The sequence below is a fragment of the Marinomonas colpomeniae genome (genome assembly GCF_014803385.1).
Taxonomy (GTDB): Bacteria; Pseudomonadota; Gammaproteobacteria; order Pseudomonadales; family Marinomonadaceae; genus Marinomonas; species Marinomonas colpomeniae.
Genome location: NZ_JACYFC010000001.1, coordinates 1,009,205 through 1,065,689 on the forward strand (window position 1 = coordinate 1,009,205; position 56,485 = coordinate 1,065,689).

Below are 56,485 nucleotides of genomic sequence, written 5' to 3' on the forward strand. Positions count from 1 at the left end.
GATTCATCGGTTTAATTGGTTCACAAACCAAAGCCTTACGCTTCAAAAAACGCCTCGCCAGTGCATCGTTCAGCCCAGAAGAAATTGAATCGGTGCATTGCCCAGTTGGCTTACCAGAAATCGAAGGCAAAAAGCCATTCGAAATCGCCATCTCCATCGCTGCGCAAATCATTCAAATCACCCAGCAAAACAAAACGACAACGAAAAAACGCAGCGGCCTCACTTGGAAAGAAATCAACAACACCTTAAAAGAAGAAGCTGCGATTTAACCGCTGCTACTTCCACCACACAACCAAAGGGTCGAACCCCTTTTTGACCTGCATGCTCCACGCTCAACCACACTTGTAGGTCACGATGAGGGAGGCACGACCGTAATCTGACATTGAAAACACCGTTTTCACCTTCGACATCCATATCTGCAACCAAAATTGACACTGGAAATATTAATCACCCCGCGCTACATTACTGCCATAACGGAATGAAAACAAAGTGACTAGCGGATAGTTAACCCTCGTAAAATCCCTTCTTTTTATTCTTCTAAAGATAACGTGCACGCTCGTTTTGCCAATTTCGGATTTTTTAATAGGCTTATAAACTGATTATAATTCAATGGTTTATAGAGATATTTGAAGAGCTTTGAAAATGTGTAAATGCGCATGCGCACTATTAAAGATGTTATGAGTCTTAAGTAATGGAAGAGTTAATTGGCTTAGATGTAATTTCTATATCGGCACCTCAAGACCGTAGTGAATTTACTATGAGGGTAATCGATGAAAATAGAAAAATTAAAAATATCCGTTTTGCTAATGATGATGGTACACAGATAAAAGTGGATTTTTCTCATGTATCTCTGAATATAATCTATGACCATGAAGGTAATATTGCTTCATTGGGGGAGCTTGAGGCAGTAAATAGAATTGAAAATGGTTTCGAAATTGTTGGTGATTTCGGTATTGTTTGGCTAGAGTGCAAAGAGTGTACTCCAGCAATGTAACTCATAACAAGTTGCTGCACGCTGACACATACTGCTGCGCTCGTTTTTGTGTCTGTCGCTGCACTCCATTTTACACAAAAACGCTCTCCGCAGTATGTGCAGGTGAGCAAAACGTTATGCAGTACAACATTAGATAAGGATGGTTGAATATGCTTAATTTTTTAGCAGGAACAGTTAAAGCTGGTTTTGGATTGGCTGCAATCTCAGCGGCTATCTTTTGGTCTGTACATCAGGACTTTCTACAAGCAAATGTTTTCTCGGCTATGACATCAGAACAAACATTTAAAGCATTTATTTGGTCATCAGGTATAGCGGGATTATTGTTATTTGTTGCCATTCTTCTCTCCGCTGTAACTAAGTCAAACGGTAAGTCAATTACTGCTGATAATGGTGGTATTGCAATTGATAACTCAGGGTTTCTCAATATTTTTAAGTTTTTTAGAAATAAGTCGGATGATAAGTAATGGCTAGCAAGGAAATTAAAGCAGAACGAGGGAGTCTGGCATATGACGGGTCTGGTATAAATAATAGCCCGACGTTTAACCTGAATCACGTGGCTAGATTTAGCTCACTTCTTAATCCTTTATTAGAAAGAATAATTGAAAATTATGATCCTGATTCAGAAACTAATAACAGTGATGAGTTACCTGATCCTGATGAGAAGCTAGATTTCAATAATGTAAGAGTGTTCTCTGAAGAAATCATTGATTGTGTTGGCTTTTTAACTCTAGTAGAAGAGCAGGTTGATGGGATTGATGATGAGTCCCCAGGGGCAAAAATTAAGTTTCTTAGGGCTATACATCAAAACTATAAGAATCATCGCCGCCAGCTTCTTATTAGTGAAAGTGTTGCTATTAAAGATAAGGAGTCTGTGATTTCGACTATTCGAAAAAATTCAGACCTTCTTTTGCAACAAGTCACTGATTCAATTCTAGATAATGCGATAGCTGATTTGCATGCCTTTCCTGTTGAAGACGTTCGTGACTCAGCAAACTTGATAGTTTGTTATGGGTTCATTAATTGCAAAGTATTGGAGAGGCCTAATGATTATTAATGATGTATCTGAGCCTCAAAAAAGTTTGTATGTAATTGGGGCTGATATTCTTGTCGCGCTAAGGGATTCGAGTGATAAATCTATCGATCCTATAAGGTTATTTGATCTATTCCATAGCAGAACCAACAAGGTGTCAATCACTTACTTTTATTTTGGTCTTGATTGGTTGTATTTGCTTGATGCAATTGAACTTGATAGTTTCGGAAATATTAAATTATGCAGTTAATCAATTTAAAGGTATTTCAAGACGAAATCTTAATTCGTGAAATTAAATTCAAAGATGGCTTTAATTTGATTACCAACTGCGAGGACAATGGAAACCAAATTGGCAAAAGTACTGCGCTAAGGGTTTTAAATTTTTGCTTAGGTTCTGATGGTAAAAGTATTTGGCATGATCCTGAGTCACGCACAAAAAATGAAGCTGTTGAAGATTTAGTTACTAGTGGAAGGGTGGTGTTTTCTCTTGCTATTTTTGTAAATGAAAAGAACTACAATATCAAGCGTCGTATACATATAGTCCAGCAGAAAAATCGCACTATTATAAAAACATACTCATCTATTAATAATGATGAGTATGATACAAATGGCAAATTCAAAGCTGCACTAGCTCCTATCCTAGGGTTCAGTATTAGTAATCCCACCTACTCTTCAATTAAGAATCGTTTTGTACGCTTGGATAAGAAAACCGCCTCTAATATCTACCGATATTTAAATTCAAACACAAGTGACCAGCAGTACATATTGTATTACTCGTATCTTTTTGGTTTTTCAGGACATGATGATCTTGCTAGCGAGATTAATTTTGGGGAAGAAAAAAGCCAAAGAAATGATAGGATTTCGATGCTGCTGAATGGAAGAAAAGAGCAAGACTACAAAGATAGGCTTAGCTCTATCGATGATGAAATAGAAACTTTAAGAAATAAAGAAGAGTCATTCGATTTCAAAGACTCTCAAAATAAAGGGGTTGAAAAGCTCAAGAATACGCGAGAGAAAATTGCGCAAATAACAAGCGAGATCTCAAAGTTGAATATCAGAATCTTATATTCCCAGAGAACCATAAATGGGTATATGGAGAAGCAGTCAGATATAGATGCAGATCTAATAGATAAGGTCTATACAGAAGCTAAATTATTACTCCCTGACATTAAAAAAACATTAGAAGATACAATCGGTTTTCATAAGCAAGTTGTATCAAAAAAGGTCAATTATCTAAGTGAGAAGATCCGTGACTATCACCTCTCAATAGATAGTTTTAAGAATAGACTTAATGGTCTACTGGATGAAGAAAAGAAGCTATTCTCTGCACTTGTAGGGGAGTCACATCTTACTGGCTTTGTTGTAATAGAAAATGAAATACAAGACAAACGTGAAGAGAGAGGTAGAACTAGCGTAATCGTTGATGAAGTTCAGCATGAATCTAGTGAAATAATTATTCTGGACGGAAAAATTCAAGAGCTCCGAGAAAGAAACAAGCTTCAAATATCCCAGCTCAATCAACATATTGCCATTTTTAATAAATATTTAAAATCATTTACTAGGGCGATATTTAGAGATTTTTCGTTAAGTTTCAATGTTGGCACCAAAAGCGATACAAATGAAATTGAATTTTCTATCGTGAATCTGGAAAGAGTTTCTGGAGATGGGGCTCCAAGGGCTGCGGCATTAGCGTTTGACATGGCATTTATAGAATTTGTGAAAGAAACAGGTGCATGCTTTCCTGCATTTACCATACAAGATTATCTGGAAGCGTCTGACCAAGACAAATTGGCAACACTAGCAAATCTTGCAAATGAGAATGAGATCCAAGTTGTAGTATCTGTGTTAAAGGATAAATTAGCTTCTCTAAGCCAAGAGTTTATTGATGAGAATACAGTCTTAACCCTGAAAAAATCAGATAAATTTTTCAAAATCGACTAATTAAATACATGCATAACAATGCCATGCAATCTGACTCCGCAACCTGTCACCTTTCGTGCAAAAAAAACGCACAAAAAGCGCCAGCTTGCTACGCAGTTGATGGCGGCGTTAGCTGATTTCATTATACGAGGCATATATGAAGGAAGAATTAGAAATAGTTGAAAAATTATCAAACTCAAAAGTAGTTGAAAAAATATATGACGATGGTTTGTCATCTCCTGTCGTTGAGGTAAGTAAAATTGGTACTGATTTGGTTAAAAGTGCTAGATTGATTTTAGCTCCTTTGCAATTAGCGGCAACATTTCAAGATCGGTTTGAGATTTTTTTAAAAAAATTTAACAATCGAGTTGAAGAAGAGCACCAGGTTCAGCCTCCGGCTGAACTAACATCAGTTTGTCTTGAACGAATGAAGTACATTGATCTAGACAACCCCTTATGGGAGATGTTTGAAGAGCTATTAATAAAATCTATGAGTAAAGATAGTATTTCACAAGTCCACCCTTCATTTGGCCAGATTATCGGTCAGTTGTCACCAGACGAGGCTTTGTTGATGTATGAGCTGAATAAAGGTGCGTTTCTTGTTACTGACCAAATGGATTTAAACGACCAATCTAATCGTTTTGAGAATCATAGGGTTTTGTCTAGTACGATACCTAAAGATAAGTTGGCTAACCCTGAAGCATTTGATATTTATTATGCGCATTTAGAATCACTTTCATTAATAAAATGGCCAGTTACGAACGAAGATCCCGTACGTATTGGGGGGCGACAAACTGGTACAAAACGTAATAGCCAAATTCACTTGACAGACTTCGGAAAACTTTTTGTAGCAGCATGCATACCTGAGGCAGGATTCAGCACAATCAGCTAACAAAGTCACTATGGTGTCAATTCGTAACAGTTGGCTACGTTCCGCTTCACAATTATAGCCAACTATTTTTATCCTCTGATTGAGGGATTAGGTATACCAGTGGTCAGTATCGAGCAAATATTTAACCTTATAGAGAGCGAATGTGGAGTTGATAAAGAAAGACTAACTCTAAACACTGATGTTTTCGGTGAACTCGGTATAGAGGGTGATGATTTTTCAGCGCTAATTGAAAGCTATGCTTCAAGTTTTAGCGTTAATATGGATGACTATCTTTGGTATTTTCATAGTAACGACGAAGGCATAAATGTTTGGAGTTTTCTTTTCAAACCACCAAATAAAAAAGTTAATCGTATAGCTGTAACACCAAAAATATTATTAGATTTCGCAAATAGTAAAAGATGGGGGTTTGAATACCCATCACACAATAAGCCAAAAAACAGAAGAGACTTAACTTATAGTAATCTTTTTTGGTCGGTGATTGTGCTAGGTATTTATTTGTTGGCAAGGTATACCTAGCAAGCGACTAAACTCCGATAATGTTAAGTACTCATGGCTTTGGCAAACAACGCAAAAAGCCACACCAACACATTGCTTGTTAGGCGGGCGTTATATTTCAACAATGGAAAATATATGCGTATCCTGATTTTCAAAATAATTAGGGGCAGGGTTAAATCCATTATCCAGAAAACCAGCTTCGCGCTAATCTTGTTTTATTGTATAAGTAAGAGTGTTATTAAAAATCAGAGTGAAATTATTTCTCTTTTAGTTAGAGGCTATTAACTACTTAATAGGTAAGGGCTCATATGTACATACCAAACAATATTAAAATGGATGATTTATTTGTAGCTCATGATTTCATAGAGGAGTTTGGTTTTGGCCTTATTGTGTCTAGTTCACTGACTGGAACCCATATTCCATTTGTTTTGCATAAAAATGAAGGTGAAAAAGGGACGCTTTATAGCCATTGCGCAAAGGCTAACCCTCATTGGAAAGAGTTGGATAAAGCAGAAGTTTTAATCGTTTTTACTGGCCCTCACAGTTATATATCGCCAAGCTGGTATGCTAAATCTCCTGGCGTACCAACATGGAATTATTCTGCTGTTCATGCTTACGGCGTTGTTTCTTTGCTGAATGACAATGAAACGCTAGAAGCAGTAGAAGAAGTGGTACATAAATATGAACCTGCACTGTTAGCTAAACGAGACATAATAACGGATGAGTTTAGAGATAAATTGTTATCTGGTGTTGTCGGTTTTAAAATTGAGCTATCAAGAATTGAAGGTAAATTGAAGCTTGGTCAACAGAGAGCAAAAGAAGATCAAGTTGGCGTTTTTAACGCGCTTTCAAATTCAAAAAATTTAGATGATCTTGCTTTAGCAAATTATATGGAAAAGTTGAATGTAGGTATCGGCAGTTAACCAGAAATTATGGCTTATCTCGAATTCCTAAAATATTCATTACTCTTAAACAGATAAAACTATCAATCATCCATAAGGATTTCACATGTCTACAAAAGTTTATTGCGTTGCACAGTTTCAACCTAAAGAAGGTAAAGCTCAGGAGTTATTTTCTGTCTTACAAAGCTTAGAACCTAACTCACACAGGGAAGACGGCTGTCTGCAATACATAGTTACAAGACACATCGAAAGCCCGTTTGCAGATGGAAAGAGTTTCTCTCTTGCGTTTAACGAAATTTGGGCGGATATGGCGAGTTTCGAGGCGCACTGTCAACGAGAAGAAATTAAGCAGTTTTTTGAACGGTATTGCGCTGCAGACGATGGTCTAGCAGCCGATTGGAATGTGTGTGTTTATACCGATGAGCCTGTTAACTTTGATGCGCCTAATTTTTAGTTAAAAAAGTAGGGTAATGACGCGTCTTTTATCATGAAGGCGTTTAGATTCATTTTAATAAACTCTGGGAAGTCCACTTGATCTTACTTGCCACGCCTTCTATAGAGACAGTCATGGCAAGTTTTCTCAGTTAAAAATCAATGCGAATCATGTTTTGTAGGGCCCGTAGCTATGTCGATTTATGAGACACTCTACTAACATGAATCAATCCTGTGAGTTTTATCAGGGGCTTAATGATCAGCTGAGCGCTGCCTGCGATAAATAACCAGGTTCCACTTTCAACTAGCGAATCATTCAAGAAGAAGAAACTACCAATCAAAAACCAGATGGCGATCAATAGGTCATTGAATGCGCCTAGTGCTTCGTAACGACGTTGTACCACAATATGTTCATTCCCAATGTCTAGATCCAATTCAACGCTTTGCTTCACTGTTTTCTCCTTGCACGTCATTTATCTAATAGAACAGCTCATAAGCTGGCTGTTTTCTCGTTCGTAATTTAGTTGTGGATACTAAAGCTGTTTTCCGTTTTTCGCCAGAATATAAAAAGTAAAGAAAATGACTGTTGAGAAAGTAGACTAGAGTTCACTTGTGTTAAGCGTATTAACAATCAAAAAGCCAGCGTCTCGAAGGTGAGATACGCTGGCTTTTTTGATTGTTAAATATAGACAGAAACTGAAGGGGAGCAGTTCCGGTCTATAAAATATTAATCATTAGCGCTGGTTAGCCGTTTTTCGCTTTTGCTTCTGTAGGTGTTAAACCCTTTAGTGCAGGCCAGTTGTTTTCTGATGTGATTAGGTTACCAGGAACATCTCTTAACCATGCTTTTTGAACGTCTTTATTTAGGTTCAAATACAATTTACCGTCGGCAATTTTCCACGCTGTTGGGTCTGTATCAAATTTCAAGTTCATCGCGACGCCCATTGCACAATAACCGCCGTACTGAGGTGCGTATTTTGATTTGTCTGCATTAAACAAATCTCTGTGTGCCGCTGATACAAAACGGAAAGTTGCGTTTTTATAGTTAGACGTAAATTCAGAACTACCTAGAACGGGTTTGCTCATTGTGAAGTAAGCAACCGTATCGTAGCCTTTAATCGCCAAGTCATTTGCATCTGCATTTGCATCAATGTCTGCGGCAAAGCTTGCTGCACTGGCGAAAAGAACCGTTGCTGCGACTGTACTTTTGATCAAGTTAGAAATGTTCATGATTTTTCCTTTCGTTGCTTTCAATAAGTTGTTAAAAACCACACATTAAGAAATGTTAGCGAAAAGTCGTTGAACTTATAACTCATCGTGTTTACTAACTAACTCCCTTAAGTGAATGAGATCAGTCTATTGAGTTCTTGAACATGAAAGGCACCGAGATATCCATAAAATGAAACCAATCGTCCAAATCGATAAATTAAGTAGGTATTTGTGAACAAATTACAAAATATTATTGATAACTTTTCGATTCAATCTGAAGTTATTTTTAGTGGTAGTTTTTGTGGTGGGAAAACGCTGGGTTCATTAGAAACCGAAAAGGGCGGTCATTTGCATTACCTACGTTCAGGTAAGTTAACCATTTCGAGCGATTCCGGCCATAAAATGCTGTTTGATCAGCCTGCTATTATTCTTTTACCTTTTGCGACCACTCACCAAGTGATTGCTGACGAGTCCGATGCAGCGGAGCTAATTTGTGCGGCGATTAACTTTACGGCATTAGAGCAAAAGCAATTGGTGTCTAGCTTACCGAAATTGGTTTATCTCAATTTAGAGGATGGGCCTATGGCGAACACCGTTGATTGGATGTTTAGTGAAATTGGCGTGACAGGTCTTGGGCAAAAAAGTATTGCTGGTAAATTGTGTGACATTTTACTCATCCAAATGCTGCGTAAACTGTCTGAAGAAGGCTTAGTGATACAAGGTATGTTGGCGGGGTTGAGTCATCCTGCTTTGGCGCCGACCTTGGTGAAGCTACAAGAATCACCAGAAGAAGCATGGACGTTAGATTTAATGGCGGAAAGTGCTGCTATGTCTCGTTCTAAATTCTCGGAGTTGTTCCGAGATACGGTAGGGCAAACGCCGAATGATTTTTTAACTGATTTACGTATTTCCACTGCGCAACAACTTTTGATTCAAGATAAGCCAGTCAATTTAGTAGCAAACAGCGTGGGCTATGAACATGGTTCTGTATTAGCCAGAGTCTTCCGTAAGAAAACAGGGTTATCACCAAGAGAGTGGTTACACAAATTCCACGGAAACTGATGATATGAAGATTATATTGAACGAACCTTTTACTTGTTTACCATTCAATAAAGCAAGCAGCACTAGAGTGTTGCGCTGTTTGCTTTGGGGCTTGATGCAAATTAGAAGTGATAGGCAAGAGTGATGCTTGCGAAGGTATTAACACCATCAAGCTCGTCTTTAATGTTTTGTTTCTCTTTTGTTAGATCTGAAGCGGTTAAATTATTATTAGAGCCTTTGGCGCTAAGGTCTATCGAGGTTTCACTGGATAAAAGAGTGAGGCCAACTTCTACTTGAATGTCGAATCCCTGCATCTTCTCAATCTTGTTTCCCCACCCTAAACTTATATAAGGCGCAATTTCAGTTCTATCTGCATCGACTGTGAACGAGTCTAAATCCCCTGGATTTACCGTTGTTGAGCCGACGGTATAGGCTTTACTGTTGTCTGCTGAGTAACTTGCCGAGTAGTCTTGGTAGAGTAACCCACCTGATAGGAAAATATCGTTTATCCATCCTGATGACTGTATCGGATACCAATCAAAACCGATTTGAAGTGATGATTCTGAGAAGTCACTCGCGTCATATGTAATACCTGCAATATTGGAACTGAATTCATCTTCGTATTCGAAACCAGTCATCGCTGTACGCCACTGAACCTTATCTCCTTGAAAAAGGTGTAATTGAGTGGAGCCACTTAAGCTAATGCCAAAACCTACTGTTCCAGCGGTTACTCCTGCTGAAAGGCTGGGTTCATAAGCAAAAGCTTGCTGACTGAAGATGACAGAAGAGACAATTAATGTAGATAATTTCACACCTAAATACTGTTTTTTCTTTGATATCACTGTCATGATTTTTTCCTTGAATAAAAGAAGTAATTAACTTGTATAAGTTAGACGGTTTCTATTATGAGGAGGGCGTGTGATGAAGTCTGTGGTACTTTTTGGACAAAGTGTGACAGCCCACTGACCTTATGAATAGGCTGCAGGAACAGATGGTATGAGTAGTATAAATGCAAAAAAATGAAGAGTGTGTGGAAAGGGAAACCCCAGTGCTTCCCTTTTTTGTTCGTTCTTGAGTTAGTTATTGAGTCAGTTGCTGTCTGATTTTACAGGCCAGCAAAATTCAAAACGAGCACCACCTAGGCTGGACGCATTGACTAAAGCATGGCCTGAATGCCATTCAGCAATTTGTTGGACGATGGCCAGTCCAAGGCCATGGCCTTTAGATGCTTCCCTGTGTTCATTATCTAATTGTTTAAAAGGAACAAACACCTTATCTCTATCTTCTTCTGCAATACCGTCACCATCGTCTTCAACTGATAATCTGTACTCGTTATCAAGCTGGAAAAAATTAATACGAATTGTCTGATTAGTATAGGTAAGCGCATTTGAAATTAAGTTATTCAGGGCCCGTAATATGGCTCTTTGGTCAATAAAAAGGCTTTTATCTTGTATTTCGGGTGAAATGGCTAATTCAAATACAATCTTACTGTGTTCAGCTTGCAGCAGGCTGATTTCATTGCGTATTTGTTGAGCAAGTACACAGTGACCAAAATGAGTAATATCTGTAGCTCGACTGTAGCGGGACAGCATTAATATCTGATTTATTAGGTAATCTAGTGTGGTAATGCCAGATGAAATACTTTTTTTGTAGCGTTTTTTTTCATCATCAGAAGCTTCGCTAGAATCTAACATTTCAAATGCAAAACTTATCCTAGATAAAGGTGTGCGTAAATCGTGGGCAATGGCGTTGGTGAGTTGTCGTTGGCTTTTAACCATTTTTTCTATGCGCTCTGCCATCGTATTAAAGGACTTCGCAAGGCGAGCAATAGACGAAAAACGTCCAATAGCAGCACGTTGATCGAGATAACCTGATCCAAATAGTGAGGCTGTTTTAGATAATTTATTTAAGTCTTTCCATAGTGGAAAAATAAATATCAAAATCCCTAACGAGACCACCGTTACGAACAGGATAATCATAACCAAGAACACCATTAATGTGTCACCTGGCACTGGAATAGGACCAACTTTAATAACAAGGTTTTTGTTTTCGGTTACTCGATAAAATTCGGTTTCATTCTTTTCATTAATAAGCCAAGTCATACCTGTACGGTTTAACTGAGCGAGTTTGATTGCGTTGATGTCTAATGATTGTCGCTCGATAAGTGTTAAGTCAAAGTCAAATTCAGGTTGTAGCTGATCTAACTTGGCTTGCCATTCGGGTTGAGGTGTTTTTTGTAGAATTTGCATTAACAACTGAACTGTACCCTGGCTGAGGTTGCTCATTCTTTGTTCTTCAGTTTCTGCTAACATCATGTGGATAAACCAAGAGCTATTAAAAGCACGTTTTACGATGGCATCCGAACCACTATAGTCTGAATAAACAACGAATTCGTTTTCTAAAAGTTGTTCTAAATCACCACTATAATCAATCTTATCGTTAGAGGATATTAAGGCTAATTCATAACTGAACTGGTTTGCAATAGAGGGGAAAACTTGATGCCATTCTGACTCTGGAATGTCTTTTAAATGTTGTTCAATAAGGAAAAACGTTCCTTTAAAACTCGCTGTGATTTTTTCGAATCTAGCGGCATCATTAACCGCATGAATCGGGTTGTAGGCGGTAATATAGATTAAATAAAATAATGGCAGGAACACAAGAACCCAAACTCTTATAAATAGCTTAATCATTTGTTATGTTCTCATTTTCCAATACTTTTTGAACAGGAGCACAGAGTAAGTAACCTTTGCTGCGAATAGTTTTAATGATCTGAGGATTAACGGGGTCGTCATTCAATTTTTTTCTTAGACGAGATATTCGACGGTCAATTGATCGATCTAACCCATCATATTCAAACCCTCTTAAGCTTTGTAAAATTGCCTCTCGAGTAACAATGTTGCCTGCATGATGAATTAACAGATTAAGAAGATCATACTCTGCCGTGGTTAATGGAATATCTTGATTGTCTACTGAGATGCTTCTTTTCTGAAAGTCGACTGATAACGCTTTTAAAGTGCTTGTTATCTGGGGCTTCACAGAATGAAATAGTGTGTGGCTAGGCTCTGCTCGTCTTAATAAAGCTTTGATGCGAGAAAGTAATAACCGTGGTTTAACAGGTTTAATGACATAATCATCTGCGCCAAGTTCTAGTCCCAACATTTGATCCATATCTTCATCAAGGGAGGTGAGCATCAGAATGAGGCCGCCATAATCACGCCTTACAATCCTACAAACATCCATGCCAGATTGACCTGGTAGCATAATATCTAAAATAACCAGATCGGGTTGTTGTTCTATAATCTGCTGGGTTGCATCGATACCATTTGTAACTACTTCGACAAGGTAGCCGTTTTTACATAAAAACTCTTGAACGAGAGACGCCAGCTCAACATCATCTTCTACCAGAATTAATCTCTTACCATTTAATAGAGTATTCCCCATATAAATCCTTAACTGATGGGTGTAAATATTTATGGAATCTTGACATGAATAGTGAACTTATACGAGCTCACTTTTGTGACGGTTTAGGACGATTGAGTTAGATTATTAGAGTGAGGTAACTCGAAGATGCTTATTTTTTAATAGGCCTAAAATGCTAACAAAAAGAGTCAAATAATTACCAATTATCTGTTCAATCGATCTTGAGGTTTTTTGTTGGTTACAATACGCATTGTTTAGTGAAGGAGCTCTCAGGTCTGGGAAATAGGCGACTAAATGCTTGCTATAGATAGTTTTAACAAAATGGAATACTTGAATTCGCATTAAAAATATTAGATTTTAATTATAAAATTTTACAAAAAAATAGATTATATGCCTTCGCCTTATTCTATATTCCCTGATATGAAGTCAATTCAGTAATTTGAAAAGTTCAAATAACTGAATTGAGAATTAATTTCAATGACTTTATGTTTGTGCTTAACGAAGAAAAAGTAAAAGGGATTAAATCAACATATTAGCCTTAGGAATAATGATAGTGTATTCATTCGGTGTAAGGTAACGCCAGTATAATTAAAAAATAATGCTCTATTAAGCGTTAACCTAATAGAGCATTGTTTATTGAGTTCGTTATCTTAACAAAACTAACTAGCTTTCTTGTTGTATATAGACTCGTCTAGCTCATTTTCACTCTTAGCAATCAATGTAGAAACCATCAAATCGCCACAAACGTTAACACTTGTACGAGCCATATCAAGAATACGGTCGATACCAGCAACAATCGCTAGGCCTTCCATTGGAAGACCAACTGTTGTTAGCACGAGTGACAACATAATAAGGCCTGCACCAGGTACACCAGCGGTTCCTATAGACGCTAGAGTAGATGTTGCGATAATAAGCATGTAATCGGATAGTGATAGATCAACACCAAATGCTTGAGCAATAAAGATGGCACAAACACCTTGATAAAGTGCTGTACCGTCCATGTTTATGGTTGCGCCAAGTGGTAATACAAAGCTTGAAATACCTTTAGATACACCAAGCTCTTCACGCGCAGCTTTAATGGTGCTAGGTAATGTGCCAGAGCTACTTGTTGTTGTGAAAGCAACAGATGCTGGAGCGATTAAGCCTTTTAAGTAGCCCATCGGGCTAAGTCGGCCAACAATGCTGATTAAGCCACAATGCACAACCAGGACATGAATTATGCAACCTATGTAGACTGCGGCAATAACTTTGATTAGAGGCATTAAAATGTCTAAACCGTATTTGCCTGTAACCCAAGCCATTAAACCGAAAATACCATATGGCGCTAACTTCATTACGAGTTCAGTTAATTTGTACATTGCTTCAGCTAAGCTTTCGAACAATGCAATAGCTGGTTTTGCTTTTTCACCACATAGCGTTAGAGCAACACCTAGGCCAAGAGCAAATACAATGATTTGTAGAATATTGCCTGATGCTAGAGCGTTAATTGGGTTTTGAGGAATCAAAGCCAATAGGGTTTGGATTAGCGTAGGTGCTTCTTTGGCAACAGGAGCCGCTGCACTTGCTGTCATATTAATACCTTCACCTGGCGCCATGAAGATACCAAGAGCAAGGCCAATACTGATTGCTATGGCGGTTGTTACTAAATAAAGCGCAACGGATTTAAGACCAATACGACCCATTTTTCTAGTGTCTTCCATGGAAGTAACGCCGACAACCAGAGAGCAGAAGACTAAAGGTACTATTAGCATCTTAATTGTATTAATGAACAGTGTACCAATTGGCTTCAAAAATTCAGCATTTGGCCCCAGTATTGAGCCCGCGATAACACCCAAGATCATACCAATTAAAATTTTCTTCCAGAGAGGCATGCCTGACCAGAAACTTGCGTTTTTTTGTTCGGTTGTATTCATAGATATTTCCTTTGCAATAGTTGTAATCGCGCCTATTTCAGCGCCATTAGCGACGAGTCATTTTTGACTTTTTTTATGGTTAACTCTTTTTTGAGATAAACATCTGGTGCTTTTTTAGGTCAGCAGATGTCTATGTCTTTCCTCAATATGTAAGTTAATTGCAATGGAAGTGCCAAATTCTTTTATATTTTTAAGCTATTGATTTTAAATGGTTTATTTTATTTTTCGTTGTTTTTTAGAAATGGTTAAGGCTATAACATAAGTAATAGTGATTTATACTTAATCTAAATAAATCCATTAAAAACAATGGTTTATGTTTTTACTGGAAGGTTATAGCTAGTCATATGGTTATAGGGGATAGGTAGTCGGTGATTTTCTGTTAGGTTGTGGTTTGATTAAAGCGATAGATCCTAGTCGATACCTTTGTCTGATAGCTTTTTCTTTAAACGTTTACTTAGTGCGGGTTGAGATATGCCTAATAAACGAGAAGCGATAGATTGATTGTCTTTGGATCGTCGCATTGCTTCTTCAATTAGTAAATCATTGGTTTCTTGTAGTGTTGGGAGGGGTTGGCCTTCCTTAAATAAAGATGTATCAGGAACGCTTTTATTTGGAATCGCTGCCATGTTTAGGGCGCGTCGGAAGCTCTCCATTGACAGTGTTTTTGTTTTATTCTGACTCATTGCATCATAGGCTAATGCTCTTAGTTCCCTGACATTTCCAGGAAAATTATAGTTGTCTAATAGGACCAATAGCTCTTTTGGTACAGTCGGTTTAGGTTTATTCAACTCTTTCGCCGCTTCATTCAAGAAATAATCCAGTAGCATTGGGATGTCTTTTTTTCTATGGCGCAGCGCTGGTATATTGACATGATGAATTCGCAAGCGATAGAACAGATCTTTTCGGAATTCACCATTTTGTTGCTTTTGTTCTAAATCTTGATGGGTGGCAACAATAACTCGTGCTTTTATTCTTTTTGGACGATCACTACCTAGAGGGTAATATTCACCTTCTTGTAAAAGGCGTAATAGCTTTATTTGTGATGCTGGGCTTAGGTCACCAATTTCATCTAACATTAAGGTGCCACCGGCAGCTTGTTCAATCATGCCTGCACGTGCGCTATTAGCCCCTGTAAATGCACCTCGATGATGGCCAAATAGAGTGTCGGCAAAAATATTATCATCTAAGCCGCCAACATTGACGCAAATAAGCGGTCCTGACCGTTTACTTAATACGTGAACAGCCTGGGCAATCTGCTCTTTACCAACGCCACTTTCACCACCTATAAGTAATGGTTGGCTGCTAATCGAGACTGATTCAAGGTACTGAAAAACCGAGTCCATAGCTTGATCTTGTGTGATGATCTTGGAAAATACTTCTGGTTGTTCAAGTGTGCCAGATAGAAATTTTTGTCGCATATTCTGATTTTCTATATGCATTTCTTTCATCCTAACCGCTCGACTGACACCTTCGATTAAGCGACCTTCCTCCGTTGTTTTCACAAAGTAGTCATAAGCTCCCAGGCGAATACAATTAACGGCTGTTTCTAATTGGTTAAGGCCGCTTAGAATGATGACTGAAACATCAGGGTACTCTTCGACAATCATTTTTAATAAAGCTTCACCAGATAAGTAAGGCATAGTGAGATCAAGCAAAACTACTTTTATTTTTTCTTTGGCAATGATTCTCATCGCCTCACGACTATCTTGGCAGCGGTAAAGGTTGTTAAAGCCGTGTCTTTCTAATGAAATGCTGAGACTTCGGAGAAAAGGCATTTCATCATCTATCATCAAAATGCCGAAATTAGGATTGCAGTTGGTGTTCATATTAAAGGAGCTCTGGAAATCTCAGGGAGTGAAATGACAACGCTGGTACCTTTATCCAGTTCAGAAGAGTGGGTAAGAGTACCTCCGTGGTCATTAATAATACTGGATGAAATTGATAACCCAAGGCCTGTTCCACCTTCTTCTCGTTTAGTCGTGAAAAATGGGTCGCAGAGAGAAGGAAGGTCGCTAGGTTTAATACCGCAACCTTGGTCTATGACTTCTAAATATAGTTTATTGGTTTTATGTAAGTAGTAAGTATTTATGGTTATGCCTTTATTTACATCATCTAGGGCTTGGCAGGCATTGACGATTAGATTGATTATAACTTGTTCAATTTGTTGAGCATTACCAAGGAACAAGGGGAGTGAGCTGCCATAATGAACTTGGAAATTATCCGTTGATTTACGAATAGTATTATCTACAAGCCTGATAGATATGGCGAGGACTTCATTGAGATCGACATTTTCGTACGAATCTACAGGTCTTTGGTGTGCGAAGTCACGTAAGTCATTAACTATTCTTCGAATACGTTGAGTTCCTGCTAGCATATCATCAAGGATTGTCGGAATTTCCGAGCCTAAGCGACTGTAAGTTAGGCCAGCAAAATCGAAATCGCCTCTTACTGAATAGTGTTCTTCTAATATGGGCTCTATGTCTTGATACATTTCTTTGATTACTGGCAGGTTTAATAAAAGTAAACTGCTAGGATTATTTATTTCATGAGCTACGCCAGCTACTAAGACTCCCAGAGAGGCCATTTTGTCTGCTTGAATAAGTTGTTCGTGTTGTAGCCTGATTTCATTGGTTCTTAATAATACTTGACGAGTAAGCATTCTGTTCCAAATAACAATTCCACTTAGTATGAGTAGTAATATTGCAGAAGCAATCCCTGTAAATAATCCTATTTTTTCCCACGGTAAATAAGGCTTTTCTAATGCCCCAAGCCATTTTTCATAGATTGCTTGCTGACGTCCAGTATTTTTTAAAATCGCAAGGCCTTCACTAAATTGCGCTAATAATTGAGGGTGGTTTTTAGGAACTGCATAGCCATATTCAAGTGTGCCAAAGGGTTTTCCGACAGGAGTTATATTCGATAGTTCTAGTTCTCTACCGAGATAAAGGCCAGGTAAGTTGGCGACCAAAGCATAATCATGCTTTCCTGAGGCTAACATTCTAAGAGCTGCGGCGTGAGTATCCACAAGTATAAGTTTAGCGTTTACGTTTTGTTGAAGCAGGTAATCATGCATGATCCCACCTTCTTGAACTATGACTTCTTTGCCGGTTAAAGCTGATAATGAAGAAACTTTAGCTTCGCCTTTACGAGCAAAAATAGATTGGTTGATGATCGCGTGAGGAGGAGCGAAATCATAATTTTGGCTTCGGTCTTTAGAGTAGACCATACCTTGAAGCACATCGATATCGCCTTTTGTTAAGCTGTCGCGCATTTTATCCCAATTGCCAAGCTGTATTTCAATATCAATACCCATGACTTCGGCAATAGCGCGCGTTAATTCGGTGTTATAGCCATCGGGTTGTCCTTGTTCATTAATAAACTCGTAAGGTGGGTAGTTATGGTCACCACCGATCAGTATTTTACTATGGGAGTCTCTAATATCTTTTGCTGTGACTGTAAAAGGGACGAGTAAAAGAGAGATAAAATAGGCTTGTATTAGGTGTTTTTTATTTTTCATAGTGTTCTTAATAGTGAGAGAGTGTAGTTCAAGAATTTTAGCGTTTATGAGGAAATGCCCATAGATAACTTTATATGATTTTTTTTAAAAAGAATGCTGAACCATACAGCCTTCTTTAGTATGCATGGTCACGAGCAAAGTGCTATAAAATTAATTGGATTTGTAATAGGTCATATTGTTTATGACAATTTATTTAGTATAAAACGTTTTCTGAATTCACTAGGCGTTAGTCCCATAATCTTCCGAAAAGCTTTTCGACAATTTCCGGCATCTTTATAGCCTACTTGTAAGGCGATGCTTTCAAACGGCAAGGTGGTTTCCTCTAAATCGTTACAGGTTCTTTGAATGCGTAATCTCTGAATATAGTCTGATGGATTCCAACCTGTGTGTTTCTGGAAGCGTCGTAAAAAGGTTCTAGGTGTGAGGTGTGCGATATTGGCAAGTATATTAATCGGATTAGTCTCAGAAAAATGTCCTTGTAGATGATGTTGTACGCTTAAAATTGCCCTGTCGCCATGATCCAAACAGGGTGTGAATTCTTGATAGTAACTTTGTTCTCTCCTGCCTGTATCCATCACTAGCGTTTTTCCTAACTGTCTAACAATGCTTGCTTGTGTAAAGCGTTGAACAAGGGCAAGTCCTAAGTCCATCCATGACATCATGCCGCCAGCGCTAATTATGTCGCCTTGGTCTATTAATATTTTAGAGATGTCTATTTTCTGATTGGGGAAGCGTTGTTTGAAGATATCAGCTAGTGACCAATGGGTCGTTAATTCATAGTTTTCTGTGGCATTTGTTGTCGCAAGAAAGAAGGCACCAGCGCATGCACTACAAAGAATTGCGCCAGATTGATGTTGTCCGTTTAGCCAGTTTGTTAGCTCCGGAACGTTAGATTCATAAATGCTTGTATCCATGCTCGGTGGAATCAGAATGGCGTGATAAATCGTATCGTTATTAAAGGGCCTCATATCAAGCGTATTTGTATCAAAAGAACCTAACGTCAAAATATCCGTATCAAGTTGAATTGGCACTGAGGTGTCTTGGCATAGACGATTTGCCAAAGTAAACATCTCAGAAAAACCATAAACCGCTGAGAGTAAGCTGTTTGGATAGTGAATAATGGCGAATTTATACGAAGTCATCATGAAATAACTGCTTGTCATTTTAAGCTTCTAATATGTCAAATTTGACACTTTGATGGAAGTGAAATTTTGTCTACTATTGTTTTTTACTTGATTGAGGAGAACATAATGAAACGCAGTGCTTTATTGGTGATTGATCCACAAAACGATTATTTCGAAAACGGTCTGTTTCCTTTGTGGAATACACAAGACAGGTTGGAAAAGATCTTGGAAGCAATGGCGTTGGCGCAGGCTAATAATGTACCTATTATTTTTATTCAGCATGTGGCGAATTCGCCTTCAGGCACCGCGCCATTTTTTAACCTGAATACAAGTGGTGTAGACATTCATTCTGACATAAAGGCGGCAGCGCCGAACGCTACGGTTGTCGTAAAGCATTTTGCGGATGCGTTTGAGCAAACGGAGTTAGAAGCGGTGTTGAATTCTTTGGGGATAGAGCATCTTATTCTGTGTGGCATGATGACTCAAAACTGTATAACGCATACGGCGATTTCAAAATCAGCCGAAAAATATGACGTTGAGGTGATAGGGGAAGCGTGTACAACACGGGAAGAATTGCTGCATTTAATCGCACTGAATGCGATTTCTAACCGCGTATCGTGTGTACCAATAAAAGAGGCATTTAGATTAACTTAAATTAAATGACATTCCGATTTTTGATTATTTTATAATGTGTCGGAATGTCATTCTTTTGTTCATCATTTCCAAAGTGCTTTGTTTGTTTCGTTGTAAATATCTGAAGATGTTAAGCCCAGGTCTTTCATTTGAGCGTCACTTAGTGAGTTAAGTCTGCTTCTTGTTCTCCAGTTATGGACAATTCTTTTCAAGTGCTGCTTCCACATAGCTTTCTTCTGTGTATTTTCTTTAAAACTGTCTAGTGCATTTTTACAGCAAGCTTCTATATTTAGGTTGTTTTCTAAAACTGACGATTCTTGTAACGAGCAAGTTTTCATTATGTTTCTCCTTTTCTGTTGTTAAGTGTGTTTTGTTAGCTAGTGTTTGAATAATCTACGATTAGGTTTTTTTCGACAAACGAGAAAATACATGCAATGATTAAGAAAAACTTAACTGTGTAGAGTGTAGATCATGTCTACTAATCGACTTTTACCGCCATTAAAATCTTTACAAGCATTCCGCTATGCGGCGCAGTCTTTGAGTTTTAAAGCCGCAGCTGAGCATCTTTATGTGACACAAGCGGCGGTAAGCCAGCAGATAAAAACATTGGAACAATCATTGGGTGTGGAGTTGTTTGAGCGACATGCTCGCCAAGTCGTTTTGACGCCTGAAGGTGAGTATCTATTTGAGTATGCAGAAAAGGCGTTTAGCTTATTAGAAGAAGGCGTGAAGGGGATCACAGAAGACCCTAATCCTAATACTTTGATTATTAGTTCTGTTCCTTCTTTTGCTAGTCGTTGGTTGGTGTCTCGATTAGGCAAGTTCCAAGCACACGAGCCAGATATTAATCTTCGTCTTAGTCCGAGTTCAGATTTATCTAACTTTTTAGACAGCGATTTAGATTTAGCAGTTCGGCTTGGACGGGGCAAGTATCAGGGACTGAAATCGACGCTTTTATTTGAAGAGTTCTTGTTACCTGTTTGTCATCCCTCCTTGATTAATAACGATGAATCTATTAAAAAACAATTAGTAAATATTCCGATTATTACGGACACTGGGCCAGATATTAAACATGTTTGGCCAATACTTCAGCGGTTTTTAGATATGTATGATATGCCGATGAATTCACATCTTCATATTGCAGATTCAACTGCTCTGGTGGAGGCGTTATTGTCTGGTCAAGGCCTCGCTATGATGCGCTTTGGTTTGGTTTATGAACTTTTGGAGAAGGGACAGTTGATTTGTCCTTTGCCTATTTATATGAAATCTCAGTATGATTTTTATCTTGTTGCACCGCCTCAACACTTCAAATATGAAAAGGTAATGGCGTTCAAACGCTGGATTGATCATGAGGTAAAGTCGATTGATTTGTCATGGAAGAAGTATTTATTGAAAAATTCTGACTTTAAAGAAGTGAAAGTGTAGGCGTATGAATGCACGATACTGGTCTGTTTTAAGAAGAATACTTATCTATTTTAAGACGAATATAGCTAAGTAATAGATTTTCATTTCTTCTACGTCATTCTTTTATAGGAAAAAAACCAACAAATTTGTTACAGTTGCTTGTTGTTTAACAAAAGGTAGTATGTCTATATCATGCCCAATCAATCTTCATTCGGTTCATTGCCTACTTTTGCAGTAGAACATGACCATTTTCAAATTTTGCAATCTGCAGCGCGTTTTCGGGAATACCTGTTAGAGGCGATTAATAATGCGACGTCTAGAATTTATCTCGTTACGCTTTATTTGGAAGATGATGAAGCGGGAAGAGAAATATTAACGGCTGTATATGAAGCGAAACAACGCAATCCTAAATTAGACATTGTGATTTGTGTTGATTGGCATCGAGCGCAACGTGGCCTGATCGGTGCTGAGAGCACCAAAGGTAATGCTGGGCTTTATCAGGCGTATGCTGACAAATACGCTGAGTCGGTTCCTGTTTATGGTATTCCTGTTCGTAAACGTGAAGTGTTTGGTGTGTTGCATTTAAAAGGCTTTGTTATCGATGATACGGTAATTTACAGTGGTGCTAGCCTTAACAATGTTTACCTGCATTACGGCGATCGTTATCGCTTTGACCGCTACCACGTTATTCAAAATATGCCCCTAGCAGATAGCATGGTTGATTTTATTCAGAACGATATGATTAGTCATCCTGCTGTTCATGATCTTTCGAAGGCAGGGTTACCAACTACAAAAGAATTAAAATCTGACATTCGTAAATTTCGTATTGCCTTAAGTCGTTCATTTTACCAAGGTGAAGCGCAACAAGTTGATGAAAATCATGTGGCAGTCACACCTCTGGTTGGTGTTGGCAGACGCAACAACATGCTTAATAAACAGATTCTTGCTTTGCTTACGAACGCGACGGAAGAAATTATTTTATGTACACCTTACTTTAACCTTCCAAAATCTGTGTTGAGGGAAGTTAAACGTGCCATCAAGCGCGGTGTGAAAGTAGATATTGTGGTGGGTGATAAAACCGCCAATGATTTTTATATTGCACCTGATAAACCGTTTAAAGCTATTGGTGGTTTACCTTATTTGTATGAAATTAACTTGCGCAAATTTTCTGTTGTTAATGAAAAATACATAGCGACAGGGCAATTATCGGTTCATTTATGGAAGCACGATGCCAATAGCTATCATTTGAAAGGTTTATGGGTAGATCGCAGTACCATGTTGCTAACAGGGAATAACGTAAATCCTAGGGCTTGGTCATTGGACTTGGAAAATGGTTTGTTGATCAGCGATCCTAACAAGCTTTTAGAAGCAAAATTCAACGAAGAATTTGAGAATATATTCAAGCACACTCAACGTATCTCCACATGCAGCCAGCTTGAAACGCTGCAAGATTATCCTTCGAGAATCCAACGCCTATTGAAAAAAGTCATCCGCACAAGAGCAGATCGATTATTAAAACGGATTTTGTAAACTTGGTATAAAAGCAAAACTACATCTTGGTTAGTGAGGATAATTAAGTGAAGGGAAGTCGCATTAACAGAAGATCTTTATTGAAAACGATTGGACTGGGCGCTTTTTTTATAAACACTCCTTGGCTTAGTGCATCAACATTAATAAGTGATGACGACGATGTTAGCTTCCTAAGAAAAGAACATAAACTATTCAATGTATATAGACGTTTGTTTAATAAGCGCTTTGATGTACAACCTCAAATAATGGCTATTTGTAAAACAGAACGCGGCGTTCAAAAAGCTGTGAACTATGCAAATGAGCATAATCTAGATATCAATATAAAGAGTGGTGGTCATAGTTTTGAAGGATTTTCTTTAAACGACAATGGCATGGTGATTGACCTCTCACATATGAATGGGTTGGAACTTGATGACTATCATAAACTTGTAGCAGGCCCAGCTGTTCGGCTTGCACAGCTCTATAGCTACTGTTTGCCTAAAGGGCGTCTATTGCCTTCTGGCTCATGTGCTTCGGTGGGGTTATCAGGTATTACACTGGGTGGTGGATATGGATTATTTGCTCGTCAATTTGGATTAACTTGTGATTATTTAACCGGTGTCCGAATGGTTGATATTAATGGCAATATATTAGATTCAGATGACTTGCCTGAATTACTCTGGGCTTGTCGTGGCGCAGGTAATGGGAACTTTGGCGTCATTACTCAATTACGATTCAATACGGTTGAAGCTCCGAAAACATTGTACCAACATCGATTTCGTTCATTTAAATTGTCTTCTAAAAAAGCGGTAGGCCTAGCAAAACTATGGTTTGAGCAGTGTGATAACTTACCCAATCATGCGTTCTCTGCCTTCGTGTTAAACGGTAAAACATTAACCGTAATGCTGACGGCGACCGAAGACGATGAAAGCATGGTAGAGGTTTTGAAAAACTTCGACCGAATAATGGATAAAAATGACAACCTTAACCCTGATCCCCTAGAAGTGGGTGTTAAGTATTACTACGGGCGCAGTGATGCCTTGTACTTTAAAAATATTAGTGCAGGGTTTTATAAGAACTTTTCAGACATTGAAGAGTGTGTTGAAACATTATTTGAAATAACGGCTAATACTAAAGGCGCTGTTTTTCAGATCAACACTTTAGGTGGAAACATAAATAATGAAAAATGGTTAGGTGAAGGCGCTTACGCCCACCGAAAAGCCAATTATTTGGGTGAAGCCCAATGTTACTGGGAAAAATCAGAAGATATGCAGCAAGGTATGGACGGCATGAAATCAATTCAAAATGCTTTGTATGAGAATAACGTCAAAGAGCATTATGTTAATTATCCAGACGTAAATATTATTGGCTATGAAAGTGCATATTATGGTGATGGCTATGCACGATTACAGGAGCTAAAACGTAAATTGGATCCTGATAATCGATTTAATTATGCGCAAAGTATTAACGTTTCTTAAAGCACGGCTAAGCGATATCGAATCTCTTCCTTATAGACTATTCAACTAATGTTCTCAGATATTGTTTTGGGCTAACGCCAAACCTTTGGCTGAAGCGTTGACTAAAACGTTCTTGAGATTGATAACCACAGCGTAAAGCGATGTCTATTTGCTGATTGTGGCCTTTCTGCATTAGGCTTAACGCATGGTTCATTCGTACTTGAGTTAACACTTCTCTAAACTGTGTCTTTTCGTTTTTTAGCCGACGAATGAGCGTTGCTCGACTCATTGAAAAGTGTTCCGCAACGTCATTTAGTTGATAATCCTGCCCTGGTTCTTGTGTTAAGTATTCACTGATTTTTTGACTAAAAGACAGACTATGGCTTGAAAATAGTTGATGTAATTTGCCTTCTTCAGCTAACTGTTGATAGAAACCATTAAGCCAAAAGGTTTGAACTTTACGGCTAATGTCATCCCAAGGTAAGTCTGAAAAAATCTCAAGGGTTTTTAATAGGCTTTTGGATGAATGATGAACAGGAAAGTAAAAGTCACATTTCATCGTTGTACTTAACTCTAGCATCTCTTTTGTTGGTGCTAGATTAAAACTGAACTGTAACGACGAGAATCTAGCTCGTTCTGGTTTGTTTTCAAAAGTGAGCTGTTGTTGAGCGCGAGTCAATAATAGGTTTGATGAATCTAGTGTTAATTCATTATCTTGCCAAAACAGTTGTTTATGACCAGACTGCACCCAAAAAATACTAGGGGAATGAACGGTAACATTGCGCAGTCTTTGATTATGCAAACCGTACATGTGATTGATCTGAATTGCGTTGGCCATTCTTTCCCTTAGTGTAGTAATCAAACGTTATTTTAATGCTGGTGCCTTTAAGTCATTCTACTACTTAATCATTGTGTCTTTTAACGATTGTACGTTGCGGTCAGTTTGGCTGTGCCAATTGCCATGCTATTCAAAGTATAGCCAGCTATTGCAGAAGAAACCTTGTCATTTAATTCGAGTTTTTCTACTGGTAGTGCCCAAATCGTGAACTGATAACGATGCATTCCATGCCCTTCTGGAGGGCATGCGCCACCAAAGCCAATGCTTCCATAATCTGAGGTTAACTCTGTTGCACCCAGTGATTGTAAATCTGCGCCACGACTCAGTGATGTGACTTCTGCTGGAATGTTAAAACTGACCCAATGCCACCAACCGCTACCTGTCGGAGCGTCAGGATCGTATGCAGTAATCGCGAAACTTTTTGTGCTCATTGGAGCATCTGACCATGTAAGCTGTGGTGATAGGTTGCCACCGTCACAACCAAAGCCAGAAAATTCAAACGTTTTCGCCATTTTTTCACCTTCTTGAATGTCACTACTTGTGAGTTCAAAACCAAAACTGTTTGTTGAAAAACTGGCCGAAATAATGATGCTTGCAGCCAATATATATGATTGCTTCTTTTTGAAAATTTTTTTCATGTCGTATTCCCATCGATAAATATAAATAGAATTCCTGAATCAGATCTCAGTAACCGAGGTTTATATTAAGAGGAAGGGGCGGTATTTATCTCGACATAAAGGATCAAAAGGATATTTTATGTCATTCAAAATGAAACTTTTAGTGATTTTTATTTTTAAGGCTTCTTTTTTATGGTGTGCTTTCGACGATTATGATGAGAAGTGTGGTTGCTATCGCGGTGAAGGTGAACAGAAAAAAAGCGAACCATTTGATGTGATTCGCTTTTCATTTTGGTTTTCATGTTAATAACATGAGGTTAGAAAGTTAGAGTTGATCTAACCCTAATTTAAAGCCTTCTAGTAAGTCTTCTGTATCTTCAATGCCAATAGAGCAGCGAATCATTTGTTCACTGATACCCGCTTTTTTCCTATTGTCTGGGCCCATTTCATAAAAAATCGTGCCAGCCATAGGAAGTGCCAAAGTACGGTTGTCGCCTAAATGAGTCGCGTTGATGATGATATCAATGGCATCTAACAAAGCTGAGCAATCGTAACCGGCTTTTAAGTCAAAACTAAGAATTGAGCCATAGTGTCTGAACCAGTTTGTTGCTTTGTCGTGTTGAGGGTGTGAAGACAGACCGGGGTAATAAACCGCTTCTACCTTATCGTGTGCATCTAACAGTTGTGCTAAAGCCAATGCGTTGGCACAAGACCGATCCATGCGTAATGCCATGGTTTCTGCACCAACCGCAATTTGGTAGGCGCCGTCAGAGCTGAGTGTTCCACCCATATCGCGTAAGGCTTTTTTCTTAATTTGCGTGAGCGCCCATTTGCGATTGTCACCTTTTCGATAAGCTTCAAAAATATTGGGGTAGTTTGCCCAATCATACAATCCTGTTTCAGTCACTGCGCCGCCTAATACAGTGCCATGGCCACAAAAGTACTTAGACAAGCTGTTCATAACTAAGCTAGCCTTTACCCGGATAGGTTGAAATAAGTAGGGCGATGTCATGGTGTTATCAACAAGATACACTAATTCTTGTTGCTCACACCAATCTCCAATTTTTGCTAAATCAACAATTTGTGTGCCCGGGTTTGCCATGGTTTCTACAAACACCATGAGTGTATTATCTTGCTTGGCAGCAATGACATTATTTACGTCAGTGGCATCGACTAAGGTTACCTCAATGCCAAAGTTTTCAAGTGTTGTCATTAGGCTATAAGAATTACCAAACAAGAAGCGACTCGCAATCAAATGGTCGCCTTGTTTCAATAAACTTAAGAAGATAGCGCTGAGTGCACCCATACCTGTTGCGAAAACCAAACTGCCAATGCCTTGCTCTGTTTGCGTAATCATCTCTTGCAGGCTATCTGTGGTCGGCGTGGACTGTCTTGCGTAGCTTTGACCTGAAGCTTTACCTTGAAACACATCCATTAAGTCTTGTGTGCTTTTATAGCCATAAGGAACAGAGTTATAAATTGGCGTATGAATAGGGCTATCGTTATAACCTTGTTGGCGGTCATGATGGACAATATTGCTGGTAAAACCTTTTAACTTTATCATTTTCGTATCACCGTATTAAATCTTTGGATGACAATAGAGAGTTGTCTTTACTGCTGGTTATGATAATACCCTTCTGATGGCTATGCTAGGAAAGACATAAAAAAAGCGAACTCTGAAGCTCGCTTTTTTTATGTTTGTTCGATGACGATTTATTTGTTTTTTAAATTTCTTTGAATGGTATTTGAATACCAGTTTAGAAAGTTAATAACACCGAATTCGTACGTTTCAGAATAAGGGCCAGGGCGATAGCCGAGAGAGTTAATACCAAGCTGATTACGCTCGCCAAGTACCTTGTCTTGCTCGTTAGTTGCGTCCCAAACTTTGCGTAAGTTATCTGGGTCGTAATCCACACCTTCTACCGCATCTTTATGGACAAACCATTTGGTGGTGACGATGCTTTCTTGAGCAGAAATAGGCAGTACTCGAAATACGATAAAATGATCAGACTGCATGTGACTCCAAGAATTGGGTAAATGCAATATTCGCATTGAGCCAAGTTCTGGGTTTTTGATGCGACCTAGCATTTTATTGCTAGCCAAAGAGCCATCGATGGTCATTACTTTGGTGTCTTTTTTAAGTGGCATACGAACGATACGGTTACGTTGCACTTCGCCAAAGCTTTTAAGCTTATGTGGGATGCCTTCAGCGTCCCATTGAGCCGATTGTTCTGCGTAGTGCTTTAGGAAGTCTTGCGGCGCACGAGGGTCTTCTGTGTCGTCCCACTCAAGTAGAGTATTTAGTAATTCTGGGTGACTAGCAGAGCAGTGATAGCACTCACGGTTGTTTTCTAATACTAGCTTCCAGTTGGCACGTTCATACATGGTCGATTCTGCGGCCAGTTTTGTATTTTCAGCGTCGTAAGGTTCCATGTAGGTTTCGAGTGTTTCTAGGAATTCGTCAAAACCATCTTCTGGCGCTTCTTTACCAAGGCACACAAAAATAAAACCACCTGCTGTTTTACAGAAGGCAGGTCTTAGGCCGTGTTGTCCTTTATCGAAGTCTTGGTTCATTTCTGTGCCGGCAAATAATAAGTTGCCTTTTAGATCGTATGTCCACTGGTGATAAGGGCAAACGAGATTAGCCACTTTCCCTCTGTGCTCGGTGCAAATAAGCGAACCACGATGTGAGCAGGTGTTGTGGAAGGCGTTTACATTACCTTCTCCGTCACGAACCACTAAAACAGGGTTTTGCCCAACTTCTACTGTGATGTAATCGCCTTTTTTAGGAACCTCACTGGTCATGCCGACAAAAAGCCATTCTTTCTGAAAGACTTCTTCCATATCGACTCTGAACATATGTGGATCGTTGTACAGCGGTGCATCTAATGAATAGTTACTAGGACGTTTCGCTAGCAAATCTGACATAGCTGTTTTCGCTTCATTAAGGGAAGCATGACGAACATTGAGTAGGTCGTGTTGATTCATCTTTCTGGGCCTTACATGACAAAAAGATTGATGGACTGCTTTACAGCAAGATTAACAATGTTAATAAAAAGCTGTTTTACAAGGCGTTCAGTTACGAGGCTATATTGTCTTAATTAGGCATAGCGTAAATGACCATTCACGACACGGGTTGATACATAAATCGACGCGTAATGACTTGAGCTATCTAGGCTTGACCGCAATGAGCAATAAATTGTCGTTAAGAGTTAACTTGAATAACTCAACTGCCTCCAAAATGGCGAAAAGACGTAGACGCAATGACGACTTCCATTGTGCTAATTTATTTTAAGAGACTTTAATATGACCGACTCTTCTTCTACACCAGTGGTAACTGCTGATTACCTAGCACCAGTAAATACACAAACTTGGGTTAATGGCCGTCATAACGTACGTTGTGTGAAGGTGATCCATGAAACATGGGATGTGCGCACATTTTGTTTTATGGCTCAGCAACCCGTTATGTTTTTCTTTAAACCGGGTCAGTTTGTTACCTTGGAAATGGAGATCGAAGGCAAGCAGGTTATGCGTTCTTACACTATTTCTAGTTCACCTTCTGTGCCTTATAGTTTTTCGATTACAGTGAAACGTGTTCCGGGTGGGGAAGTATCGAATTGGTTGCATGATAATCTCGTTGTTGGCTCTGAATTGGCAGTACATGGTCCAGTAGGGAACTTTAACTGCATTGATTACACGTCAGATCGAGTGTTGTTTTTGTCTGGTGGTGTTGGTATTACGCCAGTTATGTCGATGGCTCGTTGGTTGTTTGATACTAATGCGGATGTTGATATTACCTTTATTCACAGCGCACGCTCTCCTCGTGATGTGATTTATCAACGTGAATTGGATCATATGGCGTCGCGATTAGACGATTTTGGTTTGTATTTAATTGTCGAGCGTATGGAAAGTGGTTTGCCTTGGCAGGGATATCGTGGCTATTTAGATGAGTCTAAATTGGACATGATTTCCCCAGACTTTATGGAACGTGAGATTTTTTGCTGTGGCCCTGCGCCTTATATGAAAGCGGTTAGAAACCTTCTTATGGAAAGAGGGTTTGATATGTCGCACTATCACGAAGAATCTTTTGGAGAGACTCCTGAAGACGTAGTGGAAGATGCGCTTGAGCAAGCAGAAGTAGCGCAGGCTGAAGCAGATGCAGTTAACCAAGAAGATTTGTTGCGAATTGATTTCTCAGATAGCGGTAAGAGTATTCAAATTATGGCGGGTGAAACCTTGCATAATGCGGCTGCAAAATTAGACTTATTAATCCCGAAAGCTTGTGGCATGGGGATTTGTGGTACGTGTAAAGTCTTGGTGAAATCTGGAGAAACTCAGATGGATCACAACGGTGGTATTACCGATGATGATGTTGAAGCTGGGTATGTTTTATCTTGTTGTACTGTGCCCAAATCTGATGTGGTTGTAGAGTATTAATTGTTGACCAAATGGACACCCAATAAAGGTGCAATATTGATCTATATTAGTGCGTGATATTGTGTTTTTATGGGTGTACTTGGTAGTGTATTAATCCTTTATATTCAGGTGAGCTTTCGGTTGTTGGCTACATCCTATTGATATACGATCTAATACCTATAATTTTGTGTTTCCTTAAAAATAAAAAAGTGTTTTTTTTGATCATGGTCTGAATTTTGCTATGTCATAAATATGCACACATATGAGGACATTGATATGGTAATGGCGAATGACTCTACACTTGCTTTTGATATTAAGAGCACAACAAAAGTAGGCTTTTTATTATTGGATCATTTTACGATGATCGCACTTGCCTCCTCAATTGAGCCATTACGAATGGCCAATCAGTTGTCTGCAGAAGAACTGTATAGCTGGAACTTAATTTCAGAAGACGGTGAATCTGTCATAGCCAGTGATGGCTTGAGTTTGACCCCCGATTTTTCTATTCAAGACAATGCTGATTTTGACATTATTATTGTCGCTGGTGGCGTCGATATTACTCGTACCTTTTCCCCTAAAAAGATTTCTTGGTTGACGAAACAATCCCGAAAAGGTGTTCAGCTCGGCGGTATTTGTACTGGTGCTTATGTGCTGGCGCATGCTGGATTGTTGAATGGCTATCAATGTAGCGTTCATTGGGAATGTCTTACTGCACTGCAAGAAACCTTTCCTAAAGTGAACTGTAATAATCGCTTGTTTTCGATTGATAAAGATCGCATGACAGCATCTGGTGGTAGTGCACCAATGGACATGTTTTTGAATATGATGACGAAGCAACACGGCCCTCGGTTATCTAATGCCGTTTCCGATATGTTTATCTGTGATCGCATTCGATCTGAATCAGATCAACAGCGCATGCCAATGCGTCAATTTAATAGTGTTGGAATGTGTGCTCCCAAATTAGTTGATGTTATTGAGCTGATGGAAAATAATTTAGAAGAGCCTATTGAGTTAGACGAATTAGCCAATTTTGTTGATATTTCACGTCGCCAAATCGAACGTATGTTTCTTCGTCATTTAGATTGTTCTCCTTCACGTTATTATTTACGTTTGAGACTGGAGCGAGCTAGAAAATTACTAAAACAATCCAACATGTCTATTGTGGAAATTTCCATGGCATGTGGGTTTATTTCAACTCCGCACTTTAGTCGTTGTTACCGTAAGCACATTGGCGTCTCTCCTCGTGATGAACGTAAAGCCGCCTGGAAGGCTGAGGACGTGGTTAATCCACTAGCCGTAGATGGAAGTGCCCCGATTGTTTATATGCCTCATTCTCAAGACGCATTAAGCCAATCGTATTCTGAGCCGAGTTATGGTTCAGTTTCGGTTGTTTAAAGTTATTAGATAATAAAGTTAAAAGGAAAAAGCCTCACAAGTGAGGCTTTTTTTATGCATATAGATCGATATTTTTCATAAAAAAAGTTTGGTTATTTAAGGTGTGTTTGCATTTTAATTTGAAAAAGCATATAAATGTTATAATATAACATTTATATGAGGTTTGCTATGCGTAAAAATATCCACCCTAACTATCGAACGGTTGCTTTTCACGATACACGAAAAGACATTTATTTTTTTATAGGTTCAACCGTAAATACGCCTCAAACCGTTAATCGTGATGGGCAGGAATATCCTTATATGGCGATTGATGTATCCAGCGCTTCACATCCTTTTTATACCGGCGAGCAAAGGTCTCACGATGGTGAAGGTCGTATTGCGCAATTTAGACGTCGTTATAAGCAGAAAAAATAAGGAAGGGTTTGATGAAAGTACTAAGTTCACTAAAAAGCGTTAAGCTTCGCCATAAAGACTGTAAGGTTGTAAAAAGGAAAGGGCGTTTATTCGTTATCTGTAAATCTAACCCTCGCTTTAAAGCGTCTCAAGGAGTGAAGGGGAAATAGTTTCTTTAGTTAAGAGGTATTCTAGAGAACTGTGTTGAAAGTTTAGTCTCTGGAGGTTTAGTTATTAAGAAGTAGATTTTCTTTTAATAGGAAGTCTACTTCTTTAATGTTTAAATTTAGACATTCGAAATTAGGTCAAAATTAAGGCTGAGTAGACTTGCTTAAAGTAAGTTCAGAGAAAGAAACATTTACATAATTACCATTCGCTTTGTCTGTTTCCCAGTCTCCTGTACCTGGACATGCCGTGTACCATATTCCGTCATTATCTTTAGTACTGCACTGGTTGTATGCGCCGGCTTTGAAGTACATAAAGTCTTCAGCGAAACCTCGTGGGTTGTCTTTTACATCAACATTGCCATAAGGATCAATGTTTCCAGCTAGGTTGATTTCATATTTAACCGTCTTTTTATTTGGCGCTGAGAAAGTAAGGTACATCATGTTTCCATGCACATTTACTTCATAGCTAAACTCTTCGCCTAGTGTAAGACCATTATCACCTGGGTTAGCTGTGTTTTCCCATGTATTCCCCCAAACAGGAAACGCAATATCAGTACGGTCTGGATTGGCTTTTTCTAGGTTACGTTCATAATTCCAAAATACAGAGCCTGTTTGATGATTAGGCCATTTTTTGTAGTAAATTTTTAACGGCTCATTACCAAAGCCAAAACCTGTATCAGCTTTAATTTTTGCCTTATCTTTTCCAGCGTGAATTTGACCAACAACAACCGAATACGCTGGATATTTTTCAGGGTGACCAGCGTTCTCTGAAACGTGATTTACTTTTAGTGTTGCATTCATCTTGCCACCAAAAACAACGCCTTCTTTATTTTCAGAGAGTGCAAAGTTATTTTCTGGAGATTTTGTACCAAAGCTAGTATTCATGCCGCGAGACATTTGGCGGAGCTCACTGCGAGTGTTAGACGAACCAGATGTTGTTTTTGCTTTGTTAGAAGCCGCAAAAACCATTTCATTGTCAGTATTTAAGTAGAAAAAATCGGGGTGGGAGTAGGTTTGAATATCTTTTACTTTGATTTCATCAATTTTACCATTTGCATCCGCATCTAGAGGCAAAGTGATTTTCCAATTCGTTAAATCAAATTTATCTGCTGGGTGCATTGTGGAATGAGCTACTTCAGCAGCTGATACGTAACCAATTATGCTTAGCGCTGCTATGGTTGCTACAACTAATTTATTTTTGTTTGACATGTATATTAATCAGCTTCTTGAAAGAATGGATTTTGTATTTTATAAAAGATTTTTTACTTTTGTATGACAAATGTAGCAGGAAAAAATGTTGAGGGCTAAAAAAATTGCGTCAAATGAGTCTTGACGCAATAAATATAGCTATTCGTTATGCAAAATTAGACGTTACAACTTCTGACAAAGTAGGAGGATTTCTTTTATTGTTTTTCCTCGTTCTTCACACATCCACTCTGGATAGACCGTACTGTCATTTTTAGATTGAACAATAAAGAAAGACTGATGTTGTGACGGTAACCAAGCATTAAGGTTTGCTAGGCGTTGTTTGGCTTTACCTGATGAATAATATTGGCCAGAGAAAGGTCGTTTATGTAGGTAAAATAAATCGTTTTGTATGGCTTCTGGTTGTTGCTTCCATAAAGTGAGAATCTGATTTTGTGAGCGTGGATGTACCCACTCAAGGTTTAAGGCGCTTATTAAAATGATGAGTAATAATGGTGTTATGAAACCTATTTTATACAACCAGTTTGGTAGAGGTCTTTCACTATGTAAATGTACTAGTAAAAGAGCGGTAGCTGGCATTGCTGGCATTACATAACTGGCTAAAATATTCCCAGAAAAGCTAAAAAATAATAAAGGAGAAAGTAACCATAATAATAGAAAACTGCCAAAGCCGTCTGTATTTTCTTCCGTGTCTTTACCTTCTTTTATGGAGCGAATCCATTGCCAAATTAATAACGGGCTCCAGGGCAGCATAGCCGTAAAGGCATATATCCAAATAGTACCACGTGCTCTTTCATGTGCAGAGCCATATAAATCACCTTGCCAGCTGCTCACAATAAAGCGCTTAATGTGTTCGCCAACGATAAAGTAATCTAAAAAACCGGGTGTTTTGTATTCTGCAATGGCGTACCAAGGTGCTGCAATAACAATGAAAAGCAGCGTGCCATAACCCCAAGGCAGCGCATGCCATAGTTTTTTCCAACGACCATTTGGCATTAACCAAACCGTCAGACTAATACCAATCAGGACGATAGCTAGAGGGCCTTTTGATAGCATTCCCAGAGCTAACCCAATGAAGAATAAATAACCCCAATGTTTGCCGTGGTTACTATTCAAATGTTTCCATGCTTGCCAAAAACTGACCATGCTTAACGTAATTGAAAAAGTCAGTGCAGTGTCTGTCATCACAGCACCGCTTAACAAGATATACGAAAAAGTAGAGGCTAATAATGCGGCGGAAAATAGCCCCATATTAGTCGACTGAAACTTATCTTTTGCCAGCATATACACTAACCAAATAGTTCCAAACCCTACGATAAGATGTGGAACTCGCGCTGCAAACTCGTTGATACCAAAGAGACTAAAGCCCAATCCACTTAACCAAGTGAAAATGGGCGGTTTTCCCCAAAATGGCACGTTATAGTCAAACATGGGGGTGATCCAGTTGCCTGTTTCAAACATGATACGAGCCATTTCGCCGTATCTTGCTTCCGTAGTGTCCATCAGCGGATACAAGCCCAAAGAGATAAATCGCAGGACCAAACAACTGGCGAGTAAAATGAGCAAAAACTTAACAGAAGGTTGAGTGTTAAGAGGTGATGTAAAAGGTGTCTTGGGCATTATTTTTACTCCTGTATTTGAAAAGGGGCTGTTTGAAAAGGCTTTGGTCGTTGATAGGCGTCAAGTGGTTTAAACGTCGGCTTCGCCATCGCTTCTTCCATGAGGACATATAGAGGTCGCTGTTTGGATTCGATAAATAAACGGCCAACGTATTCTCCTAGCACGCCAATGGACAGCAGCTGTATTCCACCTAAAAACAAAATGATTAAAATGGTGGAAGGGTAACCAACAACAGGGTCGCCCCAAACAAGGGTTTTAGTGAAAATAATAATGGTCATAATGAAGGCGATTGCAGACGTCATCATGCCCGCCATTGTTGCCCAGCGTAATGGTTTGGTACTGAATGAGGTAATGCCTTCTAGCGCTAGATGAATGAGTTTTGGGTAGTTCCATTTTGTGTTTCCAGCGAGGCGAGGGTCGCGGTCAAATTGTAAAATGGTGCGATTAAATCCTGGCCAAGCGAGTAAACCTTTCATGAAGCGTGTTCGTTCTGGCAAGGTATTGATAACCTTTACGACCTTTTCGTCCATTAAACGAAAATCACCGACGTTTTCTGTAATAGGGTGATCACTTACATGAGACATAAAGCGATAAAAGCAGTGCGCAGTGGCGCGTTTTAACCAGCTTTCACCATGACGCTCGCGGCGTTGCATTTCGACTACTTGGGCGCCGTTTTGCCATGCTTTTACCATCTCAGGAATGTACTCAGGCGGATCTTGTAAATCTGCATCAAGCAAAATAACACAACGCCCAGATGCCGCTTTCATTCCAGCGCTCATGGCGGCTTCCTTGCCGAAGTTTCTGCTCAAACGTAGGCTGCGAACTTGATGTAAATGATGTTTGAATCGACTAACTAAATCCCAACTGCCGTCTTGGCTGCCATCATCGATATAAAGAATCTCACAATGCTGATGCAGTTTAGTCAGCGCTTCACACACTCTTTGGTGACAAATAGGCAAAACATCGGCTTCATTTAAGAATGGAATGATAACCGTGATCAAAGGCTGCACATCTGCTGAATGCACATGCTTTACGTCTGCCGAACGTTCGCTGGTCGGATGTATGTATTGTCTGTATGGAATAGCGCTCATCTTTAGCGTTCCTCTAATGTGGAAAAAGGCTTATGGAGGCATCTTAAAGACGGACATGTCGCAAAAAAGTGATTCACTTTTTTTTCATGTATTTATGGGACAATATGTCGTATTAAAAAGAGTGGATCATTCATTCTTAATTGACGGCTATTTGGTTGGCGATTTTTATACAGTGGCAGCAGAGACAACTATGAAATTACTCTTGGTGGAAGATCATAAAGGCATTGCTGGCATAATCTTTGATTACTTTGAAATCAAAGATTATGTTTTAGATTATGCGAGTAATGGCTTGCAAGGTTATGAACTGGCTAAGACCGAGCATTATGACGCCATTATACTGGACATAATGTTACCTAAAATGGATGGTCTGACAGTGTGTAAGTCTTTGCGTGATGCTGGGATTGATACACCGATATTGATGTTGACAGCCCGAGATACGAAAGACGATATTCTGGCTGGTTTTGCGCATTTTGCCGATGATTATTTGGTCAAACCATTTGATTTGGAAATTCTAGATTCACGTTTGCAAGCCTTGGTCAGAAGACGTAAAGGCAGTGTAGCGAATCGCATTTTAAGTTACGGTAATTTGTCTTTGGATATGAATACACGTGTTTTGCAACGAGAAGGCAGCCGTTATTCATTGAATCCTTCTCAATACACCATTTTAAAATGTCTGATTCAGAAAGCTCCAGACCTAGTATCAAAAGAAGAAGTTTGTGATGCCTTGTGGGGCGATGAAGAGCCAGATAGCAAGGTGTTGCGCAGCCATATTTATCAATTGCGCAGTTTGATCGACCGACCGTTTGAGCATGCTTATTTGAAAACAGTCTCTAAAGTAGGTTATCGCTTGATTGCTGAAGGTGACGAATGAAACGTATTAAAACCGCAAAACAGCTGACCTTTACCTATTTTTCCATTGTTGCATTCGCCATTATTGCGTTTCATTTTTCTATGCTTGAGTCGATGATCGAAAACATAGAAATGATTTACGCTGAAAATCGTATGTTGAAAGATAAAAGTATTGCCGTTAATTCATTGGAAGGTACCGATCTTACTCATATTGCTGTGCCGCCATTTTCTGAGATCTATATAGGAAAAGAAAATTTACCAACAGGCATCATTCTGAGTTCTAACATTGTTAATGATAAACCTTTTGAATTAGATGAAAGTGAAGGTGTCGATTCAGAAATATTTTTAATGCGTTCTACTGTTGTTTTAAATGGTGAAGAAAAAACACTGTATCTACTTCATTACGATGAAATTTATGAAACCAGCGAGAGTCAGATGTTCGAAACTCAGAGTACTCAGTTGCTGTTATCACTGTTGCTGCTGGTGGTGAGTTTGTGGGTTGTAATGCGCATATCAAACCGCTTGACTCATCCACTGTCTGAGCTTTCAAGGAATCTTGGTGAGAGAAGTCCGACGAATCTTTCGGCGATTGAATTGCCAGATGGCGCGACAACAAGAGAAATACATCAGCTGGTAGAGCGTCTTAATGACTATCAAGATCAGATTCGTTCTTTGATTGAGCGTGAGCGAGCGTTTAATCGTTATGCGAGTCATGAATTGCGGACGCCTTTGATGGTCATGAAAGGTGCTGTGACATTGATTGATAAATCCGATTCGAAAGACTTTCTAGAAAGACAAAGATTACGTATGCATCAAGCCTGTCAGGAAATGGAAGACTACATCACTACCTTATTATCCCTGACCCGTGAAGATGATTTATCGACTATTCCTCAGCGTTCTGTTGAAGAAAGTGAGCTGGAAAATATTCGCCAAATGCATTGGGGGTATTTATCGGGTAAACCTGTCGAAATAAAAATTATTAATGAAGGTCAGATCATTACTAAATTGCCCATTCCGACTTTAAATATCTTGGTGGGAAATTTACTTAAAAATGCGTTGGCTTGTACAGATGAGGGTAGTGTGACTCTGGTAATGTCAGACAATACTCTTAGTGTTATCGATACTGGCTGTGGTTTGAAAGGGAAACCTGGTGGCGAAAGTTATGGTTTAGGGCTGATGATAGTTCGTGATATTTGTGCGAAATATCATTGTGAGTTTAGCTTGTTAGATAACAACGGCGAAGGTTGTACATCTAAGATTGTTTTTCCTGCCTAAAGTGATTGTGTTTATTAGAAAGCACTTGTTTATTTGTACTGAAAAGATTTGTTCTTACTAAAAAATGTTCATTGGAAAAGTTGATAGGTTTGATCCAATAACAGTGTAAATCGATTGTGCGAGAGGGTGCTATGATTCTTTTAATAGCGACTCTTTGTGGAGAAGATGATGAGTGATTTTATTTTAAAACGTTTGCCTCTGGGTATGTTCTGGCCAACCTTTGACCCTTTCTTATTTTGTGCTTTCCATAATGACAAGTACCCTGAAGGTGATGGCGATATGGGTCCTGCTGCGTCTTTGGTAGGACGTATGTTAGGTCAAGATTTTGTCGGTATGGATGGCTGGCGAATGTATCACGGTAAAAAGATACCGGGCTTTCCTGCTCACCCTCATCGTGGTTTCGAAACGGTTACTATCGTAAACAAGGGCTTGGTAGATCATGCGGACTCCATGGGGGCTTCAGGTCGCTATGGTGAAGGTGATACCCAATGGATGACGGCTGGAGAGGGTATTCAGCACTCAGAAATGTTTCCTTTGCTAAATGAAGAGGGCAATAATCCACTTGAGCTTTTTCAGATTTGGCTAAACCTTCCGAGTAAAAACAAAATGGTGCCACCGCATTTTACTATGCTCTGGGATGAAGATACGCCAATTGTGAAAGCGTTGGATGGTAACGGTCACGAAACCTCTATAAAAGTCGTTGCAGGTACTTTAAATGACGTGGCTGCAGCACCTTGCCCTCCTAATTCCTGGGCTGTTGAAAGTGAAAGTGATAGTCATGTCGCAATTTGGATAATTGACTTGCCTGAGCAGGGGCAATGGACCTTACCTGCCGCGGTTTCTGGATTGAATCGAAGTCTTTATTTCTTCGAAGGTGAACAGGTTGAGTTGAACGGAGTAAAAGGGTCGATCAATGAGGCCTTTGTTCTAAAAAGTGATACCAGCGTCGTGATAAAAAATCTTGGTAAACTCGCCCGATTTTTGATGTTGCAAGGCCGTCCTATTGGTGAGCACGTAGAGCAACATGGACCTTTTGTGATGAATACAAAAGCTGAACTACAGCAAGCCTTTAATGATTACCAAATGACGAAATTTGGTGGTTGGCCTTGGCCTCGTCATGATCAAGTGCATGATAAATCGGCTGAGCGTTTTGCAAAATATGCTGACGCACAAGTGAAATAAAACCGTATGGCTTTATTTGAATGTGTAACTGGAAAAGACCCAGAAACGAGCTAACAGATAGTTCGCTATCATTCCAATTAATACGCCGGGAATCATAGCGAGATAAGGCCACAATAAAGAAATAGTTGGGTTGGATACCAAAGGTTGTAGTGTTAAAAGTAAGACATAGCACCCCCAATTTGGGATAAATGCCAACATAGAGCTGCCGATAAATTGCATCCACTGCAAAACGGCGGCTTTTTTATTGCTCTCTTTATTGTTTGTAGGGCAGGCAAAAGTGAAGTGCCGATTCAACCACCAATTTGAGCTGGCGGCGACCCAAAAAGCTAATCCCCTAGCCGCTGTGTGAGATAACCATAAAGAAAACAGCAGCATGCTGGATAGATCGACAAGAAAGCCGATAGCGCCAACCATGGCGAAGCGCATAGCGCTATGGTTTAAAATAGTGTGACTAAAAAAGGTATTTCTTAAAGGTGTGCTCATGATGGTACTTTAAAGAAACAAGCATCAAAAAAAAGTGAAAGAAATAGGTGGACTATAAATGAATGGATGTTCTAAAGGATTCCTTTAAGGAATCTGAAATATGCGTTTTATTCCTTTTACAAATAGGCGTCTTAGTCTCATGCTTATGCTTATGCTTATGCTTATGCTTATGCTTATGCGGTTTCATATCTCTCTTCTTTTAGGATTTAATCACTATGTGGATTGTCATTACGTTGTTTGCCGCTGGGTGTCAGTCTGTTCGAACTGCTTATCAAAATAGTTTGTCTCGTGAGGCAGGTTTTCTTCATGCGACTATGTCTCGTTCTCTTTATGGCTTACCGCTTGTTAGCCTGTACTTATTGGTTTGCTATTTTATTTTTGGTTGGGTGACGTTGCCTATTAATGGGCTATTTTGGCTGGTGGCCAGTATTTGTGCCGTATCACAAATTATAGCGACGTATTTAATGCTACGGGTTTTTCAGTCTGGTAGTTTTACGCAGGGTACCTTGTTGGCTAAAACGGAAGCCGTACAGGCTGCGCTTATTGGGTTGCCTTTATTACATTACACGTTAACAGTTGGTGCATGGTTGGGAGTTTTTTTGGGTGTATTGGGAGCGCTAGTTATGAGTGTGAAGTGGAAAGACTTAAAGCAAGTCCATAAAGATACCTCTCTTATTTTTGGTTTAGCGAGTGGTTTCTTTTTTGCGGTCACCTCTGTTACCGCATCGATGGCCAGTCATACGTTATCCGGTTCTATTATTACTGGTGCAGGTGTCACACTTTGGTATGTACTTGCACTGCAATCGGTTATTTTATGTTGTATTCAAATTATCAGAAGTAGAGATATGCTTGCTCCGTTTAGACGTAGCTTGGGTTTGAGTATGAAGGTCGGTGTGCTTAGTTCTTTAGGCTCTATTGCTTGGTTTACCGCTTTTTCTCTAGCCAATCCTGCTGTGGTGAAAACATTAGGGCAGATTGAAGTGCTTGGAACCCTTTATTATTCGAAGGTACGTTTTAAAGAAAAACTTAGTAAACAGCAATGGATCGGCGGCGCTATGATTATGGCGAGTATTGTTCTAGTAGCTACTTCTACCATTAAATAAATGAGAGTATATGAAATCTAATAAAATCAATTATGTTGAATTACCTGCGCGAGATTTATCTCTGAATAAAACGTTTTTTAGTCAGGTATTTGGTTGGGGGTTTAAAGATTATGGTACTGAGTACACGGCTTTTGAAAATGCTGGTTTAGATGGTGGTTTTTTTCAAGCAGATTTTTGTTCTCGACCACAAACTGGTGCGGCTTTAATTATCTTATTTAGTGATAATTTGGAAGCGACTCTAGAAAAAGTAAAATATTGTGGTGGTACTATTGAACAAGTGATCTTTGAGTTTCCCGGAGGACGACGCTTTCACTTTTTAGACCCATGTGGAAACGAGTGGGCTGTGTGGGGCGAACTTAGCTAATTAAATTATTTCAATTAGCTTTTTCCACTCAAACTGAACTGAAAATTTTAAACGTCTTTATTAGGCTCTTCAGTTGTTTCTTGCTCAACAGGAACAGTGTCTTCAGATGTTTTTACTTCGGCTTCATTCGCTTCTAATAAAGCGCGTTCCGCCTTAGATATGTATTTAGGTTTGGCTTTTTTGGGATTCACTTTTAAGTTGGCCTGTTTCATACGTTTGCCATATATGTCTTTGATTTTTTTGCGACGATTCATATTTTTTGCTCAAAATGCTCTTGTTTTAGAATATTTAATAGAATGTAAAAGTATTTCACTATAAATACCGAGGCGACTATACCAGCCTTGTTTATCCTTCGAAAGGCATGGGTGTATTTTTAGTGTTGTTGGTTTCGACTCTAACCAAGTGACTTGATGTTCTGTCTGTTAGCTAAGCGCTGTATAATATAGAAAAACTGCAGAGCTAAGCGATGATTTTACCACGTAGAAAATTACCAGCATTAAACTCTCTTCGGGCATTTGAGGTCTCAGGCCGTTGTTTGAGTTTTCGACGAGCAGCAGAAGAGTTAGGTGTCACGCAAGGCGCTGTTGCGCAACAGGTGCGGGCGCTTGAAGAGCACTTAGGTGTTACATTGTTTGAACGATTACCTAGAGGGCTGGCATTAACGCCAAAGGGAATCGTCTATCTTACCGATATTTCTAGAGCCTTCGATATTATGAGTGAAGCAACCACTCATATGATTGAGCGTTCTGATACCGTAACCATAAGTGTGACACCTACTTTCGCCGCCAAATTACTTATTCCTCGTCTTGGGGAGCTAAATTCCTTGTTTCCTCATATTGAATTACGAACGCTCGCCACGGAATCGCTTTCTAATTTCGATGTGGATCAAATTGATATTGCAGTCAGGTTAACAGGCGTGCCATTTTCTTCCAACTTACAAGCTGAGCCTTTGTTTCATCAAGAGCTTGTTATTGTTGCAAGCCCTCTTATTATAAAAGAGTTAAAACCCTCGTTCACAATTGAAGAATTACAACAGTTTCCTTTATTACATGATGCCCATAATAATTGGCCTATGATATTGAATTCAAAGGAAAAACTATCAGGTGCTACATTTAATCAAACATCATTAGCGATTGACGCCGCTTTGGCCGGCCAAGGAGTAGCATTAGTGTGTCGTTCATTTGTGGCAAAAGATCTTGAGTTTGGGCGGTTGATTCAAATAGTAGAAGATTCTTTTTTTATTGAGCCTGATTATTTTTTAGTGAAGAAGAAAACCACCAAGACATCGTCAGCCGTTGATGCTGTTTGGCAGTGGTGTCTGGATGAATTTGCCTCTATATAAGGTAGATTAAAAATAACGCTGTTATACAGTAAGATTCTTAACAGCGTTATATATTAGTTGTTATTGCATTTTCTCTATGTCTTTGATGTTTTTTTAGATCCTGTCTGGATGAGAATCACGCCTCCCAAGATTAAGGCTAATGCAATGAATACAAAAATATTAATTTCTTCACCTACAAAAGCACCGATAATAACGGCAACAATCGGTGCTATGTAGCTTGTTCCTGACGCTTTTACGGAACCCAATTTCTCTATTATATAATAGTAAAGAAAAAACGCTCCTCCAGTACCCAATAAACCAAGTCCAATAATCAGACCTATTAGTGACTTTATATCTGTAGTGATAGCTGATAGGTCTGTAAAATCAGTCAGTATTAATAATGTTATAGACGCAAAACCTGTTTGCCATGTGGCTAGTGCTAAAGGCGGAATTTTGTGTGGTGATAAAAGGCGTTGAGCGTACACAAATGATACGCCAAGACTCGTCGTTCCTGCCAGCATCCAAATAACACCTAGCGGGTCTATGCTTTCGACATGCTCCCAAGGGCGTGCGCTGATTATTATCCCTAAAAAACCTAAGATAACTCCGATTAACATTTGTAGAGTTGGGCGATCTTTTCTCAGGAATAGGAATGCACATATAAAAGTGAAGATTGGGATTGATCCACTTAATAACCCAGCGATACTGGTTGGAATTAATGCGGTACCAGCAACAAATCCATAATAGTAAAATGAAGTGGCGAGTACAGACATAACGGCAAAATGTATGATGTGTTTAAATTGATCTCTATGTAACACCTTCGAATATAAAGCAATGAGCAGAAGTGGAATAAAACCACATAAAACTCGTAGCATAACGGTTTGTGCTGGCGTAATCAGCAAGGTAGACCACTTCATAAAAATAAAGTTCGAGCCCCAAATGACCCCTAAAGCGATAAGAGCTAAATAGCTTCTTAGCATACGATTGCCTCTAAACAATAAAACACTATTAAATTAGAGTTTATTGTAGTGTTTAATTTGGTGAAAATCGCGCGATTTAAAAGCACTTAGACTGTAGTTTTTCTATTGAGAGTTTAACGATGGATTTGATTGGGCTATACCGAGAATACGACTACTCTGCTATGTGTTTTTTTATTCAGTTTGAAATATCTACCTGTGGAATTGCGAATATTTAACATGGAAGAGTTTGCTAAAAGCAAAAAAAAGCCCTGATCAATGATCAGGGCTTTTTTAATGTTGGTACCAGTAGGCGGACTCGAACCGCCACGCCCGAAGGCAACGGATTTTGAATCCGTCGTGTCTACCAATTCCACCACACTGGCCTTAAAAAGGTGAGCCGTATTGTATTGGAATTTAGCGGAGTGTCAACGCATTAGGGATTTATTTTTTATCTTTTTAATTTGAAGACTCTGAAAAGTACCTTTTTATGCGGATTTTCGCTAAGATACGGCGTCGATTTTTCTAGGTAGTTTTCTTTTCATGCTCGTTTCCGATTATCACTTTGATTTGCCCGATTCTTTAATCGCAAATTATCCTATGCCCGATAGAACTTCTAGCCGCTTATTGCATCTTGATGGGCCAAGCGGTGATCTTGTTCACCGCCAATTTCCTGATGTCTTGGGTCTAGTGCAGCCGGGAGACTTGATGGTATTCAACAACACTCGTGTTATTCCTGCGAGGGTTTTCGGTCAGAAAGAATCTGGTGGTAAAGTTGAGATATTAGTAGAGCGTGTCATTGGTACGAATGAAGCTTTGGCTCATGTTCGTGCGAGTAAGTCTCCAAAGGAAAACAGTAAATTGTTTTTAGGCCAAGATAAAGGCGAGCAAATTGAGGCGACGATGATTGGCCGCTCTGGTGCTTTGTTTCATCTTGTTTTTGAAGAACCTGTATTAGATGTTTTGTCTCGTGTTGGTCACATGCCTTTGCCGCCTTATATTGAACGCCCTGATGAAGAAAGTGATCAGGAACGTTACCAAACGGTTTATAACGAAAAGCCCGGTGCGGTTGCTGCTCCAACGGCAGGTTTGCATTTTGATGATGCGTTGTTGGAGAAGCTAAAAGCAAAAGGCGTGGAAACGGCGTTTGTTACCTTGCATGTCGGTGCTGGAACGTTTCAGCCAATGAAAGTTGATAATGTGAAAGATCACATTATGCACGCTGAATATGTTGAGGTTGAACAAGACGTTGTTAATCAAGTGAAAGCAGCAAAAGCCCGTGGCGGTAGAGTGATTGCGGTTGGAACAACCAGTGTGCGTAGTCTTGAATCGGCAAGCCAAAGCGGTCAAATTGAACCGATGAAGGACGATACCAGTATTTTTATTTACCCTGGTTACGAATTTAAAACAGTAGATGCCTTGATTACGAATTTCCATTTACCTGAATCAACATTAATTATGTTAATCAGTGCTTTTGCTGGTTATGACCATGTAATGTCAGCGTATAAAAAAGCTGTAGAAGAACAATACCGATTTTTTAGTTATGGCGATGCCATGTTTATTACACGTAATGCGCAGGCTACAGGCCCGCAGTCCGCAGATTGAGGAATAAGACGAATGACTGAGAAGCGTTCAGAATGTTTTATGGATTTTGACCTACATACCACATCAGGAAAGGCTCGTCGTGCAACGCTGACTTTTCCTCGTGGTAAAGTTGAAACGCCAGCATTTATGCCAGTAGGAACCTACGGCACAGTAAAAGGTATGTTAACCAAAGACATTGAAGAAATTGGTGCTGATATTATTTTGGGTAATACTTTTCACCTATGGCTACGTCCTGGTATGGACGTAATTAAGGCTCACGGAGATTTGCACGATTTTACTCAATGGAAGAAGCCCATTTTGACCGATTCTGGTGGCTTTCAGGTTTTTTCATTAGGTGAAATGCGTAAGATTACTGAAGAGGGCGTGAGCTTCCGTTCTCCTATTAATGGATCTAAAGTATTTTTGAGTCCTGAAATCTCGATGCAAGTTCAGAAAGATCTTGGTTCTGACATTGTGATGATTTTTGATGAATGTACTCCTCACCCTGCAACAACGGATGTAGCGGCAACATCTATGCGCAGAAGTTTGCGCTGGGCTCAACGTTCTAAAGATGAGCACGGTGATAGCCCTTCTGCCTTGTTTGGTATCATTCAAGGGAGTATGTACGAAAACCTACGTGAAGAATCTTTAGAAGGACTAATGAGCATCGGTTTTGATGGTTATGCTATTGGCGGTTTGTCAGTAGGTGAGCCAAAAGAAGAAATGATGAAAGTGTTGGATTTTGTTGCCCATAAAATGCCAGCAGATAAGCCACGTTATTTGATGGGTGTTGGCAAACCTGAAGACTTGGTGGAAGGTGTGCGTCGCGGTGTTGATATGTTCGATTGTGTGATGCCAACACGAAATGCTCGAAATGGACATTTATTTACTTCTGATGGTGTTGTTCGTATACGAAATGCACAATATCGTCATGATATTGGTCCATTGGATAAAGAATGTGATTGTTACACTTGTAAAAACTTTTCTCGGTCTTATCTACATCATTTGGATAAGTGTCAAGAAATGGTTGGTGCTCAATTAAATACCATTCATAACTTACGTTATTATCAAACTCTCATGGCGGGATTGCGTAAGGCGCTAGATGAAGGTAAATTTGACGCCTTTGTTGATGAGTTTTATGCAAAGCTTGGCTTAGAAGTGCCTGTTTTGAGTGAATAATAAACAAAAATATGTGAATTTCCTTGTTGGAAGTGTCACAACAGTTTCATAAACCATTGGAGAGTTACCCTATGATCGCATTGATCTCACCAGCATACGCCGAAGGCGGCGCAGCAGCAGATGGCGGTATTTTTAATTTAGTATTGCTTGCTGGCTTCGTTGTTATTTTTTACTTCCTTATGTGGCGCCCACAAGCAAAACGTGCAAAAGAGCATAAAAACTTGGTTGCTTCTTTGGGTAAAGGTACTGAAGTCGTAACAGGCGGCGGTGTACTTGGTAAAGTATCTAAAGTAGATGATAACTATGTAGTACTTGAAGTTGCTGAAGGTGTTGAAATGAAATTTCAAAAGTCTTCTGTTGCTGCTGTATTGCCTAAAGGGACGTTGAAGTCAATTTAACCTTCCTGAGAAGCGCCTCTAGATTTTATTTTCTAGGAGGCGCTTTTCTTCTTTTTTCGATCCATTTGATTTTTTAGGTTTAAAGGATTTTTCATGCTTAACAAGTACCCCTTGTGGAAGTATTTGCTAATTCTTCTTGTTTTGGCTTTGGGGCTACTTTATGCCTTCCCAAATCTTTATCCAGATGATCCAGCTCTACAACTGTCAGCCCAAAAAACAACATCTGTTGTTGATCAGAGTACGCTATTAAAAGCGACTGATGCGCTTAAGAAAGCGAATATAGAATTAAAAGAAGCAGAACTAACCTCTGCTGGCGGTACCTTGCGCTTTAACAGTGGTGAGGACCAACTTGCGGCTAAGCCTGTTGTGGCGGCCGTATTGGGTGACGACTTTGTAACGGCGCTTAACCTTGTGCCTACGACACCAGATTGGTTGTCTTCATTGGGTGCTGGGCCAGCAAAACTAGGGCTTGATTTACGAGGCGGCGTACATTTCTTATTAGAAGTAGATACACCTGCAGCGGTTAAGCAGAGACTAGAAGTTAGCTCAAGTGAAATGAAAGCGGCATTACGTAAGGACAAAATCCGTTACCGTAGTGTGGCTGTAGCAGACAGCGTATTGTCAATTCGATTCTTAAAAGAAGCCGATTTAGATCTTGCTGAAAACTTATTAGGGGATGATTTCCCAGAGTACCGTTATGCAACACGTGAAAGTAACGATGAATTTTATTTAGATGTTAGCTTCACTGAAGCGGCGACAAGTGAAATTGAGTCTTATGCATTACAGCAAAACTTAACAACGTTGCGTAATCGTGTTAATGAGCTAGGTGTGGCTGAGCCTTTGGTACAACGCCAAGGGAGTAATCGTATTGTTGTTGAGTTGCCAGGAGTACAAGATACTGCTGCGGCAAAACGTATTATCGGTGCAACAGCTAATCTTGAATTTCATTTAGAAGCAGGTCTAGAAGATAGTGGTTCTGATATTGAAACACTAACGTTCCGCGATGGCAGTGGCCGTACGGCGCGTTTAGAGCGTGACCTTATTATTACAGGTGACAGTGTTTCCGACGCAAGTTCCTCTTTTGATGAAAATGGTCAGCCACAAGTAAACATCAGCTTGGATTCAAAAGGCGGCAAACAGATGAGTAAAGTTACTCGTGCTGCTGTTGGGCGTAATATGGGCGTTGTGTTTATAGAGCACAAATCTCGCAGTCGCTTTGTTGAAAATGCCGAAGGCAAAATGGAAGAGGTGCGTAGAAGCTACAGTGAGAAAGGTATTATCTCATTGGCGACTATCCAAACCACGTTGGGTAATTCATTTCGTATTACAGGGCTAGACAGTCCTCGTGAATCTTCAGAGCTTGCTTTGTTGCTTCGTGCTGGTGCATTAGCTGCGCCAATTTACTTTGTAGAAGAGCGTACCATCGGGCCGAGTTTAGGTGCTGAAAACATCAAACTGGGTGTGAGTTCTGCTCAAATTGGTCTGTTAGTTGTTATGTTGTTCATGCTGGTTTATTACAAGGTATTCGGTGTGTTTGCGAATATTTCATTGGCTATAAATATTATATTGCTGATGGCTTGTATGTCTCTGCTTTCTGCTACGTTAACGTTACCGGGTATTGCTGGGATCGTATTAACTATGGGGATGGCGGTAGATGCTAATGTATTGATCTTCTCAAGAATAAAAGAAGAGCTAGCGGCTGGTGTTCCAAATCAGCAGGCAATACATTCGGGCTTTAATCGAGCTTTCACCACTATTTTCGATGCCAATATTACGACCCTACTTGTGGCTGTAATTTTGTTTGCGGTAGGTACAGGGCCTGTAAAAGGTTTCGCAGTTACTTTGTCGCTTGGTATTCTTACTTCGATGTTTACGGCGATTGTATTGACTCGTGCACAAGTTAATCTTGTGTATGGTGGCCGTAAAAACAAGAAACTGTATATTTAGGAGAACGCCATGAAAGTGACAAATATTCCATTTATGGCTATGCGTAAAATCGTCGCTGTTTTTTCTCTTGTGCTGATCCTAATTTCTATTGGTTCTTTAGCAACAAAAGGTCTGCAGTTCGGCTTAGATTTTACTGGCGGTACTTTGGTTGAGGTAGCTTATGAAAAAGCACCTGAGCTTGATGATATTAGAGCCTTGCTGAGCGAAAGTGGGTATGACGATATTGTTGTACAGAACTTTGGTTCGACGACCGATATTGTTGTGCGTATGGCAAACTCTTATACCGCGACCTTAGGAGATGAAGTTTTATTAACACTTCAAAACAATGGCGAGACGAATGTTTCTCTTCAGCGTTCTGAATTTGTTGGTGCGCAAGTGGGTGAGGAATTGCGTGAGCAAGGTGGCTTGGGTATGTTACTCGCGTTACTAATTGTAATGGTGTACGTTGCCGTTCGCTTCCAGTTCAAGTTTTCCATTGCGTCTGTAGTTGCATTGACCCATGACGTTATTATTACGTTGGGTTTTTTCTCCTTGTTCAATGTAGAGTTTGATTTGACGGTATTGGCGGCTTTGCTAGCCGTTGTTGGTTACTCGTTAAATGACACTATTGTTGTGTGTGACCGTATTCGTGAAAATTTCCGTATTATGCGTGAAACAACACCTTACGATTTAATAAATGAGTCAATTAACCAAACTTTAGGCCGTACCTTGATTACATCATTAACCACTTTATTTGTGTTGGTTGTATTGTTTGTGGCGGGTGGGGAAGCGATACATAACTTCTCTATGGCTTTGTTGGTGGGTATTATTATCGGTACTTATTCTTCTATCTTTGTTGCGGCAAACTTATTGCTTGCGCTTGATATAAAACGAGAAGACTTAGTTCCTGCACCAAAAGAAGAGCTAGAAGACGAATTACCATAATGTAACTTGGTCGTTGTTTTAAATAAAAAAGCCTGCAAGAATGCAGGCTTTTTTATTTGAATTATTTCTTTAATGCTAGTATCTGAATTTAAGGGGAAATCGTTCGATATGCGTTTTTTAGTCTTTAGCTTGTTATATGCACTTTTTAGTACTCAGGTTAGTGCCTTAGATTTCACGTCTATGGATAAAACCAGCCAAACCTTTCCTAATATTAAAACTGTACAGGTCGCCTATAAAGGAGAGATTGTTTGGTCGAAGGCCTACAACAAAGCAAACATCAACGCGGTCACCAATATTAAGTCGGCTTCAAAATCTGTGATGTCTGCAATGGTTGGTATGGCGATAGAGCGAGGACTTTTTGAAGGGGTAGATCAAAAAATTGCTCCGTTATTTATTGATGAATTACCTAGTAATCCAGATGCTCGTTTAAATGATATTACAATTGGTCATTTGCTTTCTATGCAAGCAGGGTTAGAACGGGCATCTGGTCGTAACTATGGTCGTTGGGTAATAAGTGACAATTGGGTTAAGGCCGCACTTTCATGGCCTTTTGTTGAAGAGGTTGGCGGTGAGATGCAGTACTCAACAGGCAATACTCACTTACTATCTGCCATTATTATGAAGAAAAGTGGTGAGCATACTTATCGACTTGCTAATAAGTGGTTTCGAGGTTCTGGTGTTAAAATTCAAAGCTGGGAAACTGATCCTCAAGGTATCCCTATGGGTGGTAATCAAGTTGGTATGACGCCTGTTTCGCTATTGGCCTTTGGTGAGCTGTATCGTCGAGGAGGCGTGACAAAGACAGGTAAACGTTTGATCTCTGAGCAATGGATTAAAGAAAGCTGGACGCCAAGAACCCATTCTCGTTTCCATAATGGAAAATATGGCTATGGTTGGTTTATTCAATCTTTTGCTAATGTGCAGGGTTATTTTGGTTGGGGGTTTGGTGGGCAAATGATTTATGTATTACCAGAACTAGATTTAACGGTAGCCATTACTTCTAAGGATAATTTACCTTCTGGACGAACGGGCTATCGAGATTTACTTCATAGTATGGTGAGTGACGATATTGTTCCAGTAATCCAATCTATTCAATAGCTCTTACTTGTGTAATATATTAAATTTGAAATCGTTTTCGTATTTTATGATGAGAGAGAATCCAATAAAAAAGCCTGCGTAAAAACAGACCTTTTTATATTTTTAAGGATAGATATTATTCAGTAATCTTACCGAAATGCATACCCATTTGGGTTGGTGTTTCGGCTGCTAATGACTCTTCCCATTCAATGGCGCCTTTTCCGAACAAAACGATGGCAGTGGAGCCAAGTTTAAATCGTCCCATTTCTTCGCCTTTTTTAATTTCAACATTATTCAATTCCTTGTAATCCCAAGTGACAACATTTTTATTGAATGGCGTCACTTGTCCTGCCCATGTAGTTTCTATGCTGGCAACTATCATGGCGCCAACAAGAATGACCGCCATTGGGCCTGCTTCTGTTTCAAATAAGCACACAGTGCGTTCGTTACGAGCAAAGACGTTTGGAATCTGTTCTGCAGTGACTTTGTTGACGGAGAATAACTTACCTGGGACATGGATCATCTTCGTCAATTTACCCGTTAATGGCATATGAACACGATGGTAGTCTTTAGGTGATAAATAAACCGTTGCGAACGAGCCACCAAGAAACTGATCGGACAGTGATGCGTCGCCGCCTAATAGACTAGTAAGGCTATAGTGGTGGCCTTTGGCTTGAAGGAGAGTGCCATGCTCGATTTTACCCAGTTGACTTATTGCGCCATCGGCTGGGCAGGCAATGCTTTTTTCACCTTCACATATTGGGCGCAATTCAGGGCGGATGGCCCTAGTAAAAAAATCATTAAAATTACGATAGGACAAAGGATCGCTATTAATCGCTTGTGACATGTCAACTTGGTATTTTTTCACGAATTGATTAATAAAGGTGTTTTTAACCCAATCGCTTTCGCATTCTGCTATTTTCCCAATAACGTGAGAGAGTGTTTTTTGTGGAGTTATATGTTGTACGAAAGCAAAAAGCTGATCTTTATTCACGTGATTGATCCTATTTTAATTTAATTAGTGCTGTGGCTTATAAGAGACACAATCTGTTTGAGGTTTTTATAATCTTTATCATTGAATTCTGTGCGTGTTTCTAGCCAAAGAATGACTGTTTCATGTTCTGATGTAGTCGTTGAAGCAAGTATTAAATGACTATTACTATCTATTATTTGGTCTGAGGTGTGTGGGAAATCCTTTAGTACACTATCAAGTTTTGTTCCGAATAAATGAGTCGCCGATTTTTTATTTGATAATTTTTTGAATATAGGAGATGGCGCATTCCATTGAATAGCTCTTATAACATCCAGATTATAACCAAATTGAAATAAGGGAGAGCATTTGTTGTTTGAGTGTTTGAATATAATACAATGCTGTGTATTAGGAATGGCTTGTTTAATAGCCTTTAAAGCAAGATTGGCTTTTTGTTTCGCCTCGTAATTTGTTTTTTTACTTAATGTATCTTTGAGTGCGGCTATTGGAGATAGTTTGGTCTTTTTTGATTGCGAAGACCGCTTGTCTGTATATAGTTCGGGGTCAAGTAGTTGTTTTGCGAGTGGGATTTTACCTTTAGTGTTATAAAGTCTGGCAGCTTCAGTGCTCGAGAAATGTGCTGTCTGGATTATTTCACCAATGTGGCGATGCATTACTGTGGCCACAACGCGATAGAAAAATGGTAGTTTTTTTGAATCCCACCCCATTCTATTTGCTTCATGAACGACTTTGTTAGCGCAGTAAGTAAAAATAAGGGGGTTGTTTACTAAGATAGTAAGTCTTTTGTCTTCAGTAAAGCCTGGAAGTTCATCTGGATTGTGAGCTAGGTGGGCGAGTGTTTGCATTTCATTTTTGTTTGGGATGTGTTTGGTTAAAAATGAATCAATAATTTGGTTCGATGTATTCCAATATGCGCAAAGGCGAATAGTTAATTCATCAATGCGACAACCTAATGTACTTAGTTCTGCTTGGCTGGACGTATCGCCTTGTTGAATTTTTTGATTGATGGTAGTCATGACAGGGTAGGCATAAAACCATAAAAGCCATCTTGCAGAATCTCGAAAGAGTGTTACCCAAAAAATATCGTCTTCGTTACCCGATCTTTTTTCTATGGCCCAATGTCTTGCCATGGTTGCCGCTTCATAGCTTGTTTGTATTTCACTTAAAAATGCTGACAGGTTAGGCGTGGGCTTTTTTGTTAGATCGTAAGATAAAAAACGAGGGAAAAGCCTAGCTATGCCATTCATTCCTACCATGGCGGCAGCGTGAAAAGGTGTTTTTATTTCACCATTTTTGTTTGGTACGATTCTATTTGCTTCATTTAAAATAGCAAAAGAAAGTAGAGGGTCTGACGCTATGTTTTCTTGCATTGCATCAAGTGTGTCTTCTGTTCTTTTAATTTGGGTGTTAAGGCGCGCTAAATTAACCGCTTTGACAGGGAACTGTTTGTTTTTAAGAAAATGAAGCCATTCATTTAGGCTAGAAGGTGACTTGTCTTTCATAGCTGGTTACATTAGAGGCTCGGTTATTTACGTGTATTTAAAGCGCTTTTATATTTTTGATCTTATTTATCATACTGTATATTGAAGTAAGAGCATACTTTGTCATTATTAAGGAAGAAAATATGTTTGCATTAGCAGGCGTGCTAGTCGTTATTGTTAGTGTGGTGTGGGGATACTTGGCATCTCATGGAAGTATGTTGGCATTATGGCAGCCTTTTGAAGTTATTATTATCTGTGGTGCGGCGTTAGGGGCGTTTATGCTTGCTAATCCATTTGTTGTGCAGAAAAAAGTATTTACTATGTTGCCCCAAATATTCTCTGGGAGTCGACATAATAAAGCATTCTACCTTCAACTATTAGGCGTTATGTATTGTCTTTTTCAGAAAAGTCGTCAAGAGGGTTTTCTCTCTATTGAAGATGATATCGAATCTCCGTTTGATAGTGAGTTGTTTAATCGTTTCCCAGATGTAATTCGTGATCATGAACTGGTGGAATTTCTTACAGATAATTACCGTATTTTTATTTTAACAGGGCTTCCTGCTTATGAGATGGAAGCTATTATGGATAATGAGATAGAACAAATTGAGGAAGAGCTTGTTGCACCAAGTCATGCATTAACTCGAGTTGCTGAAGGTCTGCCAGGGTTTGGTATTGTTGCTGCAGTTTTAGGCATTGTTATTACTATGGGGTCTATTGGTGGGCCTTTAGAAGAAATCGGTGCTCATGTCGCCGCGGCTTTAGTGGGTACATTCCTCGGTATCTTTTTTGGTTATGGTTTCGTTGGTCCTGCTGGGACTCATTTAGAAAACTTGGGAACAAATGAGCTAAAAGCGTATTTATGCGTGAAAGCAAGTTTGAATTCAATTGTGTCTGGTTATGCACCGCCTGTTGCGGTTGAGACTGGTCGCAAGTTACTTCCACCTGATATGCGTCCAAGTTTTGCTGAATTGTCTATTGAACTTCAGCAGTATCGTTAAGATGAGCCTATACCAAATTAAGGGGAATATTTGATGGCCTTAGGCTCTAATGGATTGGTAATTAGGCGTGTCAAGAAAGTCAAAAAAGGCGGTCATCATGGCGGGGCTTGGAAGATAGCCTTGGCTGATTTTGCTTTGGCGATGATGGCGTTATTTTTGGTTCTATGGTTACTGAGCGTAGCTTCTCCTGAAGAATTGGCAAGTATTGAAGGTTATTTTCAAGACCCTATAGGTCCTTCTACTGCTGGCTATAGTGCAAATCCTATTGACCTTGGTGGCAGCCCTGCAAAAAGTAATGAAAAAAAATTAGATTTACAGTTGCCAAAATCGGGCAGTGTCGATGTGCCAGAGCGTGAAAATAGAATTGGTAATGGAGCTGAAACTTCCGAGTCAAATAGCCTAAATGATGTTGTACGTGAAGAAATGGAGAGGATGAATGTTGTCTTGTCCGAGCAAAAAAATCTACGTATTGAAATTACTCCGTTGGGTGTTCGTATAACTTTGCTGGATAACCCTGACAAGCCAATGTTTGAGCGTGGTAGCGCTATAATGATGCCAGACATTGAAAATACGCTGTTAAGTATGTCTCCAATTTTTAATAGAGTTAAAAACCCAATAGTCATTACAGGACATACTGACTCTTCTCGTTTTGGAGATTCACGACGTTTGGATAACTGGGACTTATCGGCTTTGCGCGCAAATGCGGCTCGTCGTATATTGGAAGAGGGTGGTGTTGAGGATTCAAGAATTGCTCAAGTAATTGGTTTGTCTGATAGTGTGCCTTACAATCGATTCGATACCGACAGTGCTGAAAACAGACGGATTAGTATTACCTTATTAACTGATGACGCTTATAAAAAACTATTGGATCGGAATCGAAGTAATTTTGGTAACCCGGTGAGTCAATCTGATTTAGATCTAACACCGGAAACCGTTTTCTAGAAGGCTTGGTTTTCTCTAATTGATTGTTTAATTCTTAAGAAGCTCTGGAAGCGATGTTCTGTTATTTCACCTTTTTCCAGCGCTTCTAAAATTGCACATCCAGGTTCTTTTTCATGGGCGCAGTCTCTGAATCGGCAATAGCCGATGTGAGGGCGAAACTCAACAAAGCCATTTAATAGTTCCTCTTCAGAGATGTGCCACAAGCCAAATTCACGTATTCCTGGTGAGTCAATAAGATCTCCGCCTTTCGGCATGTGGAATAGGCGTGCTGTGGTTGTTGTATGGACGCCTTTTTTTCTTTTCTGTGAAAGCTCCCCAACAGTGATGTCTATGTCAGGAAGTATTGTTCCTATGAGGGACGATTTACCAACACCTGATTGGCCAACGAATACACTGGTTTTATCTTGTAGGAAGCTATAGAGGGATTCCATGCCTTCTTTATACTTAATGGAGGTTCGAATTATTTTGTAATTTAAATCTTCATAAGTTTTTAATAGTTCATTTAACCCTGCTTCGTTCTTGCTGTCGATTAGGTCGCATTTATTTAAAAGAATGACGGGGGGGATGCCTACTGTTTCTGCAGCGACTAGGTAGCGATCGATTAAGTTGGCGTGAGCGACCGGCTCAGCAGCAATAACCACTACGATATGGTCTATATTAGCGGCAACTGGCTTTAAACGGCCGTGCATATCTGGACGAGAAAGGAATGTGTTGCGAGGAGTTGTTGCAACAACCACTCCTCCATCATTATGCTTTGGGCGCCATACGACTTTGTCGCCAGTAACCAATTGACCTAGGTTAGCGCGTAAATTACAACGTACCGAAACCCCAATAAAAGGTTCTTGTGTACCTTCTACTTCTACTTGGGTGCCGAAATGCGAAATGATCATGCCTTCGGTTTCGGGCCCAAGATCGGAAGATTGAAGTAATTCTTCAGCAAGATCTCCTCGCTTTTGAGTGCGTTCTACGCGTTCTTGGTGAATTCTTTCAATTCGCCAAGTTTGTTGTTTGGTAAGTTTTCGCTTCGACATTAGGCTCGTCTGATCATATAGTAAGGCGCATAGAGTATAATGCTTGGCATCGAGAATAAAGGATTTGAAGTATATGAGCTTAAATGAAGAAAATTTAGTATGGATTGACCTTGAAATGACAGGGTTGGAACCAGACACAGACACGATTATTGAGATTGCCACAGTGGTTACTGATAAACATTTGAATATTCTGGCGGAAGGTCCAAGTCTGGTTGTCCATCAAGATAAATCGGTGATGGATGCGATGGATGAGTGGTGTACGCAACATCATGGCGATTCAGGACTGACGGCAAGAGTGTTGGCTTCTAGTATTAGTATGGCCCAAGCGGAAGAGGAAACGATCAAGTTTTTGGAGAAGTATGTTCCTGCTGGCGTTTCTCCTATTTGTGGCAACAGTGTTGGTCAGGATCGTCGTTTTTTATATCGTTACATGCCTAAACTAGAAGCGTTCTTCCACTACCGTTATGTAGATGTTAGTACTATTAAAGAGTTAGCTAAGCGTTGGAAGCCTGATGCCCTAGAAGGGTTCCATAAATCGGGTGCGCATTTGGCGCTTGATGATATTTTAGAGTCTATTGGTGAGCTTAAGCATTATCGTCGTACTATGTTTGGTCTTGATGATGCTGGTTTGAGCGACTAAAGCTTTAAACTTAAAGGTTAAGATGAAAAAGTAAGCGCTTTTGACTCTTTTACTGAGTTAAGCGCTTATGTAGTACTAAGCTAGTAATTAATCGTGCTTTTTAGAGAAGGGCAGAAGCACCATCC

Annotated in this window: 58 protein-coding genes and 1 tRNA gene (2 of these 59 cut by a window edge); 34 read left to right on the forward strand and 25 right to left on the reverse strand. The window is 39.5% G+C overall.

From position 1 onward, the window contains the following. The 10 genes from xdhC to IF202_RS04765 form a co-directional block, all read left to right on the forward strand. On the forward strand, positions 1 to 269 hold the final stretch of the coding sequence (xdhC, locus tag IF202_RS04720) for a xanthine dehydrogenase accessory protein XdhC (RefSeq protein WP_235963263.1). Its footprint begins 598 nt before the window's first position; only the last 269 of its 867 coding nucleotides appear in the window; its start codon lies beyond the left edge, outside the window; the stop codon is at positions 267 to 269. A gap of 422 nt (positions 270 to 691) precedes the next feature. Then, on the forward strand, positions 692 to 994 hold the full coding sequence (locus IF202_RS04725; protein ID WP_191593699.1) for a hypothetical protein: 303 nt from the start codon (positions 692 to 694) through the stop codon (positions 992 to 994). A gap of 149 nt (positions 995 to 1,143) precedes the next feature. Then, a complete protein-coding gene (locus tag IF202_RS04730) occupies positions 1,144 to 1,458 on the forward strand; it encodes a hypothetical protein (protein WP_191593700.1) in 315 nt (104 codons plus the stop codon). Next, on the forward strand, positions 1,458 to 2,048 hold the full coding sequence (locus IF202_RS04735; protein WP_191593701.1) for a hypothetical protein: 591 nt from the start codon (positions 1,458 to 1,460) through the stop codon (positions 2,046 to 2,048). The genes IF202_RS04730 and IF202_RS04735 overlap by 1 nt, the downstream gene beginning before the upstream one ends. Continuing rightward, the gene (locus IF202_RS04740; RefSeq protein WP_191593702.1) at positions 2,038 to 2,274 is read left to right on the forward strand and encodes an ABC-three component system middle component 6; all 237 of its coding nucleotides are present in this window, start codon (positions 2,038 to 2,040) and stop codon (positions 2,272 to 2,274) included. The genes IF202_RS04735 and IF202_RS04740 overlap by 11 nt, the downstream gene beginning before the upstream one ends. Next, entirely contained in the window at positions 2,265 to 3,965 is a 1,701-nt protein-coding gene (locus IF202_RS04745) for a DUF2326 domain-containing protein (RefSeq protein ID WP_191593703.1), read from the forward strand. Before IF202_RS04740 ends, IF202_RS04745 begins: the two co-directional genes overlap by 10 nt. Positions 3,966 to 4,101: 136 nt before the next feature. Then, the gene (locus tag IF202_RS04750; protein ID WP_191593704.1) at positions 4,102 to 4,836 is read left to right on the forward strand and encodes an Abi-alpha family protein; all 735 of its coding nucleotides are present in this window, start codon (positions 4,102 to 4,104) and stop codon (positions 4,834 to 4,836) included. Between the two features lie 99 nt (positions 4,837 to 4,935). After that, positions 4,936 to 5,352 (forward strand): DUF1493 family protein, encoded by a 417-nt coding sequence (locus IF202_RS04755; protein WP_206705357.1) that lies wholly within the window; start codon positions 4,936 to 4,938, stop codon positions 5,350 to 5,352. A gap of 287 nt (positions 5,353 to 5,639) precedes the next feature. Further along, positions 5,640 to 6,254: an FMN-binding negative transcriptional regulator gene (locus tag IF202_RS04760; RefSeq protein WP_191593705.1), complete on the forward strand. Its 615-nt coding sequence runs from the start codon at positions 5,640 to 5,642 to the stop codon at positions 6,252 to 6,254. An 85-nt stretch (positions 6,255 to 6,339) separates the two neighbouring features. Then, positions 6,340 to 6,687: a putative quinol monooxygenase gene (locus IF202_RS04765; protein ID WP_191593706.1), complete on the forward strand. Its 348-nt coding sequence runs from the start codon at positions 6,340 to 6,342 to the stop codon at positions 6,685 to 6,687. Positions 6,688 to 6,856: 169 nt separating this feature from the next. On the opposite strand, the gene IF202_RS04770 is transcribed toward IF202_RS04765, so the two are convergent. Both IF202_RS04770 and IF202_RS04775 read right to left on the reverse strand, forming a co-directional pair. Then, complete coding sequence (locus IF202_RS04770) at positions 6,857 to 7,117, reverse strand: YrhK family protein (RefSeq protein ID WP_191593707.1); 261 nt, start codon at positions 7,115 to 7,117, stop codon at positions 6,857 to 6,859. Positions 7,118 to 7,409: 292 nt separating this feature from the next. Beyond that, positions 7,410 to 7,895, reverse strand: coding sequence for a YHS domain-containing (seleno)protein (locus tag IF202_RS04775; RefSeq protein WP_191593708.1), 486 nt, complete (start codon positions 7,893 to 7,895; stop codon positions 7,410 to 7,412). Positions 7,896 to 8,105: 210 nt separating this feature from the next. On the opposite strand from IF202_RS04775, the gene IF202_RS17665 reads away from it, so the two are divergent. After that, complete coding sequence (locus IF202_RS17665; protein ID WP_191593709.1) at positions 8,106 to 8,936, forward strand: helix-turn-helix domain-containing protein; 831 nt, start codon at positions 8,106 to 8,108, stop codon at positions 8,934 to 8,936. Between the two features lie 101 nt (positions 8,937 to 9,037). On the opposite strand, the gene IF202_RS04785 is transcribed toward IF202_RS17665, so the two are convergent. The 7 genes from IF202_RS04785 to IF202_RS04815 all read right to left on the reverse strand — a co-directional run bounded on the left by IF202_RS04785 (position 9,038) and on the right by IF202_RS04815 (position 18,910). Next, on the reverse strand, positions 9,038 to 9,763 hold the full coding sequence (locus IF202_RS04785; protein WP_191593710.1) for a hypothetical protein: 726 nt from the start codon (positions 9,761 to 9,763) through the stop codon (positions 9,038 to 9,040). Positions 9,764 to 10,003: 240 nt separating this feature from the next. Continuing rightward, positions 10,004 to 11,605, reverse strand: coding sequence for an ATP-binding protein (locus IF202_RS04790; RefSeq protein ID WP_191593711.1), 1,602 nt, complete (start codon positions 11,603 to 11,605; stop codon positions 10,004 to 10,006). Continuing rightward, positions 11,598 to 12,356: a winged helix-turn-helix domain-containing protein gene (locus tag IF202_RS04795; protein WP_191593712.1), complete on the reverse strand. Its 759-nt coding sequence runs from the start codon at positions 12,354 to 12,356 to the stop codon at positions 11,598 to 11,600. Before IF202_RS04795 ends, IF202_RS04790 begins: the two co-directional genes overlap by 8 nt. Before the next feature lie 638 nt (positions 12,357 to 12,994). Beyond that, positions 12,995 to 14,248: a dicarboxylate/amino acid:cation symporter gene (locus IF202_RS04800; protein ID WP_235963265.1), complete on the reverse strand. Its 1,254-nt coding sequence runs from the start codon at positions 14,246 to 14,248 to the stop codon at positions 12,995 to 12,997. Between the two features lie 410 nt (positions 14,249 to 14,658). Further along, the gene (locus tag IF202_RS04805) at positions 14,659 to 16,074 is read right to left on the reverse strand and encodes a sigma-54-dependent transcriptional regulator (protein ID WP_191593713.1); all 1,416 of its coding nucleotides are present in this window, start codon (positions 16,072 to 16,074) and stop codon (positions 14,659 to 14,661) included. Then, positions 16,071 to 17,765, reverse strand: coding sequence for a transporter substrate-binding domain-containing protein (locus IF202_RS04810; RefSeq protein ID WP_191593714.1), 1,695 nt, complete (start codon positions 17,763 to 17,765; stop codon positions 16,071 to 16,073). The genes IF202_RS04805 and IF202_RS04810 overlap by 4 nt, the downstream gene beginning before the upstream one ends. Positions 17,766 to 17,944: 179 nt before the next feature. After that, positions 17,945 to 18,910, reverse strand: coding sequence for a GlxA family transcriptional regulator (locus IF202_RS04815; RefSeq protein ID WP_235963266.1), 966 nt, complete (start codon positions 18,908 to 18,910; stop codon positions 17,945 to 17,947). Positions 18,911 to 19,015: 105 nt separating this feature from the next. Between IF202_RS04815 and IF202_RS04820 the strand changes: the two genes are divergently transcribed. After that, a complete protein-coding gene (locus tag IF202_RS04820) occupies positions 19,016 to 19,543 on the forward strand; it encodes a cysteine hydrolase family protein (RefSeq protein WP_191593715.1) in 528 nt (175 codons plus the stop codon). A gap of 62 nt (positions 19,544 to 19,605) precedes the next feature. On the opposite strand, the gene IF202_RS17425 is transcribed toward IF202_RS04820, so the two are convergent. After that, on the reverse strand, positions 19,606 to 19,860 hold the full coding sequence (locus IF202_RS17425) for a DUF1127 domain-containing protein (RefSeq protein WP_235963267.1): 255 nt from the start codon (positions 19,858 to 19,860) through the stop codon (positions 19,606 to 19,608). Between the two features lie 133 nt (positions 19,861 to 19,993). Here IF202_RS17425 and IF202_RS04830 point away from each other — a divergent pair, with 133 nt between their 5' ends. The 3 genes from IF202_RS04830 to IF202_RS04840 all read left to right on the forward strand — a co-directional run bounded on the left by IF202_RS04830 (position 19,994) and on the right by IF202_RS04840 (position 23,913). Beyond that, the gene (locus IF202_RS04830) at positions 19,994 to 20,947 is read left to right on the forward strand and encodes a LysR substrate-binding domain-containing protein (RefSeq protein ID WP_191593716.1); all 954 of its coding nucleotides are present in this window, start codon (positions 19,994 to 19,996) and stop codon (positions 20,945 to 20,947) included. A gap of 171 nt (positions 20,948 to 21,118) precedes the next feature. After that, the gene (gene pssA / locus IF202_RS04835) at positions 21,119 to 22,456 is read left to right on the forward strand and encodes a CDP-diacylglycerol--serine O-phosphatidyltransferase (protein ID WP_206705359.1); all 1,338 of its coding nucleotides are present in this window, start codon (positions 21,119 to 21,121) and stop codon (positions 22,454 to 22,456) included. A gap of 47 nt (positions 22,457 to 22,503) precedes the next feature. Continuing rightward, entirely contained in the window at positions 22,504 to 23,913 is a 1,410-nt protein-coding gene (locus tag IF202_RS04840) for an FAD-binding oxidoreductase (RefSeq protein WP_191593717.1), read from the forward strand. A 37-nt stretch (positions 23,914 to 23,950) separates the two neighbouring features. Here the strand turns inward: IF202_RS04840 and IF202_RS04845 are convergent, their stop codons facing one another. The 4 genes from IF202_RS04845 to IF202_RS04860 all read right to left on the reverse strand — a co-directional run bounded on the left by IF202_RS04845 (position 23,951) and on the right by IF202_RS04860 (position 28,335). Then, the gene (locus IF202_RS04845) at positions 23,951 to 24,730 is read right to left on the reverse strand and encodes a helix-turn-helix transcriptional regulator (RefSeq protein WP_191593718.1); all 780 of its coding nucleotides are present in this window, start codon (positions 24,728 to 24,730) and stop codon (positions 23,951 to 23,953) included. Positions 24,731 to 24,810: 80 nt separating this feature from the next. After that, on the reverse strand, positions 24,811 to 25,368 hold the full coding sequence (locus IF202_RS04850) for a YbhB/YbcL family Raf kinase inhibitor-like protein (RefSeq protein WP_191593719.1): 558 nt from the start codon (positions 25,366 to 25,368) through the stop codon (positions 24,811 to 24,813). Between the two features lie 304 nt (positions 25,369 to 25,672). Then, positions 25,673 to 26,911: a cystathionine gamma-synthase family protein gene (locus IF202_RS04855; protein WP_206705360.1), complete on the reverse strand. Its 1,239-nt coding sequence runs from the start codon at positions 26,909 to 26,911 to the stop codon at positions 25,673 to 25,675. Between the two features lie 149 nt (positions 26,912 to 27,060). Then, the gene (locus IF202_RS04860; protein WP_191593720.1) at positions 27,061 to 28,335 is read right to left on the reverse strand and encodes an aromatic ring-hydroxylating oxygenase subunit alpha; all 1,275 of its coding nucleotides are present in this window, start codon (positions 28,333 to 28,335) and stop codon (positions 27,061 to 27,063) included. Positions 28,336 to 28,653: 318 nt separating this feature from the next. Here IF202_RS04860 and IF202_RS04865 point away from each other — a divergent pair, with 318 nt between their 5' ends. From IF202_RS04865 to ykgO, 4 genes are all read left to right on the forward strand, one after another. Next, the gene (locus IF202_RS04865) at positions 28,654 to 29,784 is read left to right on the forward strand and encodes a hybrid-cluster NAD(P)-dependent oxidoreductase (protein WP_191593721.1); all 1,131 of its coding nucleotides are present in this window, start codon (positions 28,654 to 28,656) and stop codon (positions 29,782 to 29,784) included. A gap of 255 nt (positions 29,785 to 30,039) precedes the next feature. Next, the gene (gene gbdR, locus IF202_RS04870) at positions 30,040 to 31,158 is read left to right on the forward strand and encodes a choline metabolism transcriptional regulator GbdR (protein WP_407943809.1); all 1,119 of its coding nucleotides are present in this window, start codon (positions 30,040 to 30,042) and stop codon (positions 31,156 to 31,158) included. A gap of 168 nt (positions 31,159 to 31,326) precedes the next feature. After that, positions 31,327 to 31,572: a type B 50S ribosomal protein L31 gene (locus IF202_RS04875; protein ID WP_191593722.1), complete on the forward strand. Its 246-nt coding sequence runs from the start codon at positions 31,327 to 31,329 to the stop codon at positions 31,570 to 31,572. An 11-nt stretch (positions 31,573 to 31,583) separates the two neighbouring features. Further along, positions 31,584 to 31,721, forward strand: a complete 138-nt coding sequence (gene ykgO, locus IF202_RS04880) for a type B 50S ribosomal protein L36 (protein WP_191593723.1) — start codon at positions 31,584 to 31,586, stop codon at positions 31,719 to 31,721. Between the two features lie 141 nt (positions 31,722 to 31,862). On the opposite strand, the gene IF202_RS04885 is transcribed toward ykgO, so the two are convergent. The 3 genes from IF202_RS04885 to IF202_RS04895 all read right to left on the reverse strand — a co-directional run bounded on the left by IF202_RS04885 (position 31,863) and on the right by IF202_RS04895 (position 35,635). Next, complete coding sequence (locus IF202_RS04885; RefSeq protein WP_191593724.1) at positions 31,863 to 32,927, reverse strand: polysaccharide lyase family 7 protein; 1,065 nt, start codon at positions 32,925 to 32,927, stop codon at positions 31,863 to 31,865. A 162-nt stretch (positions 32,928 to 33,089) separates the two neighbouring features. Next, positions 33,090 to 34,544 carry an ArnT family glycosyltransferase gene (locus IF202_RS04890; RefSeq protein ID WP_191593725.1) on the reverse strand — a complete coding sequence of 485 codons (1,455 nt, stop codon included), beginning with the start codon at positions 34,542 to 34,544 and terminating at the stop codon, positions 33,090 to 33,092. Between the two features lie 5 nt (positions 34,545 to 34,549). Next, complete coding sequence (locus IF202_RS04895) at positions 34,550 to 35,635, reverse strand: glycosyltransferase family 2 protein (RefSeq protein WP_191593726.1); 1,086 nt, start codon at positions 35,633 to 35,635, stop codon at positions 34,550 to 34,552. A 55-nt stretch (positions 35,636 to 35,690) separates the two neighbouring features. On the opposite strand from IF202_RS04895, the gene IF202_RS04900 reads away from it, so the two are divergent. The 3 genes from IF202_RS04900 (at position 35,691) to IF202_RS04910 (ending at position 38,941) form a co-directional block, all read left to right on the forward strand. Further along, positions 35,691 to 36,506 carry a response regulator transcription factor gene (locus IF202_RS04900; protein WP_456238045.1) on the forward strand — a complete coding sequence of 272 codons (816 nt, stop codon included), beginning with the start codon at positions 35,691 to 35,693 and terminating at the stop codon, positions 36,504 to 36,506. Beyond that, complete coding sequence (locus IF202_RS04905; RefSeq protein WP_191593727.1) at positions 36,503 to 37,759, forward strand: sensor histidine kinase; 1,257 nt, start codon at positions 36,503 to 36,505, stop codon at positions 37,757 to 37,759. Before IF202_RS04900 ends, IF202_RS04905 begins: the two co-directional genes overlap by 4 nt. A gap of 168 nt (positions 37,760 to 37,927) precedes the next feature. Beyond that, on the forward strand, positions 37,928 to 38,941 hold the full coding sequence (locus IF202_RS04910) for a pirin family protein (RefSeq protein WP_191593728.1): 1,014 nt from the start codon (positions 37,928 to 37,930) through the stop codon (positions 38,939 to 38,941). 12 nt (positions 38,942 to 38,953) lie between these two features. Here the strand turns inward: IF202_RS04910 and IF202_RS04915 are convergent, their stop codons facing one another. Then, complete coding sequence (locus IF202_RS04915; protein ID WP_191593729.1) at positions 38,954 to 39,424, reverse strand: GtrA family protein; 471 nt, start codon at positions 39,422 to 39,424, stop codon at positions 38,954 to 38,956. Between the two features lie 215 nt (positions 39,425 to 39,639). Here IF202_RS04915 and IF202_RS04920 point away from each other — a divergent pair, with 215 nt between their 5' ends. Both IF202_RS04920 and IF202_RS04925 read left to right on the forward strand, forming a co-directional pair. Then, positions 39,640 to 40,527 carry a DMT family transporter gene (locus IF202_RS04920; protein ID WP_191593730.1) on the forward strand — a complete coding sequence of 296 codons (888 nt, stop codon included), beginning with the start codon at positions 39,640 to 39,642 and terminating at the stop codon, positions 40,525 to 40,527. A gap of 10 nt (positions 40,528 to 40,537) precedes the next feature. Continuing rightward, positions 40,538 to 40,891: a VOC family protein gene (locus tag IF202_RS04925; protein WP_191593731.1), complete on the forward strand. Its 354-nt coding sequence runs from the start codon at positions 40,538 to 40,540 to the stop codon at positions 40,889 to 40,891. Between the two features lie 47 nt (positions 40,892 to 40,938). Here IF202_RS04925 and IF202_RS04930 read toward each other — a convergent pair whose 3' ends face one another. Next, on the reverse strand, positions 40,939 to 41,145 hold the full coding sequence (locus IF202_RS04930; protein ID WP_191593732.1) for a DUF2986 domain-containing protein: 207 nt from the start codon (positions 41,143 to 41,145) through the stop codon (positions 40,939 to 40,941). Positions 41,146 to 41,357: 212 nt separating this feature from the next. Between IF202_RS04930 and IF202_RS04935 the strand changes: the two genes are divergently transcribed. Further along, a complete protein-coding gene (locus IF202_RS04935; protein WP_191593733.1) occupies positions 41,358 to 42,233 on the forward strand; it encodes a LysR substrate-binding domain-containing protein in 876 nt (291 codons plus the stop codon). A 74-nt stretch (positions 42,234 to 42,307) separates the two neighbouring features. On the opposite strand, the gene IF202_RS04940 is transcribed toward IF202_RS04935, so the two are convergent. Both IF202_RS04940 and IF202_RS04945 read right to left on the reverse strand, forming a co-directional pair. After that, the gene (locus IF202_RS04940; RefSeq protein ID WP_191593734.1) at positions 42,308 to 43,192 is read right to left on the reverse strand and encodes a DMT family transporter; all 885 of its coding nucleotides are present in this window, start codon (positions 43,190 to 43,192) and stop codon (positions 42,308 to 42,310) included. A 277-nt stretch (positions 43,193 to 43,469) separates the two neighbouring features. Further along, a tRNA-Leu gene (locus IF202_RS04945) sits at positions 43,470 to 43,554 on the reverse strand. Between the two features lie 157 nt (positions 43,555 to 43,711). Between IF202_RS04945 and queA the strand changes: the two genes are divergently transcribed. The 6 genes from queA to IF202_RS04975 all read left to right on the forward strand — a co-directional run bounded on the left by queA (position 43,712) and on the right by IF202_RS04975 (position 50,298). Next, positions 43,712 to 44,773 (forward strand): tRNA preQ1(34) S-adenosylmethionine ribosyltransferase-isomerase QueA, encoded by a 1,062-nt coding sequence (queA, locus tag IF202_RS04950; RefSeq protein WP_191593735.1) that lies wholly within the window; start codon positions 43,712 to 43,714, stop codon positions 44,771 to 44,773. Between the two features lie 39 nt (positions 44,774 to 44,812). Next, complete coding sequence (tgt, locus tag IF202_RS04955) at positions 44,813 to 45,931, forward strand: tRNA guanosine(34) transglycosylase Tgt (RefSeq protein ID WP_191593845.1); 1,119 nt, start codon at positions 44,813 to 44,815, stop codon at positions 45,929 to 45,931. Between the two features lie 71 nt (positions 45,932 to 46,002). Beyond that, positions 46,003 to 46,329, forward strand: a complete 327-nt coding sequence (yajC, locus tag IF202_RS04960) for a preprotein translocase subunit YajC (RefSeq protein WP_191593736.1) — start codon at positions 46,003 to 46,005, stop codon at positions 46,327 to 46,329. Between the two features lie 93 nt (positions 46,330 to 46,422). Then, entirely contained in the window at positions 46,423 to 48,276 is a 1,854-nt protein-coding gene (gene secD, locus IF202_RS04965; protein ID WP_191593737.1) for a protein translocase subunit SecD, read from the forward strand. Between the two features lie 9 nt (positions 48,277 to 48,285). Continuing rightward, positions 48,286 to 49,200, forward strand: coding sequence for a protein translocase subunit SecF (gene secF, locus IF202_RS04970; protein ID WP_191593738.1), 915 nt, complete (start codon positions 48,286 to 48,288; stop codon positions 49,198 to 49,200). A 108-nt stretch (positions 49,201 to 49,308) separates the two neighbouring features. After that, on the forward strand, positions 49,309 to 50,298 hold the full coding sequence (locus IF202_RS04975) for a serine hydrolase domain-containing protein (RefSeq protein ID WP_191593739.1): 990 nt from the start codon (positions 49,309 to 49,311) through the stop codon (positions 50,296 to 50,298). Between the two features lie 115 nt (positions 50,299 to 50,413). Here IF202_RS04975 and asd read toward each other — a convergent pair whose 3' ends face one another. Both asd and IF202_RS04985 read right to left on the reverse strand, forming a co-directional pair. Next, on the reverse strand, positions 50,414 to 51,271 hold the full coding sequence (gene asd, locus IF202_RS04980; RefSeq protein WP_191593740.1) for an archaetidylserine decarboxylase: 858 nt from the start codon (positions 51,269 to 51,271) through the stop codon (positions 50,414 to 50,416). Between the two features lie 20 nt (positions 51,272 to 51,291). Beyond that, positions 51,292 to 52,770 (reverse strand): HDOD domain-containing protein, encoded by a 1,479-nt coding sequence (locus IF202_RS04985; protein WP_191593741.1) that lies wholly within the window; start codon positions 52,768 to 52,770, stop codon positions 51,292 to 51,294. A 122-nt stretch (positions 52,771 to 52,892) separates the two neighbouring features. Between IF202_RS04985 and motA the strand changes: the two genes are divergently transcribed. Together motA and IF202_RS04995 are read left to right on the forward strand one after the other, a co-directional pair. After that, positions 52,893 to 53,747: a flagellar motor stator protein MotA gene (gene motA, locus IF202_RS04990; RefSeq protein ID WP_191593742.1), complete on the forward strand. Its 855-nt coding sequence runs from the start codon at positions 52,893 to 52,895 to the stop codon at positions 53,745 to 53,747. Positions 53,748 to 53,780: 33 nt separating this feature from the next. Then, the gene (locus IF202_RS04995; RefSeq protein ID WP_191593743.1) at positions 53,781 to 54,689 is read left to right on the forward strand and encodes a flagellar motor protein MotB; all 909 of its coding nucleotides are present in this window, start codon (positions 53,781 to 53,783) and stop codon (positions 54,687 to 54,689) included. Here IF202_RS04995 and rsgA read toward each other — a convergent pair. Continuing rightward, a complete protein-coding gene (gene rsgA, locus IF202_RS05000) occupies positions 54,686 to 55,720 on the reverse strand; it encodes a small ribosomal subunit biogenesis GTPase RsgA (RefSeq protein WP_191593744.1) in 1,035 nt (344 codons plus the stop codon). The genes IF202_RS04995 and rsgA overlap by 4 nt on opposite strands. Positions 55,721 to 55,793: 73 nt before the next feature. Between rsgA and orn the strand changes: the two genes are divergently transcribed. Next, the gene (gene orn, locus IF202_RS05005) at positions 55,794 to 56,360 is read left to right on the forward strand and encodes an oligoribonuclease (protein ID WP_191593745.1); all 567 of its coding nucleotides are present in this window, start codon (positions 55,794 to 55,796) and stop codon (positions 56,358 to 56,360) included. Between the two features lie 100 nt (positions 56,361 to 56,460). Here orn and IF202_RS05010 read toward each other — a convergent pair whose 3' ends face one another. Continuing rightward, positions 56,461 to 56,485 carry the 3' portion of a sulfite exporter TauE/SafE family protein gene (locus IF202_RS05010; RefSeq protein WP_191593746.1) on the reverse strand. It continues 725 nt past the right edge of the window, so only the last 25 of its 750 coding nucleotides appear in the window; the start codon falls outside the window, past its right edge; it ends in the stop codon at positions 56,461 to 56,463.

What these genes read in the sequence shown, in the direction of transcription:
- IF202_RS04750 (WP_191593704.1), top strand. Translation starts at nt 4,102, where the DNA reads ATGAAGGAAGAATTAGAAATAGTTGAAAAATTATCAAACTCAAAAGTA.
- IF202_RS04805 (WP_191593713.1), bottom strand. Translation starts at nt 16,074, where the DNA reads ATGAACACCAACTGCAATCCTAATTTCGGCATTTTGATGATAGATGAT.
- IF202_RS04765 (WP_191593706.1), top strand. Translation starts at nt 6,340, where the DNA reads ATGTCTACAAAAGTTTATTGCGTTGCACAGTTTCAACCTAAAGAAGGT.
- IF202_RS04810 (WP_191593714.1), bottom strand. Translation starts at nt 17,765, where the DNA reads ATGAAAAATAAAAAACACCTAATACAAGCCTATTTTATCTCTCTTTTA.
- IF202_RS04795 (WP_191593712.1), bottom strand. Translation starts at nt 12,356, where the DNA reads ATGGGGAATACTCTATTAAATGGTAAGAGATTAATTCTGGTAGAAGAT.
- IF202_RS04975 (WP_191593739.1), top strand. Translation starts at nt 49,309, where the DNA reads ATGCGTTTTTTAGTCTTTAGCTTGTTATATGCACTTTTTAGTACTCAG.
- IF202_RS04845 (WP_191593718.1), bottom strand. Translation starts at nt 24,730, where the DNA reads ATGGCCAACGCAATTCAGATCAATCACATGTACGGTTTGCATAATCAA.
- IF202_RS04820 (WP_191593715.1), top strand. Translation starts at nt 19,016, where the DNA reads ATGAAACGCAGTGCTTTATTGGTGATTGATCCACAAAACGATTATTTC.
- IF202_RS04775 (WP_191593708.1), bottom strand. Translation starts at nt 7,895, where the DNA reads ATGAACATTTCTAACTTGATCAAAAGTACAGTCGCAGCAACGGTTCTT.
- IF202_RS04910 (WP_191593728.1), top strand. Translation starts at nt 37,928, where the DNA reads ATGAGTGATTTTATTTTAAAACGTTTGCCTCTGGGTATGTTCTGGCCA.
- IF202_RS04940 (WP_191593734.1), bottom strand. Translation starts at nt 43,192, where the DNA reads ATGCTAAGAAGCTATTTAGCTCTTATCGCTTTAGGGGTCATTTGGGGC.
- rsgA (WP_191593744.1), bottom strand. Translation starts at nt 55,720, where the DNA reads ATGTCGAAGCGAAAACTTACCAAACAACAAACTTGGCGAATTGAAAGA.
- IF202_RS04925 (WP_191593731.1), top strand. Translation starts at nt 40,538, where the DNA reads ATGAAATCTAATAAAATCAATTATGTTGAATTACCTGCGCGAGATTTA.
- IF202_RS04815 (WP_235963266.1), bottom strand. Translation starts at nt 18,910, where the DNA reads ATGATGACTTCGTATAAATTCGCCATTATTCACTATCCAAACAGCTTA.
- secF (WP_191593738.1), top strand. Translation starts at nt 48,286, where the DNA reads ATGAAAGTGACAAATATTCCATTTATGGCTATGCGTAAAATCGTCGCT.
- IF202_RS04855 (WP_206705360.1), bottom strand. Translation starts at nt 26,911, where the DNA reads ATGATAAAGTTAAAAGGTTTTACCAGCAATATTGTCCATCATGACCGC.
- IF202_RS04890 (WP_191593725.1), bottom strand. Translation starts at nt 34,544, where the DNA reads ATGCCCAAGACACCTTTTACATCACCTCTTAACACTCAACCTTCTGTT.
- IF202_RS04730 (WP_191593700.1), top strand. Translation starts at nt 1,144, where the DNA reads ATGCTTAATTTTTTAGCAGGAACAGTTAAAGCTGGTTTTGGATTGGCT.
- IF202_RS04930 (WP_191593732.1), bottom strand. Translation starts at nt 41,145, where the DNA reads ATGAATCGTCGCAAAAAAATCAAAGACATATATGGCAAACGTATGAAA.
- IF202_RS04900 (WP_456238045.1), top strand. Translation starts at nt 35,691, where the DNA reads ATGTCGCAAAAAAGTGATTCACTTTTTTTTCATGTATTTATGGGACAA.
- pssA (WP_206705359.1), top strand. Translation starts at nt 21,119, where the DNA reads ATGCCCAATCAATCTTCATTCGGTTCATTGCCTACTTTTGCAGTAGAA.
- IF202_RS04935 (WP_191593733.1), top strand. Translation starts at nt 41,358, where the DNA reads ATGATTTTACCACGTAGAAAATTACCAGCATTAAACTCTCTTCGGGCA.
- queA (WP_191593735.1), top strand. Translation starts at nt 43,712, where the DNA reads ATGCTCGTTTCCGATTATCACTTTGATTTGCCCGATTCTTTAATCGCA.
- IF202_RS04905 (WP_191593727.1), top strand. Translation starts at nt 36,503, where the DNA reads ATGAAACGTATTAAAACCGCAAAACAGCTGACCTTTACCTATTTTTCC.
- IF202_RS04725 (WP_191593699.1), top strand. Translation starts at nt 692, where the DNA reads ATGGAAGAGTTAATTGGCTTAGATGTAATTTCTATATCGGCACCTCAA.
- gbdR (WP_407943809.1), top strand. Translation starts at nt 30,040, where the DNA reads ATGGTAATGGCGAATGACTCTACACTTGCTTTTGATATTAAGAGCACA.
- IF202_RS17425 (WP_235963267.1), bottom strand. Translation starts at nt 19,860, where the DNA reads ATGAAAACTTGCTCGTTACAAGAATCGTCAGTTTTAGAAAACAACCTA.
- orn (WP_191593745.1), top strand. Translation starts at nt 55,794, where the DNA reads ATGAGCTTAAATGAAGAAAATTTAGTATGGATTGACCTTGAAATGACA.
- motA (WP_191593742.1), top strand. Translation starts at nt 52,893, where the DNA reads ATGTTTGCATTAGCAGGCGTGCTAGTCGTTATTGTTAGTGTGGTGTGG.
- IF202_RS04830 (WP_191593716.1), top strand. Translation starts at nt 19,994, where the DNA reads ATGTCTACTAATCGACTTTTACCGCCATTAAAATCTTTACAAGCATTC.
- tgt (WP_191593845.1), top strand. Translation starts at nt 44,813, where the DNA reads ATGGATTTTGACCTACATACCACATCAGGAAAGGCTCGTCGTGCAACG.
- ykgO (WP_191593723.1), top strand. Translation starts at nt 31,584, where the DNA reads ATGAAAGTACTAAGTTCACTAAAAAGCGTTAAGCTTCGCCATAAAGAC.
- IF202_RS04985 (WP_191593741.1), bottom strand. Translation starts at nt 52,770, where the DNA reads ATGAAAGACAAGTCACCTTCTAGCCTAAATGAATGGCTTCATTTTCTT.
- secD (WP_191593737.1), top strand. Translation starts at nt 46,423, where the DNA reads ATGCTTAACAAGTACCCCTTGTGGAAGTATTTGCTAATTCTTCTTGTT.
- IF202_RS04895 (WP_191593726.1), bottom strand. Translation starts at nt 35,635, where the DNA reads ATGAGCGCTATTCCATACAGACAATACATACATCCGACCAGCGAACGT.
- IF202_RS04745 (WP_191593703.1), top strand. Translation starts at nt 2,265, where the DNA reads ATGCAGTTAATCAATTTAAAGGTATTTCAAGACGAAATCTTAATTCGT.
- IF202_RS04915 (WP_191593729.1), bottom strand. Translation starts at nt 39,424, where the DNA reads ATGAGCACACCTTTAAGAAATACCTTTTTTAGTCACACTATTTTAAAC.
- IF202_RS04735 (WP_191593701.1), top strand. Translation starts at nt 1,458, where the DNA reads ATGGCTAGCAAGGAAATTAAAGCAGAACGAGGGAGTCTGGCATATGAC.
- IF202_RS04790 (WP_191593711.1), bottom strand. Translation starts at nt 11,605, where the DNA reads ATGATTAAGCTATTTATAAGAGTTTGGGTTCTTGTGTTCCTGCCATTA.
- IF202_RS04760 (WP_191593705.1), top strand. Translation starts at nt 5,640, where the DNA reads ATGTACATACCAAACAATATTAAAATGGATGATTTATTTGTAGCTCAT.
- IF202_RS04860 (WP_191593720.1), bottom strand. Translation starts at nt 28,335, where the DNA reads ATGAATCAACACGACCTACTCAATGTTCGTCATGCTTCCCTTAATGAA.
- IF202_RS04920 (WP_191593730.1), top strand. Translation starts at nt 39,640, where the DNA reads ATGTGGATTGTCATTACGTTGTTTGCCGCTGGGTGTCAGTCTGTTCGA.
- IF202_RS04995 (WP_191593743.1), top strand. Translation starts at nt 53,781, where the DNA reads ATGGCCTTAGGCTCTAATGGATTGGTAATTAGGCGTGTCAAGAAAGTC.
- IF202_RS04740 (WP_191593702.1), top strand. Translation starts at nt 2,038, where the DNA reads ATGATTATTAATGATGTATCTGAGCCTCAAAAAAGTTTGTATGTAATT.
- IF202_RS04800 (WP_235963265.1), bottom strand. Translation starts at nt 14,248, where the DNA reads ATGAATACAACCGAACAAAAAAACGCAAGTTTCTGGTCAGGCATGCCT.
- yajC (WP_191593736.1), top strand. Translation starts at nt 46,003, where the DNA reads ATGATCGCATTGATCTCACCAGCATACGCCGAAGGCGGCGCAGCAGCA.
- IF202_RS04885 (WP_191593724.1), bottom strand. Translation starts at nt 32,927, where the DNA reads ATGTCAAACAAAAATAAATTAGTTGTAGCAACCATAGCAGCGCTAAGC.
- IF202_RS04865 (WP_191593721.1), top strand. Translation starts at nt 28,654, where the DNA reads ATGACCGACTCTTCTTCTACACCAGTGGTAACTGCTGATTACCTAGCA.
- IF202_RS04875 (WP_191593722.1), top strand. Translation starts at nt 31,327, where the DNA reads ATGCGTAAAAATATCCACCCTAACTATCGAACGGTTGCTTTTCACGAT.
- IF202_RS04785 (WP_191593710.1), bottom strand. Translation starts at nt 9,763, where the DNA reads ATGACAGTGATATCAAAGAAAAAACAGTATTTAGGTGTGAAATTATCT.
- IF202_RS04850 (WP_191593719.1), bottom strand. Translation starts at nt 25,368, where the DNA reads ATGAAAAAAATTTTCAAAAAGAAGCAATCATATATATTGGCTGCAAGC.